Source organism: Hassallia byssoidea VB512170 (assembly GCF_000817785.2).
Taxonomy (GTDB): Bacteria; Cyanobacteriota; Cyanobacteriia; order Cyanobacteriales; family Nostocaceae; genus Hassallia; species Hassallia carrinoi.
Genome location: NZ_JTCM02000051.1, coordinates 1 through 47032, shown reverse-complemented (window position 1 = coordinate 47032; position 47032 = coordinate 1). Strand labels below are relative to the sequence as shown.

Here is a 47032-nt window from a genome sequence, read left to right as displayed (position 1 = left end):
AGACAAAACCGGACAGCCATATAGCTGAAATAGTCGTGGAGTTTTGAGGATCTTTAATACAAGGCTGTCCGGTTTTGTCCAGTTTTAGTGTAGGGGAGCCACTGCGTTGGACGGGTTCCCCGGCAGACGCGCATGTGGCGTTTTCCCTCCGCAGGCGACTGCGAACCCGAACGCGAGTGCGTCTTCGACAGGAGAAGGGACGAGCGTTTGTTTAGCCGCGAATGCGCGTCGTCGGGTAATAAGTGCTATCGATGGACTTTTGACAGTTTTAGCATTTGCGTCAGTCTATCAAGCAATAGAACTTCCCGCTTGCTATCTTCTAATGTCCGCGCTAGTATAATTGCTCTTTCATAAAAATTGCGGGCGGTGGGATAGTTACCTAATTGCTCATACAATAAAGCATAAGACTCAAAAGATTTTAATTTCTCTGCTAAATTTTCTGATTCTGTAGCCAGCGTTAAACGCTGTTCTAGTAAGTCGAAAGCGCGTTCATATCTTCCTATAGAACGGTGAGCTGTTACTAAACCGTCAATTGCTCGTAATTCGTTGGTGCGATCGCGTGTAACTTTTGCCAATCGCAGTGCCGAACCATATGTACCAATGGTATCTTGATAATTACCGGCGGCTAGGTAAGCATCGCCTAAATTATTCAAGGTATTCGCTTCGGCGATCGCATCCGGTGTTCGACGCCGGAAAATTAAAGCTGTTTCCAACAGCTTAATTGCTTTGTTATAATCTCCTAACCTGACTGTCGCCAAACCCAAGTTACTCAAAGACAGTCCTTGTCCTTCAATATTTTTGACATCGCTGGCAATTGTAACTGCTTCTGTAAAGGTTTGGGCCGCTGCGGTGAATTCTCCTTTTTGCAGTAGTAATGTGCCAATGTTATTTAGTCCAAAAATCTGTCCTTGAAAGTCTTGAGTATCGCGAGCGATCGCTAACCGACGACGCATTGGATCTTCAGCTTCTTTTAATCGATTCAGCTGCACGTAACCTCTACCAATTAAATCGTAAACTAAACCTTGCGCCTTTAAGTCACCAATCAAACGATAAATATTCAGTGCTTGCAACCAAGACTCAATTGCTTTATCGGATTTTCCTGAGGCTAATTGTTGTTCACCTTGACGCACCAATATATCAGCCTCGTCTCTTGATTCTCGCACCACTGAATGATTTAAAGGGCGCTGGAGTTGTTGAGTAATATCTACCGCACCCGCTGCGATCGGATTCAGCAAAACTGCAAACAGTAAATACGAGACAGCACAAAATTGAGATTTTGGCAATAGTTTACCAGAAATTTTACTTAGAAATAAACGCTTTTGCTTCATAAAAATAACCGTAAAATTACGGTTGAAAATAAAATAAATAACAACCAAATTAAGGTTTATTTGAGAACACACATAAATAGAGTTAATACTTAGGTTATGATTGGGGTAAATCTTCACCCAAGTAGATGGCGCGGACATCCGCTGGTAATTTGTCCTCTAGCATAAGATAGCCTTCCTGGAGAAAATTGGCTACCTCTGCCGGAGCGATCGCTTCACCTTCAGCTTGCAGGTAAGCAGCAATGCGAGTTTCGCTCCAGTGAAAGGTTTGAGCCATTAAAACCATCAATCGCAAAACTGGGGGCATTTGTTCTAAAGCTTGTTCGATATAACACCATAAAGGTGGTGAAGTTGCTTGCAGAGAATAATGAATTGCTTCTGTGGGTGGTAATTCGAGATCGTTGATACAAAAAGCCGTCATATTGATCAGCCAATTTTGCAAAGTTAAAGTTTCTTTGCTTGCAGCGTCACTTAAATCAAGTCCACCGAGTTCGTAGTATATATGTCGCCAAGTGAGGGCAAACAGATAATCTGCTTGCACAGGCGATCGCGCTGAATGGCGAATTAAGGTGTACACTATCGGGCTATAACGGCAAAACATCGCCGTAAAGTATTTTCCAGCTTCTGGATGGGACTGAAATAAATCCAAAAGTTCCTGATCGCTGTAATGAAACAGCGATTTAACTAGCGGGTGATTAGCTTCGGGGAAATGTGGTATTTGCACAATCCAAATAAATGTATGTTGTTAGAATGAATGTTATTAGAAATGAATATTTCCTGGTCTACACTTAAATTGTTCATCAAGTGTCGTCTTTACTAATCGCGATCGTGTCTGTTTGTGAGTAACATCAAGACTAGTTCGTTATTGATACACTATAAATACGGACTTTATTTTAGTCTGTACCCTTGAATAATAAAAGCTATTCCTCAATAAAATCCTAGATGTGTTCATGGTTATAGCAGTTAGTGTGACACCGTTGTTGATTCAACCTTATACTTTAGGCTCATTTTTGCCTTCCCTGCCGTTAGATAGCTTATTTTCCACCCAAGGTATTATGGTGATGCTGCTAGCAGCTTACGCCGGTGCCATGTGGATGTTCCTTACCAGTGCGCCAAAAGTACACACCGTTATGGTGTCAGATTTAGAGATTGCCCGCCAGTTGTATGAAGGGCTGCTAGACTTGCCAGCAGCGGAAGTACCTTTGCACTACTACTACAACTACGAGCAAAGTATAGGCGCTGCGGGAATCGATCCGCTTTACATGTCAGCTAGCCCAACGTTTTCCGGCAGCAGAATGATGAATAATGCTAGCGAAGGGCTTTGGTATCAATTAAAGAAAAACACCCAGCTACACGTCATTACTGGAGCTAGTTTAGGCAGTAAAAGTCAGCAACGTCACGTTTGCTTCGATCGTGATTGCCTGGATATGATTTTAATGCGTGTGGAAATGCGCGGCTTGAAGTTCAAGATTCGCAATCGCAAACCCCTGAATTTTTTGGTTAAGGATTATGAAGGGCGCGTGATTGAATTGGCGGAAGTGGCGAATTAATTATTGGTCATTGGTCATTGGTCATTGGTAATGGTTAATTAATTTCTTGATTGGGTTTACACAACTAGACCCAATCATAATTTTTTTTGATGCGCGGGCGAAAAATTAAGCTTACAAAGGATGTATATATCTAACCTATATAAAACAGATTTCTATGCTTGGACTCAAGAACAGGTGAGGTTGCTGACAACTCAACAGTGGAATCAATTAGACACGATCAACCTGATTGAAGAAATTGAAACTTTGGGTAGAAAAGAACGGCAAGAACTTAGAAATCGGCTGGGAATCTTGCTGGGACATTTATTAAAATGGCAGTTTCAAGCTGATAAACGCACTAATAGTTGGTTAGGTACAATTCGAGAGCAACGTATTCAAATTAAGCTGCTTTTGTCAGATAGCCCTAGTTTGAAACCTTACTTAGAGGAAGTTTTTCTCACTGCTTATGAATTAGGGTTAGCTTTTGCGATTCGAGAGACGCAATTAGGTGAACAGGTTTTTCCAGAAATATGCCCTTACACTTTAGGCGAAACTCTAAATCCTGAATTCTTACCAAATCCGAATCAGGTTGATGAGCAGAGCGAGTAATTACCTCAATACTGTTTTATCACCGTAAACCGTGGCAAATAAAAGCAGCCCAGTAATGAGGATCTGAAAAGGGGAATTGCTGAGTATAATTTTCGATTTCTTTAATTCGTCTGTTCAATTTGGCATACATATTATATTCACACTTCCATTGTTCATGTTCGATAGAACCTGAAGGATATTTTTTTCTATTTACTATCAGTTCTTTTTCCCTTGCTTCTACTTCCTGGAATATTTTATTTAGGTCTAATTTGGTAAATTCCCGTAGCTGAATTTGGGCTTGCTGTAAAGCTTCAGGACGATTTTTACCTTCTTGTCGCTGCTGGTAGTAAAAAATGGAAAATAATGCTGTGGCTAAATCATTGACTGACCACAGAGTACTAACTACACTTATAGCACCAGCACACAAAAAGCCTGTGGAGAGAGTAAGAATATCATCAGTTAGAGAAGGAGTACCCAAATTAGTTTCGCAGCAAGAGAGAAACACTTCTACAAGTTGAGATAAACGCCAGCTTGGTGTCATCAATTGCCCCAAGGTGATGCTGCTGCCATACGCTAATTTTAACTGTGATTCTAAAGGATTATCGAGGCGAGATTGGGCATGGTGGCAGGAATGAAGTACTTGAACTTGTTGTGCTAGCTGTCGATAGTTGTTAGAGGTGGCTTGACTGCTGCCAATTAATCTGTTTTCTAGTGGAATGTTATACATTTGGGCGAGTTTTTCGCCTTCAAACCTGGCACAGGGAAGGTTATCTTCGGCATCTTCTACAGTTCCATATTGTAGAGATATTCCATTAAATGTCCCTACACTATCGCGTTGTTTACAAAATTCTAAAATTTGGCAGCTTGGGGTATAACGAATCAGAAATTTATCTCCTAAATATTCCTGATATTCTCCTGTGGGCAAAGCAGTGAAGGGAATCTGATGCAGTAACAGGTGAGGTACTAAAATTAATTCTTCTATTCCTTGAAGATGTTGAGATATGAGTTCGGATATTTGCAGCCGTTCAGCTAGTTCCCGGAGAATACTGTTAATTTGAGTTTCCCATCTTTTGTAATCATTCATATAAGGCAATAACCAATTCTGGTTAATCCAGCCTTGCAACGTCTCTAGTCCTTGTCCTGTGCAGGTGTGGAGAGTAATTTGGTTTTTCTGGACGATAAAAATATGGGTGTCGCTGTTGGTAGTGTAGAAACTGAGAATAGCTGTATTGGGTTGCTCAATTAGCTTTTGAATTTCTGACAAGCTGAGGGGGTTTACTTGAATTTCGCCAGCTAATACGGGATCTTCGCGTCTGACTTTTTCCCAAACTTGCTGTTTTTCAGTTTCTAAAGATGCGATTGCTTCATTATAAGCTTGGAATGCAGCGCGTGTTTGACTACGGTTATTGTCGGATTTATGGCTTTGGCGTTCTTTGTCAATTTTTTGTTGCAGTTCTTCATACTGCTGCAATAACTCCTGAACTACTGGGGGAATTTCGCCGCTTTGGTAGAGGTCGTTACTTGCCATTAAGTCTACCAAGCGTTTGGAACGCGATCGCTCTGAATATTCAAAGGCTTTTTCTATTTGTCCGGCGTTGATACAGGCTTGCACCATGCTTTCGTAAATGCCGATGGATTCTTCTAGAATCTTTTGACGACGTGATTCAGATTTTACCCAACTACGGCTAGTCTCTACTGCTTTAATAGCAATACTATAGCCTTTAATAGCTTCGTCCCAGTATCCAGATTTAAAAGCTGTATTACCAAGATTGCGAGAAGCTCTAAGTGATTCATTAGGGTAAGCTGTGTGTGTATGAATTTCTAAGGCTAACCAATAATAATTTATTGCAGAAGTGGCTAATCCTTGATCGCGGTAAGCATTGCCTAAGTTATTCTGAAGTATGGCATATGTAAATGGATAATTCTCACGAGTATAAAATTTTAATGAATTCTGATAAGCTTGAACTGCCAAATTAAAATTTTCTTGTCGATCTCCCTGAACCCTTTTATCATATGCAATACCCATATTCATTTGAGTATTTGCCCATTCTTCAAAAAGTGATTCTTTATTCAATACACCTAATACTTCATTGCAAATATCTATAGCTAATTCCAAATTATTTGAGCGATTAGGATGTGGAGTATCACAGTAAAGAGATGCGAGATTATTTTTAATAACAACCCATTTTTCAGTAAACCTATCTTGGGTAAAAATTTCTAACACTGCATTACAGATTGATACTAATTTGTCTAAGTTTACATAATTATCATCTCTTTTTGTCTTTTTGATTTTTGCAGAATAAAGAGGAATCAAATTAGTTTGAGTTTCTGCCCACTCTCTAGTATATTCTTCACAAGAATAAATTTTTAAAGCATCATGATAAGCAATAATTGCCTTTTCTCTATTCTCTATAGGATCGCCATAAATACGATTACCATAAGCATTTCCCAAATTAAGTTTAGATATTGCCCACTCTCTAGGATATTCTTCGCTATTAAAAATGATTTCAATAACCTCAAAACATACAATTGCAATCTCTAAGTTGCTAGCTAGATTTCCCTGTGGGAACTGTCCAATTAATGTACCAAAATTACTAATAATTCCTGCTACTGTTTGTGCCTTGTCTGGACTTTCTCCAGCAAAATAATTTTTAGACCAACGACGCAACAAGTCAGCAAAATTCAAATCTAGTTTGTCTAAATTATCTTGCAGTAAAGGATAAACTATCTTCTTATCAGCAGAACTATGTGAGGTTTTTACCAATATTTGCAATAACAAATCTATAACTTCTCTCATGATTAATTTGCCAATAGTTAGTTAAGTTAATTGGAAATATTTTACTCTGTACCAAACAAATAACACTTCTAACAATCATTCCAAGATATCTGCCAACTTTTCTAGCAATTCTTCAGCTAAATCCAACAACTCAATTTCATCAACTTCATCACTACTTCCACGATTACTTTCTCTATACGCCACATTAGCAGCCAAAACATTTTTCACAGCGAAAATCCTATCTTCTTCAGATAGACTCAAACATTTTTCCAACTTTACAGCAATTTCTTGGATTGTCCTTGAACCTAAACGCTCTCTCACTTTCACCGCTACCGAATCGTCACTTTCCAGCAGTTTTACCAAAGCTGTTCTCAGTCCATCATCCTCGCTGGAAAACTTCTCGATCGCTACACGAACATATTCCCGCACGCTCATTTTTGCCGCCAATGCCTTTTGTGCAACCACATCTGGCACATCTACCAGGAATGAACCTTCGTTATCGCTGGCTTGATATAATTCATTCCCTTGTTTGACAGCTATCAGCAAATCTGCACCCAATGCGTATAAATAGTGCAACACCGATTCCAACTCATGTTCTTTTAACGCCGACTCCAATTTAGACACCGCCGCTTGCTGTACTCCCAGTTTTTCCGCTAGCTGCGTCTGAGTTAATCCTGCTTTATTACGTATTTCCCGCATGGCATCAGTAAGGTAGAGACGTAAATACTCTAGCTTGCCTGCCAGAATCACCTCTGGTTCGTCGCTTACCTTTTGCTGCAACCAACCTTGAAAATTAGGCTTTTTCATCATTGTTCCCTCTGCTGCAATTCACGCAATCTAACTCTTGCAGGCTCTTTGTCTCTATCTTTGATAGCGTTATCGTATTTCTTCATAAAGGCGTGCAGCACTACAAACCGCTGAGGAGTCGCAGCCGTTAAGATAAACCGTGGATTATGTTCGCTCTTGGTCATGCGTAACTCATACAGGTCATCTTCCAACTTCTCAAAGATCCCACTGGTAAGTGATGCGAGTCCTTTGTTGCACAGGTAGCCAAGATTAACTTGCAAACGCCTGGTTTCGGAAGCACTCAGTAATGGCTTTGGTGGATTTTCTGGTTGCTCCTCTTCAGGAATCATTCTGATGAAAAAAGCCAGCAAATCTTTGGGGATTTCCCCATTGACATCTTGATAAAGTTCCCAACTCCAAGTCACTTCCTACCTCACAGTCTAGTATTCCTTATAAGGAATGTCAATATTAATATTCTTTCAAAGGAATATTATATCGGCTGCGTAGGTGAAATTAACCCAACACAAGATTTAATACTGAAATTGGTGCGTTACGGCTGACACCTAACGCACCCTACAATTAAGTTGCTGATTCGGATTCGGATTTTTCTGGCTTGAGTAACGGAAAAGCGATCGCATCCCGAATACTCGCACAATCAGTTAACAACATCACCAACCTATCAATCCCAATACCTAACCCACCCGTCGGCGGCATTCCGTATTCCAACGCAGTTAAAAAGTCTTCATCTACACCTTGCGCTTCTAAGTCACCGGCGGCTTTGCGTGCAGCTTGTTGTTCCAGGCGATCGCGTTGTTCAATCGGATCGGTTAATTCTGAGAAACTGTTGGCTGTCTCTCTCCCGACGATAAATAACTCAAATCGCTCTACCAAACCAGCTTTAGAACGATGCGGCTTTGCCAGTGGCGAAATTTCTACCGGGTAATCAACCACAAAGGTAGGCTGAATTAACTTTTCTTCAACCTTTTGCTCAAAAGCTTCATTTAAAAGTTTGCCAATTGATGAGCAATCATCTATACCTTCAAGCCCAGCGTTTTTACTTGCCGTTTTCGCTTCTTCTAAAGTTTGGAAAGTGTTGAAATCCAAACCTGTATATTCCTTAACTAAATCGTGCATTGTTACCCGACGCCAAGGAGGAGTCAAATCAATCGCCGTATCTTGATAAGTAATTTGCAGCGTACCCAGAACCTCTTGAGCGACAGTGGTAATAATTCCCTCTGTCAGCGCCATCATGTCGTTGTAGTCGGCGTAAGCTTGGTAAACTTCAATTGAGGTAAATTCGGGATTGTGGCGGGTAGAAACTCCCTCATTACGGAAAATCCGCCCTAATTCAAACACCTTTTCAAAACCACCGACAATCAACCGCTTGAGATGCAATTCTGTGGCAATTCGCAGATACAATTCCATTTCCAGCGTGTTGTGATAAGTAACGAAAGGACGCGCATCCGCACCTCCGGCTTCACTTAACAATACTGGCGTTTCAATTTCCAGAAAATCCCGCTGCTCTAAGTAGCGGCGAATACCAGCAGTAATTTGGGCACGACGGCGGAAAGTTTGCCGCACTTCCGGGTTCACAATCAAATCAAGATATCGCTGACGGTAGCGCTTGGCAACATCCGTTAACCCATGCTGTTTATCAGGCAAGGGTAACAGAGATTTGGTCAAAATAGTGTATTGTTTGACGTAAACAGATAACTCGCCCTTTTCAGTCCGTTTGATAGTGCCTTTAACGCCCAAGATGTCGCCGATATCTGTGAGTTTATCGAGTTGTTTGAAAGCATTGTCAACAACATCTGCCATGCCTTCTTCAATGCGTTTTTTCTCTAGATAAAGCTGAATTGTGCCAGTTTCATCTTGCAAGGTGACGAAGGCAAGTTTACCCATAAAGCGACGTAACTTGATGCGTCCGGCGATCGCTACTTCTAAATCGACTTCTTCACCGTTGGGTAAATCCGCATATTTTTCTTGCAATTCAGCCGCGTGATGGGTAGATTCCCAACGATAGGCGTAGGGATTCATACCTAGCTGCTTTAGCTGTTCTACTTTTTCTAGTCGCGTGGCACGAATATCTTCTTCCGACATGGTTAACGAACTTTCATAGGGCAAGATTAATTATAGATGCTGCGTTCAAGGGAAATAAATGTAAAATACTGTCTTGGTTCGTAGTGAGCGGTTTACCGCTCAAATCAAGGATTTTAAGCACTGAAGTGCTTACTACATTTAAAATACTCTAATTCAAACATCAACAAAACTGCGTAAAATACCTAAAATTTTCCCAATATCTGGAATAAAATACTCATCTAAATCAACTTCGATTCTTTGTTCAATTAATCTCATAAATTTCCAAACGCTACCTGTGGTAACAACGCCATAGATAATTTCAATTTTATTTTCTTTGCGTTGATTAAATAATTTAGCGGCAATCATTTCCGCAATACACTGCCCTAATCCAGATTGAATATTATCGTTTTTGGCTTCAACAATTGTAATTACAGGCGCTTGAATAAATAGCTGTTCTGGAGATAAACTTATTATAAAATCACAAAAACCACTTAAACCTTGTTCTGGAGCAACGTTAAATTCTTTACCAGAAAATAGACTAATCCGATTTGCTAGTTGTTTTTTAACTTCAAAAAGAATCGGAGCGATAATAAATTCCGAACGTGCTTTTTCTGTACCAATTGCAACTGCCAAAGGAATATATTCTTTGAGAGTTTGCGCTAAAAGTGTGCTATACTCTGCTGCTGGTACATCAGTAAACATGCCAATTCTCTCGGAAATAGTAAATCCAAACGTTTCCGATATGACATCAATAGTAAATTGGCTGTATGGCATTACAAAAGCTAATTATTTAATTGTGCAAAAAGCGTGCTGAAATAGCTTTCATTTTCAAGTTACTAATTTGCACGATCGCCTTTAACATCTCTTGCTGATCTGGTTGCAAGTCAAGTGACTCTAACGCTTGATTGAAACTATTACCTGCATGTAGAGTTTTGGCAAGTTCGGTACGTTGGGATGAGTCTAACATTGCCTGAATATCTCTATTCCTACGCTGACGCACAGCTTGAAGTTGCTGCCGATGTTGAGGAGTCAGGTTGATTTCTTCAGCAACAATCGCACTCTTACTAAAATCAACTGCTTCTGGTGCTGCCGAGGCAATGAAGGGCAACAACAAGACAACAGCAAGAATAGTAGCTAACACAAACACCCGTTTTATCCAGTTAATAGCCATACTGAGCAATGCGTAAATTCTCCCACCTACAAGGAAATGATAAACTGTCAGGCATTTAATTTTCTCATTTGGGAGTGGGGGAGTGGAGGAGTGGGGGATGGGGGAGACAAGGGGGATGGGGGAGACAAGGGAGAGGGGGGAGACAAGGGAGAGGGGGGACAAGGGAGAAGAAAATTGATCTTGTCCTCGTTGTCCTCGTTGTCCTCCTTGTCCTCGTTGTCCCCAGTCCCCAGTCCCTAGTCGCCAGTCCCTTTTTTCATTTTGTTAATTTCTCGTTGCAATTCTTCAATTTTCTGGCGTAAATTTTCTGCCTCTTGATTTTGCGGTGTTTGTACTCCAACATTGACAGCACCCTCAGCGGGCGATCGCATATAATTTCCTTTCTTGATTTGCTGATATTCTTCTGATACTGCCCACTCACGTAGATAATGCAAGCGCTCCACGGGGAAAGGATGACTGAGCATCTCGCCTTGTGCGCCGTTATACATTAAGAATTTATACACTTGATTAAGCACATCTTCATCAGCCTGATAATTTTCTGACTGACGGATAAACTCTTGTAAACTGCATTCGTGGGCATATTTGCTGCTACCGCCAGCTACTTTCATCATCGAAGACATTACCGTATTTAAATCATCCATCACCAACAGCGCGGCGCGATCGGCGGATAACTCGGCTTTGCGCCGCCATTCAAAAAAGGCATAAATCAAAGCTGGTGTAACAAAATTGCTCACACCAAAAGTCCACCTACCTAAGGCATTAGCGGCACTCATCGCCCACATCGCCATTTGAATTAAAATAGTATGACCACATTTAATATGCCCCAGTTCATGGGCTAGCACCGCCCGAATCTCGGCTTCGTTTAGTAAGTCTAAAATCCCTGTGTTTATGACTATGTAAGGATGCTCCTGCCCCAAAGCATGACTATTTGCTTGGGCATTTTGTGAGACAAACAATGCAGGTTCTGGATAAATATCCAAATCTCGCACGGATTCCCGAAACATCTGGTAAATAGTGGAATATTGACGCGGCCCGACTTGGATGGTGTTGCCCATTAGATAGACTAACTGAGGGCGTTCGTAGACAAATTCCACAAATTTACGAGCAATCAAATCAAATCCGGGTAAATTTCGTAAAGCTTCCTCGGCTTGGCGATCCAGTGGATGCCTGAAGGCTTCGCTGGAAATTCCTGTGTATGTAGGCATAATGAACACCGAAATTGGTAATTGGGCATTGGGCATTGGGCATAGGGCATTGGGCATTGGGGAGCCAGTGCCGTGCGGAGGTTCGCTCCGTTGAGGCATCTGGCGTCATCGGGCATTGGGGAGCCAGTGCCGTGCGGAGGTTCGCTCCGTTGAGGCATCTGGCGTCATCGGGCATTGGGCATTGGTAGTTATTTCCATTACCCATTACCCATTCACCATTCCCCATTCCCGATTACCCATTACCCATTCCCGATTACCCAATAACAACATGATAAAAGTGGGGCTTTGTAGGTAAAAATTACTTTGTATGGGGATAAAAGCGTGTGATTGAGGCAGAAGTTCATTTGTCACTACATAACTTTTTGCGATCGCAGGCGGGTTTCCCTTCCTGGCCCCATCATTTGACGATGGCAAGGTTGGTAGCACGCGCCTTGCGTACCGGACGTAGCGCTTTAATTCAAGTTGGGGCGGTTTGCGGTTATCAAGGACGATATCGCACTAGTTTTGTGGCATCCGCATTAATGTGGCATGGTCCTGTAATTATTGTTGCACCGGAATTGGTACAACAACGCCTTGTAAAAGTGGAAATTCCCCGACTACAGCAGTGGCTTCAAGTCGGCAAACCGATTAGGACCGGTGACGCTTTCCCTAAGGATGGGTTCCAAGGACTGTTTCTCACTTCCCCTGAAGCTTGGTTAAAAGCGCAACTGACTTTTACAAACGATTTTCCGGCAGGTATTCCCACAATTATTGATGGCGTGGACGATCTGGAAGATTGGGTGCGTCATCAACTCAAAAGAGAAATTCAACCTCATGATTGGGATCAACTGATGCTAGCTTGCCCATATCAAGTTGATCTGATTCGCGAGGTAAGGGTACAGCTGACACGGGAACTGTTTTTGCATCCGGCTAATCCTTACGAATGTTATCTGATTTCTCAACCGGAAGCAGAAATTCTCAGCCGTCTTTATTCGGCTTTAGATCCAGTTATGCTTCCAGATGTGTGGAAACGCTTTTGGCAGCAATTTAAAAACATTGATGAAAATTCCAGTACGAATAGGGGAACCCCGCCCCTACCCCCCACTCTCCTCTGGGCGACTATTGCCCGTCGCCAAGGTTTATTTTCTTTACATTACGCACCAATTGAAGTAGGAAAAATTCTCTCGCCCATATGGAGTCGGCAACCTGTGGTGTTGATTGGTAGCGCTTTAGAACCGGAAACTGAGGCTCCTATTTTTAAAGCACGTTTGGGGTTAGATGATTTAACTTGCTTGAAGTTTTCTTCTGATAGCCAAACAGAAGCGATTCAATTATATTTGCCGCATAAGTTACCTCTACCGAATACGCCGGAATTTCAATCAGCTTTTATTCACAAAGTCCGGACGCTGCTTTGTTTAAGTGCGACTGCACCAGGATTGACAGTCATTCTGGTGGGGGATGTGCCATTAAAGGCTCAAGCCGGGGCAATTTTGGCATCTGAGTTTGGTTCTAGGGTGCAGGTTGAAAAAACTTGTTTGGATGAAAATGGTATTTTGGTCAGTGGTTGGGAATTTTGGCGATCGCATCAAGGTGTGTTGCCTTCACCGAAGCTTTTAATTATTGCGACTTTGCCTTTGCCATCTTTAGAAAATCCTTTGGTAGCTGGTAGGGTTGATTATTATAAGCGATCGCATCAAGATTGGTTTCGTTTATATTTATTGCCCACTGCTTTGAATGAATTGCAACGGGCGATCGCTCCGGTACGAGAAAGTCAAGGTATTGTTGCTTTACTTGACAGTCGTGTGATAAATCGTAGTTACGGTACTCAAGTTTTGGCTGCCCTTAGTCCCCTAGCACGTATTAACTATCTCGATCCGAGTTTGTTTTCTACACAAGATGAGGAAAATTCTACATAATCTTCTTGGCTATTTACGTTTTGTCAAGCACAAGCGAACGAAGCGATCGCCAAAAGTTATCATCGGGACTGGGGACTAAAGTAATGAAATTTAAAACAACTGTAGTCACAGCGTCAAAATTTTGTAACTTTGAATTACTGATTATGGGTGAAGCAAAGCGTCGTAAAACTGCTATGGGAGAAAAATACGGTCAAGAAACTCGCATCTTACCGTGGGTTCCCATTACCAAAAGTCAATCCGAAAAATTTGTCCAATGGACTACTAAAGGTGCCTGGATTGGCATTGTCCTTACAGTTATCGGCTGGATAACAATCCGTTTTATTGGTCCTGCTTTCGGTTGGTGGCAAGTCGTCTAAAAAAGAGTGCGCGGATAATTTTTACATAAAAGACAGCGATTAGCAACTAAGCTGTCTTTTATGTTTTATTGTGTAATAGTAATGAAAATAAAAATTTTTGTATCTAATACTACTGTTTACCTAAATCAGTCACAAAAGTTTTTGTATTTTATGTAACTGTTATCCAAATATGAAGAAAAAGGCTGAAAAACCTGCCTAAATGGCAACATGGCGTTTTTGAGTTGACTTATTCTCAGTGATAAGACCACAGGTTTTGGGTTTTAGATTAGACTTCTATTAAACTGACCGATAGGTCTTACCTTGATTGCGGACGGTAAAAATCGAGAACTATAGATTCAGCCCGACCTGAAAAGACAATTTACCAGATTATCTGCCAAGCTAGACGTATACAAAGCGCGATCGCTTTTTCCTGATTCTGACAGAGTACAACCTAACCACGTTATCAAAAGTTAATCAGAAGACGTAACAAGGCGTGAGAGCTTATGCCAATCCAAAATCTGGCTGTAAATTGCCGATAAAGATATAATATGTATCTTTTGCGTGGTTGACTTGTTCCAAATTTGCGCTACTCTTAAAGCGGATTCGCTTCCGCAAGCATCTACTTTGACACAGGAGTATAAGGGTAAGATTAAGTTTCTCTATTCTGTCCGAAATTTTGGATCTGCAAACTGAATATTTTGATACGTAACGCCAACGAGTTATGCACTACCCTAAGCTTGGTAGCCACTCAACGACTCAACATCCTTCTGGAAATTGTAATGAATAGTTTACAATACCAGTTGATGAAGAAATCTAAAGAAAATATAAATTTCAATCAAATGATAGTGGTGTTTGGAGGAAAAACGTGTTTCTAAGACTAGCGCAACAACATCGGCAATTCGTTCAAGACTTGGTAATGAGCCTGCAAGCCTTGGCAACTGTACTTGAGCGACGTGGATATCTGGCGTCTTGCTATACCTGCGGCGACCAGATGAATAGTGCTTCGTTTATGGTTAGTTTGGGCGACAGTCATCTGATTCGCTTTTTGGTGTCTGATTACGGGATCACTTGGACTGAGATGCGGGACGATCGCGAATTAATGAAGCTGGAAGGTGCAGAAGCAATCAACCAGCTACAGGAACTTGCCAATATTGTCAAGCAACCTACGCCAACTTCTACAGGTAACAAAACTTTAGCCAAGAAGTGTTAAAAATCTCTGTGTCTAATGGGGTATTTAAAAAACCTCCCAAAGGTAGATGTCAATTTGGGAATTGCTAAAAGGTAATTGGCAATTGGTGAGCAGTCGAATGGGCGGTTCTGCACTTAACAAAGGCAACGGGAAAATCCCAACGCAGCTATTGCTCAAGTCGGGAAACCCTGACTGTGCAACTGGCTGGCTCGATTTGAAGGAACTGCGATCGCGCTATTGGTATTTGTGGCTTACACGATCGCCTTTTACCTACACCCCATTATTTAGAAGTCATTGGCTGCCTTGTCTTTTTTCGCTTCTGCATAAAATCACTGTCTTTTTTCGCTTCTGCATAAAATCACTTTTCAAAACTTAATAAAAGCATTCTTTTTGTCGCTTCTATCAGAATGCGTTTATTTTAAGCTGAGACAAAATTGTCAATCTCTCCTCAGAAACAATTTGTAAAATTGACATTTGATTCTGAAGTAGGTTTGCTGCGGTTGCGTATTATAACCCATTACCAATCAAAATGAAAGGTGCCCAATAGTAAGGATGATTGAGGCTACCGTCAACGGCAAGGGATATATTGTTACTACCGTTTTGCTGTTTACTTGTAGGCGATTTTCCGGTAATTAAAGCAATTTGTGCTTGTCTTAAAGCTTCAGATTTTGGCAGCTTACTCGAATTGAGCAAGGTATAAAAAGCAGTCATCAAAGTTTCTGTACCGCCATCATCGACAGCCCATAATGAAGCGATCGCTGCCCTAGCGCCGGTTTTTTGCATTTGATAGCCAAAGCCTAAAATCTCTTCACCGCTGCCTAATTTGCCTCCCAAGCCAGTTTCGCAGGCACTTAATACTACCAATTCCACACGAGGTAATGACCAATTAGCTACATCTCGCAAGTTAATGCGATCGCCATTTCCAAATAGAATAAAAGAGTTTTCTGGTCTACCCGTCACAAACGCTGCGTGAGTGGCAAAATGGACAACTGTATAGTCATCCAATTGTGGCACAGTGGCGGCAAGGCTGAAGGCATCGTCTAAAATTTTCTTAGTTCCAGGGATGATGGTTGCCAAGCTTTGCACTTCCTGCGCTGCAAAGGGCAAACCGGAAAAGGCAAACTTTCGATTACCAACTCTAACTTCATAATTACCTTTCGTAAAGGCAGCAGCTAAAACCCGCAATTTAGATTCGGGTTGGGTGTTGAAGTTAGTTAAGCTGGCAGCGGTGATGTGATTGATACTGTAGCGCTGCACTAGCCATTGTGTACCATCATATAAAGCCGCTAGAGGAACGTAGCGTAACTGTTCATCTGGTGCATAAATTATAGTTTGTGTACCAGCTTGCTTCAAGTCGTTTTCTATCGGTTTAATTAACCAGTCATACAACTGACGTCCAGGTTTTTTGGCATTTTGACTGGGAGTTTGTAAAGCTTGACGGAAGGCTGAGATTGTTTGGTTGAGGTTTTCGCGTTTGACAGCCACGCTGCGATGAATTGGTGGCGAATCAGCAGTTACCAGCACCAATTCCAAGCTATCTGGTAAAACTAGTGGATAGACGAGGACGGCTTTTTGGGGTAATCGCGCCAAATTATCGCGAATTTCGTTAAGACTCTCCAAATCTAAATTTTGCCTTCTGGCGGTGCGGTTAATTTGTTCTACCTGGGATCTCACCTGAGGACTATTGATAAAATCGTTAAATCGATCCAACAGTTGTTGTTGATTTGTTACCAGTTGGGCGATACGTTGTTTTTGTTGAGGCGATCGCCTTTCCGGAGAAATCTGACGTAATTTTGTCAGTTCTTTACCTAAAACAACAGCATTATCGAGAGTTTGATCCAACTTTTCTTTCGTTGGTGTTTCCTCTGGCGATATTTCAATGCCTTTGGCAGTGCGTTGATTTCCAGGTACATTCAGGAGATATTGTTGTAGTTCTTCGACTTTGAGTAAATCCATAGCCCGCTGCGCTTGAGAAATCTGTCTCTGCGCTCGCAGTAATCTTTCAGCCAAAGTACGATATGTTTGGGCAACAGTTATGCTGTAAGCATCCGGATCTACTTCTAGCGCTGCTGGTACAAGACGTGAAATCTCGCGGTTGATCAAACAATGCTTGTAGAAAAAAACTGCTAAATCTGGTCTATTTTGAATATCGAAAAGATAACCGATGTTACTGTAGGTTTTGCCAAGTTGAACGCGATCGCCTAATTCTCTGTTAATCAATAAAGCTTGCTCGTAAGATTTAAGTGCTTGTGAATACTGACCTTGCTTTTGGTAAACTCTGCCAATATTGTTCAGCGTCACCGCTTCCCACCAGCGTTGTCCAGTGTCTGTGGTAAGTAATAGCGCTTTCTGCAATGTTTGCAATGCTTGTTCAGAGCGATTTGCACCTAATAGCTTAATCGCCTCTGCGTTTAGCCGCTTAACTTCTGATTGGCTATTTTTCTCAGGTAATGCCTGAGCCATTTTCCCGTAATTATACTGGGGTGCAATATTTAATTTTACTGGTTTCTTTGCTGATAATGCCGTCCCAAAACCTGGGAAAAGAAGTAAACTAGCAATAACAAAACTGAAATAATAAAAATGAGGACGCATAATAAAACCCTCACTTTATTTGGTGAGTGTTAATTTTAAATTATTAAATTGTACAAGGCAACTAATTTTTGTACCATTACATTGGTAAAAAATCTATAATTTCTGCTAAGAAAAGTTAAAATGTCTGAAGAAAAATCAAATCAACCACAATTATCGCCAACAAGTGCCATTGACACTCCAACCCTGAGGGCATTTGAGAATTGGTTTGAATATCTTATCAGAGCGCAACCCCACCACACTGATTATGCGGGTGTTGTCTGGCACGGTTCTTATATTGCTTGGTTGGAAGAAGCAAGAATAGAATGCTTGCGATCTATAGGCATTGAATTTGCTGATTTAGTTGCTTTAGGATGTGATTTACCAGTTGTAGATTTGTCGTTGCGCTATCATCGGGCAATTCGCTTAGGTATGACAGCAGTCGTCAGAACGCGCATGAGTGAGGTAACTGGTGTCCGTATTAATTGGGATTATGCGATTGAATCTCCAGATAGGCAAGAGTTATACGTTACTGCTAAGGTGACATTAGTTGCGGTGGACAAAGAAAGAGGTAAAATTATGCGTCAGTTGCCTACAACTGTTCAAGATGCATTAGCGCGGCTTTCGGGATCGATGAATAATTGATTGGTTGTTGGGGGTTGTTAGTTGTTAGTTGTTGGTGGTTAGTTGTTAGTTGTTAGTGGTTAGTTGTTTGGGGAATATCGCAAAATTTGTTGTTGCCGACACCCTAGAAGGGTGCGGCTATACAAACAATGCCATGACTAGCGGGCTAATTATCTTAGCCTGCGCTCGTCTGGCTTCGTTCGTATAGCCAGCGGCTTACAGCCTGTGGGGGCGGTATTTTTAACCGTTATTTACCGCTACCTTGTGTTTGCGACAGTGTTTGAGGCAAGTGAACTATTTGATTCCAAATATCTTGAGGAGTAATGCCATAACTTATTTGTAATAAAACAACGATCGCCGCAATTGTCATTGCACTGCTGACGGTCGTTTTTACTATCTTCACTAATATTGTAAATACTACCCACGCGACAATTAAAGAAACGAACATATTATTAATTCCTTAATAATCACCCTTGAAAAAGTCTTGTGTTGATACCAATTCTGGCTTGAAGATGCGTCTAATCAAAATTACGCACGCACGCTTGAAGGCTCTGTGTAGGGGCAATTCATGAATTGCCCCTACACAGAATAAAGCGCAACCTCACATAGAATTGGTATGAGAAACATAAAATTTTACATTTAGTAACAATTATTGCGGCGTAGACAAGGGAAAGGCTTGTCTTAGACATCGCGAATTCACCCAAGTTAAAACAGTTACTATAATCGAGCTTTTTATCCTTGGGCATTTTTTGTATAATTGTCCTGGGCTAAATATACCGGAAAGCGACACAAAAAACGGTATGTAAAGTAACTTTTTATGAAGTAATTATATATTTTTTATACTTTTTCTTAAATACACGTATAAATTATAATTTACTCTGGCTATATTTCATGTAGAAATTAATTTTGCCTCCTGTATATCAAAAATCTTAGCTAAAGCCTTGTGAGTTAACTCGATATCAGTAATAGTGGTATCACTGTTGCCTGTTTCATAACATTTACTCACTTCATCAAGTTGTTCAATCAACGCATAAAGAAGCATTGGCTTAAGCAATTTGCGCTCACTTGCGGTAAATGGAAATTCTTGGTTATAGCTGCTTAGAAAAAGTTGTATTTGCTCAATGCTAAAAAATATACCTCCCGCCGGATTTGGTGAGCTAATTAGACCGTAACAAACATCAATGAGTCTCTCTGCGTATGTTGATTGATCAATATCAATGATTCCGGATACAGTTTCACCTGTATAAAATACATGGCAAAGACGAAAATCACCATGAATATGTGTTCGCAACAGTTGCAAAGGTTGTGCAAGGGCAAAGGTTGTACAAATGTAATTTATAATAAAATTAATTAAGTCAATTTCCCTAGCACTAAATAATTTTTCTCGCCCACAAAGCGCATGATAAAATTTAGGTAGATCGGAAGCGATCGCCTGTTCTATTGTAAAAGTAGTGGGTTGTCCACCCAAAACCTTTGGTTCATAATTTAACCCCAGTTTATGATAACGCGCCATCACGGCAGCATATTCCTGGATACGACTTGGCGACGGTGCTAATATTGGTTCTCCTGGAGATGAACTCATTAAATAAACGACATCATAATCTGTGTCGTTTAAGACTGATTTAAACCAGCTTCCATCAGTAGTTTTGAAGATTTTGGGGACTGGAATTGCATTGCGGTAAAGAAAATCAATATATAAGAATAAGTCCTTTGGTGTACGGTTCATGGTTCGGGAAGCAAATTTTAGATAATAAATGTTTCCCGAAGCTAAAATATTGAGAGTTAACCCAAACGCTACGTGAACAGAGAGGATTTCGCACGACTCAATGAAATAGTGTTTGGCAAGATGATCGTGTATTGTTGTTACCAAATCTTCGACAGAGTTTAGGTGATAAACTCTTTGGAGTTCGTCGAGTACATCTTTGCCGTAAGGTGAGATTATTTTCATCTAGATTCTGAAAAACTTTATTAGCAGTTTAAGTCCGCGCAGACAGAAGTTAGAGCAGACTAGAAAAAATTAATATTTTTAGCCTGCGCTCGTCTGGCTTTGTCCGTGTAGCCGCAGGTTTCAACCTGTCGGTTTCTTTTGTTATCGTAAAGAAATGATACGCGATCGCGCATCGAAATTTTCAGTTGCTGCTAACACTTCAAGTCTTGCCCATTTATCAGCTGCCACAATATCATCTAAAGAAGGATTGGCAGAGTTATCATCTCTAAAGCGATCGCATACCGATTCAATACATCTAGCAATATCTAAAAAGCGAATTTTTTCATCTAAAAATAACGCTACAGCTTGTTCATTTGCAGCATTCAATACCGCAGGCATAGATCCACCAGCTTTACCGACAGCGTAAGCTAGTTTCATGCAAGGATATTTTTGGTGATCTGGTTCACGGAAAGTTAAATTTCCGGCTTTTACCAAATCTAGTTGTTGCCAATCAGTGTAGATGCGATCGGGAAAAGATAAAGCATATAGTAAAGGTAAGCGCATATCAGCCCAGCCTAATTGAGCTAAAACTGAAGTATCTTGCAATTCAATCAGCGAGTGAATAATACTTTGGGGATGAATGACAATATCAATATTTTCATAATCCATCCCAAAAAGGAAGTGTGCCTCAATCACTTCCAATCCCTTATTCATCAAAGTAGCAGAATCTACCGTAATTTTCCGACCCATCGACCAATTCGGATGCTTGATAGCGTCGGCAACAGTCACATCTGCTAACTTGGCTACATCCCAATCGCGGAAAGCACCACCAGAAGCAGTCAGCAAAATCCGCCGCAAACCGCCTTTGGGAACACCTTGCAAGCACTGAAATATGGCAGAATGCTCGGAATCTGCTGGTAATAATTTAACGTTATGTTTCTCAACTAACGGTAGAACTACAGGAGCGCCGGCGATTAAAGTTTCTTTGTTTGCCAAAGCGATATCTTTACCAGCTTCGATGGCAGCAATGGTAGGTAGCAAACCAGCACAACCAACGATACCCGTGACAACAGTTTGGGCTTCACTGTAACGAGCAACTTCGATTATTCCAGCTTCACCTGCGAGTAAAATAGGTTGGGGATCGAGGTCTTTTATCGCTTCTTTGAGTGTGGGTAATTTATCTTCATCGCAAATCGCTGCTATACTTGGTCGAAACTGCCGAATTTGAGCCGCTAACAATTCTACATTGCGCCCAGAAGCCAATCCCACAATCCGGAACTGATCTGGGTACTGCGAGACAATATCTAAAGTCTGAGTACCGATAGAGCCAGTGGAACCAAGCAGAGTAATCGCTTTCATAATTGTTTTATATTTCAAGACAACTTTACTATAAATTGTCGGCGACAACCGCGATCGCAGCAATTAGATAATATTTGTTTGGTGGCGATCGCTGTTGACAAAAATCACAAAAATGTTAAATTTTACACATTGATTGCAGATTTCCCACTAGGAATAGCAGAACGCATAAAACAACCTCACACATACTAGCTAAAGCTAATGCCTCAAGTTCAGGTATTTATCATAAAAGCTAGATGGAGAAACGACTTTTTCTATGTGTCGTTAAGTGTAGCTCTCGATATGTTATTATCTCGCCATCCTCGTTGGCGATACCTAACACTCTTGTTCTTCGCCATTTTATCTGCGAGTTTTAATATTCGATTTGCCCAAAAACTTTGGGTAGGCTAAAAAGTCAAATCGTGAATAATAAGTAACGCCTTATGGACAAAGACTTTTACCTACAGTATGCATCCGTTGAAGATAAACATTGGTGGTTTGTCGGTCGGCGGATGATTATAGAACAAGCGATTCTTAACTTAAGTTTACCGAAAAATGCCCAAATTCTCGAAGTCGGTTGTGGTACAGGTGGCAACTTGAGAATGCTAGCCCGTCACGGTCAACTTTCAGCGATGGAGTTGAATGAAACCGCTTGTAAAATTGCCAATGAGCGGCAAGTAATTCCAGTAAAATTGGGTGGCTTGCCTGATAAAATTCCTTTTAGCAATGAGTATGACATAATTCTCATACTCGATGTTTTGGAACATCTTGATGATGACTTGGCAGCGATGACCGCATTGCATACAAAATTAAAGCCTGGAGGTTCATTGTTAGTTACGGTTCCTGCTTACCAGTTTTTGTGGAGCCAGCATGATGAAATTAACCATCATAAACGTCGTTATGTTTTGAAAAATTTGCAACAAATTGTGAGAAAGGCTGGGTATACTGTGCATTACAGCAGCTATTTTAACTTTTTTTTGTTTCCTATCGTTGCAGGCGTGCGTTACTTGCGTTCATGTTTAAAACTTGAAAGTAATTCTATTGATAACAGCGATTTGAAGAAGCCGCCGAAACATATCAATAAGTTTTTAAGTCTCTTATTTGCAAGCGAACGTCACTTAATGAATCGATTGAGCCTTCCTTTTGGTGTATCTATTTTGCTTTTAGCACAGAAAAGTAAATAAAATTAATCAAGGTTATGATTTGCAGTCAAGGTGGCTTGAATAAAAGTAAGTAAACTATGAATTTATTTGAGAAAATTTATAATACTGACTTATTTAGGACTTACGCACTTCCTTCGTCTTACCAATTGAATTGACGTAGGGTCCCCTACAAGACTTTAGGAAAAGCGCTCATTCCTATTATTTAATAAGCAGTGCATTTCAGTGGTAAAAACACAAACAGGACAGTGAATAAACCAATTTACTCTATAGTTATACCGATTTATAACGAAGAAGAAAACATCACCGAGATGTATCGTCGTCTGAGTAATTTAATCGAACAATTAGACGGCGAGGCTGAGTTAATTTTAATTGATGATGGAAGTCGCGATCGCTCTTTAAACATGATCCGCGAACTTCACCACTGCGATAGTCGCGTGCGTTACCTCAGTTTTGCACGCAACTTCGGTCATCAAATCGCTGTAACTGCGGGTTTAAACTTCGTTCAAGGCAAAATTGTCATCGTTATGGATGCCGATTTGCAAGACCCCCCAGAGCTAATTTTAGCGATGATAGAAAAATGGCAACAAGGCTATCAAGTAGTTTATGCCCAGCGTCTCTCTCGCAAACAAGAAAGTTGGCTAAAACGCTTGACTGCTTACGCCTTCTATCGCATACTCAGGGTTTTAGCTGATGTAGACATACCACCCGATACAGGTGATTTTTGCTTGATGGATCGGCAAGTGGTAGATATTCTAAATGGTATGCCCGAACGCAACCGCTACATTCGCGGTTTAAGAGCGTGGGTAGGTTTTCGCCAAACATCTGTACATTTTGAACGAGATCCTCGCTTTGCTGGTAAAGAAAAGTATACCTTCGGTAAGTCTTGGGCATTAGCAGTGAATGGAATAGTTTCCCTGTCAAAAGTTCCCTTGAGACTAGCCACTTATTTAGGAATGCTCTCAGCAGCGATCGCTCTATTAATGATACTCTTAGTGCTGTACTGGCGCTTATTCGATCCAGCTTCTCCATTAATTGGCTTCACATTAATTACAATTGGTCTATTCTTCTTGGGTTCTGTCCAATTGTTTTGTATTGGCATTTTAGGCGAATACATTGGTCGTATTTATGAAGAAGTCAAAGGTCGTCCTGTTTATACCGTCAAGGAAATTGGCGATGTAAATCATACATTAACAACACCCGCGTCTCAGCCATCTCATCATTCATCAATATAATTATAAGCAACATATATAAAAACATTAATTTTGTATTTATCCTAACAATAATTTAAAGGAAAATTTTGTGACTTTACAAGAATTTTTTTTACTGTTGATGTCTGTTCTTGCCAGTGTGACAGGACAGTTTTTTTTAAAATTAGGCGCACTGAAGTTAGACAGAGTTAATTTAGGTAATGCTGTTAATTTAGTTTTGGGCATTATTACAACACCGGAACTTTTAACCGGACTAGCTTTCTACGGTCTAGGTGCTGTTGCTTACATCCTTCTGTTAACTAGAGTCAATTTAAGTGTAGCCGGTCCTTCTGCATCGTTGGTTTATGTTTTTTCAGTCTTGCTGGGTTACTTCATCTTTAAAGAATCAATTCCCTCGATTCGTTTAATAGGCTTAAGCTTAATTGTTGGTGGAGTTATATTAGTTGTCTGGCAAAAATAAATCAAATTCAAAAAATGACAAATTTCTTTACTAAAAATCTCACCAAGCTAATAGCATATACAAACAAAAATACTTTTTTTGTAGTAGCGATGTGGCTATTGAGTCGAGTTTTGATAGCCGTTACTATGTTGTTAATTGCCCCTTTATTTCCCGCACCCGCAAATGGTATAGCTGCCACATTTAGCTGGGATGTTTTCACTGCATGGGATAGTATTTGGTATCATTTAATTGCAACTTCAGGATATCAAACTACCGATAATGGAGCATTATATTCAACTGCATTTTTTCCCTTATTTCCCTTAATTATCCGACTTGTTATGAATCTTGGCTTGCCTTTTGCAGTGGCAGGCACATTGATAAATACTTTTGCATTTTTAGCTGCTTTGATAATCCTGTATTCTTGGGTAAACGAAAGTTATGGTAAAAGCGCGGCACGGTGGACAACTGCTGTTTTAGCATGGTGTCCTTATTCGGTTTACGGAACTGTAGTTTACGCAGAAGGACTATTTTTATTATGCAGCATATCTGCTTTGCGAGCTTTCGATAAAAGGCAATATATCTGGACTGTTTTTTGGGGTGGATTAGCTACAGCAACGCGAGTAACTGGAATAACACTCATACCTGCCTTTTTGTTTGTCTCCTGGAAAGAACGCAGAGGTTTAAAAGCCTATGTTGCTAGTTTAGCTGTTAGTAGCGGTTTGCTTCTTTACAATTTGTATTGCCAAATTAAATTTGGCGACGCTTTAGCATTCCTTCACGCACAAAAAGGATGGCGTTCTTCGGTGGGGTTTGACTGGCAAGGTTGGCGGAAAATGTTGATGCAAATCGTCATCGGTCCAACTAATAAAAATGGCGAGATTCAAAACTTATTGCATCCTTTGCTATTCACAATTATTATCGGTAGCTGTTATTTATTATGGCGTTTTCGCGGCAAGTTCGGTGCTACCAAGGTGCGTTATGGATTTTATTTTCTATGGATTTTGCTCTGGTTATTAACACGCAATCAATTACCTAACGATCCATTTACAAGTGAACCATTAATTAAAATATTAATTATTTTTGGTGGTGTTTATTTACTTTGGTTTTCTAGAAATAAAATTCCTTTGGTTGCTGTTATATATGGTTTTTTATCGTATGCATTAATTCTTAATACCGGACTTACCGCATCTGTTGAACGTTACGCTTATGGTATTGTGTCGCTGTCGTTTGCATTTGGATTATTGCTTGCTCGTTATCCGCGTTGGGGATATGCAATTCTGGGATTTTTTGCGATTATTTTAGCCAGCTTTGCTGTACGATTTTCTCAAGAACTTTGGTTAGCTTAGATTGTAGTAAGCACTCTCCGTGCTTACTACATTGGTACAGGTGATATGGGAAAAAAACTAATTATGTTTGGTACTGTCGGTTGGATGATTGGCATCAATACCGTAATTCTCTTTGCGTGCAGCAGTTTACGACACCTTCTTTTTCAATCCACTGCCTGGGACTTAGGAATTTTTGATCAAGCGGTTTATTTAATAAGTCAAGGACAGAAGCCGATTTCTTCATTCATTGGTTTTCACATTCTAGGCGACCATGCGGCTTTGGTGTTCTATCCGTTGGCTATATTATACAGAATTTACCCAAGTGTTTATTGGTTGTTGGCTGTGCAAGCAGTGGCTTTGGGGATAGGTGCTTTGCCAATATGGCATTTAGCGCGACAAGCGGGATTAAAGGAAAATCTTGCAGTAGCGATCGCAGCGTTGTACTTACTGTATCCCCTAGTATTTAATATTAATCTGTTTGATTTCCATCCTGATGTAATCGCTATACCAGCGCTATTAGCAGCGGTGTGGGCAGCCAGAGTCAGACACACTTGGTGGTTTTGTGTGAGTATCTTACTTGTATTTAGTTGTAAAGAGGTATTATCTTTAACAGTTATCGCTATGGGTGTCTGGCTGCTGGTATTTGAAAAGCGGCGTTTATATGGTGCGATCGCAATTGTCACCGGGCTTGTTTGGTTTGTGATTGCAACCAAAGGGATCATTCCCTATTTTGGTGGTGCCGCAGGCTCGGTAGAACGTCATATTCAGCGATATAGCTATCTGGGACACACATTTCCAGAGATATTTAAAAATTTGCTGTTCCACCCAGAACTCACCTTGGGCAAGGTTTTTTCAGTCCATAACCTGTTCTACTTAGTTTTACTGCTAGCACCTGTGATTTGGGGGTTTTCACTTCCAGGGATAATGCCTTTAATTGGTGCTATTCCTACTTTGGCACTCAACCTTCTGACTGACGAGCCATTACAAAAAGATTTAATTCATCAATATTCTCTACCAATTATACCATTTTTAATTTTGGTGGTGATTAAAAGTCTTGCAGCAGGTAAGGGATGGCTGCAAAACAAACGAGCAATTATTTTGTGGTCTTTAGTGGTATTTTTGGCTTTGGCAAAGTTTGGCTATTTTTGGTCGAGATATTTAGAATCTCTAGATACTTGGCAAGCTACACGAGAAGCGATCGCTCAAGTTCAAACCAAAGGAAGTGTTTACACAACAGCAGCAATTTCTCCGCACTTGGCACATCGGCAATTAATTAAATTGACTGATGCAAATTCACCACAAACTGATTTAACAATCTTTGATTATATATTGCTAGATGTCCGTCATCCAGGTTGGGCAAGTAATCCACAATTTGCTGCTAGTTTATTAAATCAACTCAAAACTAAACCAGAATTTAAGTTGAAATATCAGCGTGACGATGTTTATTTATTTACAAAATGAGATATTTTCATGAGAATAAGTGGTTTTTTCCAGTAGCTATGTGGCTATCTAGCCGCATATTTATCTGTATAATCATGTTAGTGATTGTGCCTTTACTTCCGGTTCCACCCGGAGGAGTTGCTGCCAAATTTGGCTGGGATGTTTTCTTTTCTTGGGATAGTAACTTTTACGAAGCGATCGCCACTTTTGGATACAATTACTCACTTCCAGGAAAGCAACTGCCATCGGTTGCTTTTTTTCCCTTGTTTCCTTTAGTTACTCGCGCATTCATGAGTGTTGGCTTACCTTTTAAAGTCGCAGGCACATTAGTAAATAATCTCGCATTTTTAGGAGCGCTGATAGTATTATACGCTTGGATGAATGAGCGTCATGGCAAACAAAAAGCGCGTTGGGTAACAGCTGTACTCGCTTGGTGTCCGCTGTCTTTATTCGGCACTGTGATTTATTCTGAAGGACTGTATCTTTTATTTAGTACAGCTACTTTAAAAGCTTTTGATAAACAACAATATGGTTGGACAGCACTTTGGGGTGCGATCGCTACGGCAGCGCGTCCTACGGGAATCGCGCTGATACCTGCGCTTTTGCTTGTAAGTTTGTGGCAACGCAGAGGTGTAAAAGCTTACATTGCTAGTTTAGCCGCTGGTGGTGGTTTGTTTCTATGGAGCTTGTATTGTCAAATTACAATGGGGGATGCTTTAGCATTCCTCCACGCACAAAAAGCATGGCGTCCGTCATTGGGTTTTGATTGGCTGCGTTGGTTAAAGATGATAATGCAAATTGTCGTCGGTACAACTAATTGGAAGTACGGTTACATTAAAGACCCTTGGCATCCACTGTTATTCGCAATTATTATCGGTAGCGCTTCTTTGTTGTGGTACTTCCGCAACAAATTAGATGCTACTAAGGTGAATTATGGCTTTGCCTGCTTAGGATTATTCTTGTGGCTGTTAGCCGGCGATCCTTTGACTAACGTTGTGATGATATTCGGTGGTATATATTTGTTATGGCGCTTGCGTCGGGAACTTAGTTTAATTACTGTTGTCTATGGTTTTTGTGGCATCGGTATGTTACTGGCATCGGGAGGTACAATTTCTCTAAATCGTCTGTCTTACGGTATTGTATCGCTGGCGATCGCATGTGGGGTGCTGCTTGCTCGTCATCCTTTTTGGGGACGCTCCGTTATGGGTTTCTTTGCCATTCTACTTGCTAGCTTCGCTGTCCGATTTGCCCAAGATCAGTGGGTAGCGTAGAAAGTGTTTTTGGTCTGCTTTGTATTCTCATCTGAAGCGCTATAGTCGCTACAACACAAATTGAGAATCATGTGATATTACTAATTATTTAACTTGGATGTTTCGTATATAAAAATACACTCAAATTAAACCTGTTTCAGTGTTGCTCGTATTCAATATTACTTTTTGATTGCAAATTAAATGCTTCAATCAGACTAGAGTATACAGTATTTTAACTTGCTTAAGCAACAACTTTTTTCTTGGTTCAGTATTTATACTATATTCAAGGAGATATAATTGTAGTATGACTGAGGTAATAACTGCAATCAACTAATAGTTAAAAGTGGCAGACAAGAAGACAGTGTTTTAGTCTACATTGATACTTAATAGCCAAAGTATCATAATTTAAAATTACCTTGATTCAAATCAGGATAGTTAGTAAATTACTGGACTTTGTATGCACGTTGACGAACTAGCACGTTGCGGCAAAAATCAAGCTACGCTACCATTTAAAATTCTTGAAATGCTTGCTATACAAGCATTTTAAATTTTGGAATAGGTAATTTTAAGGGTATTAGTGCATCTTGCTTCATATCAACTATATTAAGTTAATTTACATTCATGTAATTAACAAACGGCAACAGATACATTGAGGAAATTAAAAATTTAACTATGTTTTAAAAAGGAAGGAATAACGTTTAGCTGTACAATATTTTTTGTAAAGTATGAATGATAAAGGATAAAGGATGAAAACAATAAAGCCTGTTCGCCTTGGTCTGGTGACAAAAGAAGGATAAATTATCTCTGAAGTCTTAACTTCATTTTTTATCTGACACTTAAAATTCATATTAAAAAATAACAAATATGTTTAGGCAAATGATTTGTTATTCATATAGCTATTATTAGCTACTATCGCCTCAAGGCGGATAATCTAAGCTGAAATTAAACTTGTGCAATTAATTTGCTCAATTTTTATTATATTTCTGTTAATCAATTCTTAATTCTTCAGGATTACCAGAAAAAAGTTGGTATCTAATAATTACAAAAAATGTGCTATAACGTACCCTCAGAACCGAGACTGATGGTTCGACCCTTGAAGGAGCTATGACGTGGAAAACAATAAGTCGTTTTTTTGGTCGCAAGGAATCATAATTGCTCTGCTTGCCTTAGGTAGCAGTTTAAGCCTTGGTTTAATGATGCCTATTAACCCAAAAGCTTCCGAGGCAAAAAGTGAAATCAGTATAAATTCAAACAAAAAACATATTAGTATAGAAACAACTCAGCGCATTGAGCAGTTCAAATCGGCGATGCTTAGAACTTGGCAGCAAGAAGCCAAAGTAAAGGGTCTTGCTTACAGTGTGCCACAACGTTTTCAAGGGGTAACGATCGCAGAAGCAAAACTCAGCCAAAATCAGAAAGTAATTGCTCTTACCTTTGATGATGGACCTTGGATTGGAAGTACAGCTAAAGTACTGGATATCCTCAAAAAAAATAACATCAAAGGCACATTTTTTATTGTTGGGCAAATGCTAAAACAGCATCCAGAATTGGGTGTGCGAATTGTGACTGAAGGTCATGTCATTGCTAACCATACTTGGACTCACAGATATCATTCCATGAATCCACAAGTAGCGGCTTACGAAGTTGAGAGTACATCTGACCTGATTTATCAAACTACTGGTGTGAAAACAACTTTGTTCCGACCACCTGGGGGGATGATGAACAATGGGGTGGCTGCTTACGCCAGAAACCAAAAATATACAATAGTCATGTGGTCTGCTGACTCTTTAGACTACAGCCGTCCAGCTTTATCTAGATTAATAAGTAATGTGACGAGGGCATCAAAACCGGGCGGAATTGTGCTACTGCATGATGGTGGTGGTAATCGTTCCAGAACTGTACAAGCTTTACCACAAATTATTGACTACTTTAAAAAGCAGGGCTATAGCTTTGTCACTGTACCAGAACTTTTAGAAATGCAAGATAAAGATCGGAAGCTAATGACAGCCAAAAAGTAATAGCTATTAGTTATTAGTTATTAATCATTAGTTAAGTTAATAACAATTAAAAGCTAATATATAATTCTATTTCATTTGTGAAAATTGATAATTTCAGATCCCCGATTTGTTGGATAAATCGGGGATCTTATTTTTTCACAAATCCTAAACGGACTGCTATCTGATTGTAGGGACAATTCATGAATTGTCCCTACGAGTAAGGTATCCTTGTGTATTACATCCAACAACAGAACCGCTATATATCATGGTAGAGACATTCCACACCGAATCATAGTAGAGACGTTCCAGCGGAACGTCTCTTGCGTTGGACATGATATTCTAAACAGAACTGAGTTGTTTTTCGGCAACAAACTGGGGATTTGCCTCTGGACTATCAGCTTCAGAAGGGGGAACCAACTGCCAAAACTTGGGTAAGAATTCTTGCCAGTTTTGCAAAATCATCTTCGCTTTTGGTGAATTAGTGCGATCGCCATGTGCTTTGATTAATTCTTGCAGTTGCTTTTCGCCAGCTTCGGTAATCACTCGCTGAAGTTTGACAATTTCCCGATTAACTAACTCAGGAAATCCACCCTCTTCATCTAAGAAATACGCTAATCCACCAGTCATCCCCGCAGCTACGTTGCGTCCAACTTTACCCAAGACGACAATTACACCACCAGTCATGTACTCGCAGCAGTGATCGCCCGCACCTTCAATTACTGCTGTACCTTTAGAATTACGCACCGCAAAGCGTTCTCCTGCTAAACCGTTGGCAAACAATACTCCACCGGTAGCACCATAAAGGCAGGTATTGCCAACTATCACGTTTTGTGCTGGGTTATAGTTAGCAGTAGCCGGGGGTTTAATAATGATTTCACCACCGTGCATTCCCTTACCTACGTAATCGTTTGCCTCTCCTTCTAAAGTTAAATTCATGCCTGGAAGATTAAATGCACCAAAGCTTTGTCCGACACTACCTTTGAAGATGAGGTTAATTTGCCCTGCAAAGTTATTGTCACCGTATCTCGATGCGATCGCTCCCGCTAATCTTGTGCCGACTGTTCTATCTGTATTAACTATTTTCCAAGTTTTCGTCACAGTAGATTGCTTGTCAATCGCAGCTTGAATATCTGCATCCGCTAACAATTCGTCATCCAAAACCACACCGTTGCTGTGAACTTCTTCATGCTGCAACCAGCTACGGTTTTCTTTAGTATCGGGCAACTTCAGCAAGCAGTCGAGATTTAGCGATCGCGTTTTCGTCAGCTTAACCTCTTCACGTTTTTTCAACAAATCGGCACGTCCAACGATTTCCGAAAGCGTTCGATAACCAAGTCGTGCTAACAGACTTCGCACTTCTTCCGCAACAAAGTAGAAGAAGTTGACAACGTGTTCTGGCATACCAGTAAACCGCTGACGCAGTTCTTCTTTTTGCGAAGCGACACCTACAGGACATTTGTTGGTATGACAAATTCGCGCCATAATACAGCCTTCGGCAATCATTGCGATGGAGCCGAAACCGAATTCTTCACCACCCATCAATGCACCGATTACCACATCCCAACCGGTTTTGAAGCCACCATCAACGCGCAAAATTACGCGATCGCGCAAACTATTTTCCATTAACACGCGATGCACTTCACTTAATCCGAGTTCCCACGGAGAACCAGCGTGTTTAATCGAACTTAAAGGAGATGCGCCCGTGCCGCCATCATGACCGGAAATCTGAATGATATCGGCGTTTGCCTTTGCCACACCAGCCGCAATTGTACCGATACCAATTTCTGCAACCAGCTTAACTGATACCTGTGCTTTCGGGTTAATTTGGTGCAAATCAAAAATCAACTGCGCCAAATCCTCAATTGAATAGATATCGTGATGCGGTGGTGGAGAAATCAGCGTTACTCCAGGCTTAGAACGGCGTAACATGGCGATGTAAGGACTAACCTTTGTTCCTGGAAGTTGTCCCCCTTCACCCGGTTTTGCACCTTGAGCGATTTTGATTTCGATTTGTTTAGCGCTCATCAAATACCCAGGTGTTACCCCAAAGCGTCCGGATGCGACTTGCTTAATCGAACTTGAAGCAGTATCGCCATTTTGCAAACCTTTCAGGTGCGGTAGTGTTGGCGAGTAACCATCTTCTACATCATCGAGAACTTTAAAGCGTACCGGATCTTCGCCACCTTCCCCAGAATTAGATTTTCCGCCAATTCGGTTCATGGCGATCGCTAAAGTTTCATGAGCTTCTCGCGATAAAGCACCTAAAGACATACCGCCGGTGCAGAAGCGCTTGACAATTTCAGTTACAGATTCTACTTCTTCTAGGGGGATGGATTGGCGATCGCTTTGCAAGTCTAGCAAGTCACGCAAAGCCGTAATCGGTCTTTCTTGCAAATACTTCTTATATACCTCGTAATGGTCATAAGCCGTTTTGCCGGATGCGCCGTTTTCTTTCACTTTAGCCAAGCCTACAGCGTTATGCAGCGCTTTTGCCAATTCCGGACTGTTCATGTGATACTCGCCACCCGGACGGTACTGCACAAAACCTAAATTTTCTAACTTCTTGGTTGTCAGTTCCGGGAAAGCCTTACAGTGGAACGAAAGCACCTCAGTAGCCAACTCGCTGATACTCAAACCACCCACACGGGAAGTAGTACCATAAAATCCCAACTCTAACAAATCTTGACCGATGCCGATCGCCTCAAAGATTTGCGCTGCTTGATAACTCGATAGCAGAGAAATTCCCATCTTCGAGAGAATTTTCAACAAACCTGCTTCCACCGCTTTGCGATAGTTCCCAAAAGCTTGCTCTAAAGTGAGAGTGGCAATTGTACCACGTTCCATAGACTTTTGCGTCTTCGGTTCTAACCACCAATCGCGTACAGTTTCCAAAGCCAGATAAGGACAAACCGCACCAGCACCGTAGCCAATCAGACACGCAAAATGATGTGTACTCCAACACTGAGCCGTATTCACCACCAAGGATGCTTTCATTCGCAATCCTTCACGGATTAAGTGATGGTGTACCGCACCCACCGCCAACAAAGGCGGAATGTAGGTGTATTCTGTACCGATGCCGTTACTTACCTTGTCACTTAGAATTAAAATCTTCGCACCAGTTCGCACCGATTCCACAGCTTGTGCTTGTAAAGCCTTCACTGCTGCTTTCAACCCATCTGGACCTGCGGCAATTTCAAACAGCGTTGACAACTCAGCGGTAGCAAATCCCGACAGCTTGATAGCTTCTAACTCAGCTGTATTCAGTACGGGCGATTCTAACTTCAGCCTTTTAGCATATTCTGGCTTGGGATCTAATAAGTTACCCCGCTCACCCAATTCTACTTTCAAAGACATCACCAAGCTTTCCCGCAACGGGTCAATTGCCGGGTTTGTCACTTGAGCAAAGCGCTGTTTGAAATAGTCATACAGCAAATGGGGTTTTTCAGACAGTACCGCTAGAGGTATATCATCCCCCATACAGAAAGTCGCTTCTTTCCCATCCATCGCCATTGGCTGAATTACCATTTCCACATCTTCTGTGGTGTAGCCAAAAGCAATTTGATGTTGCAATCGGGATGGCGAAACCCCGCTCATACTCTCTATATCATTGGTTGTAGAATGTCCGTTACCGTTGAGTGCATGATGTCCGTTGCCATTACCATTAACAGACGATTCACCGACCAAAGACTTCATATCTTGACGGTACTTTTGCAACCATTCTCCATATGGCTGCTTTTTGGCGATGCGCTGCTTAATTTCCCAATTTTTCAGCACCTCATGACTTTCTAAATCCACGGCAATCATTTGCCCAGGTCCGAGTCTGCCTTTCTCGACAATATCGGCTTCTGGTAAGTCCACTACCCCAGCTTCGGAAGCGACAACGATATAATCATCTTTGGTAATGCAGTAACGAGCTGGTCTTAAGCCATTGCGGTCAAGTGTTGCACCGACTTTCCGACCATCGCCGAATACCAAAAGTGCTGGACCATCCCAAGCTTCTTGCAAACCGCTGTAGTATTCGTAAAAATCGACAATTTCCGGGAAATTACTTAAATCAGGTTGGTTGCGGTAAGCCTCTGGAACCATAATCATCAACGCTTCCAGTGGGCTGCGTCCAGACTGCACCAATAACTCAACTACGTTATCTAAAGTCGCTGAGTCACTGTTATCGATGTGAACAAAAGGCTTGAGTTCTTCGAGGCGATCGCCCCATACTGGATGATTCAGGCTTGCATCTCGTGCCATCATCCAATTGATGTTACCCAATAGCGTGTTAATTTCACCGTTGTGACCCAAAAGCCGCATCGGTTGCGCTAGGGGCCATTTGGGCATAGTGTTGGTACTAAAGCGGCGGTGATATACTGCCCATGCACTCTTAAAAGCCGGATTTTTTAAATCCAGATAAAAGTCTCCCAATACAGCAGAACGCACCATGCCTTTGTAGACAATTGTCCGACTAGACAACGAGCAGATGTATAAATCTTCCCAAATGTGTTTTACAGCTTTGAAAATCCGACGACGAGTAATATATAATTGCCGTTCTAATTCATCGCCGCTTTTATCGGAAGCTAATAAAACTTGTTCAATTTGGGGTTGATTTTCTCTTGCTTGTATCCCCAACAAATTAGATTGCACCGGCACTACTCGCCAGCCCAGTACAGTCAATTTTTCCTCTGCTGCCACTTGCTCAACTTTTGCCCTACATGAAACCGCTATTTCTGGATCTTGCGGCAAAAATATCATTCCTACAGCAATATTTTTGGTAGAAGTTAGTTCCACACCTTTTGTGGCAAACTCAGCTTGGAACAACTCCCAAGGAATCGCTGTCAATATTCCCGCACCATCACCGGAATCTTGGTCTGCACTACAACCACCCCGGTGTTCTAAGCAAGTCAAAGCAGCTAAGGCTTTAGTAACAAGTTCATGGCTACCTTGGTTTAGGCGATGGGCGATAAAGCCCACACCACAAGCATCTCGTTCTTCTACTAACCATCGAGGACCCTGGTAGTTACACCTTGAAGACGTATCCGAAAATGTCATTTGTTGGTCTTGATTCATGGGTTGATTATTCATATTTTATTGCTGATAACTTGAGTTATGAATTTTGCCACTACTGTGAAAAAAAATTTCTCACATTTAAAAATGCAAAAATAGAGACTTACCTAAAATTAGGAAAAAAAAATCTAACTTCAGGTTTATTTTTTGGTTCACCCGTGTTAAACTAATCGCGTTATTTTTTTGTGTTTATTTTATAGGGAATCAACAGTCTTTTATTTATATCGTGAAGCTATGCATTTCCTCAATTACCTGTTTTTAAATCAAAGTTACTTTTTTGGTATAGTCTTTCTCGACAGACCTGGAACAAAACTGGTTTTTAAAGCTTCACTGTTTTTAAAGCTGAAATTCTTTATATTTAACAATATTTAGCAGCGTATTACACTATATGCCCATTTGACAATTCCTAAATCTTTGTTGTTATTGAAATTTTTGCGTTTCTACCCATTGCCACTTGTGTTACTACCACCACTACCTCGCTTAAGTTGCAACCATCCGTAAGGATGCAACACTTAATTCAACTTTAATCACCCAGACTATAGTTATCGTCTGGTTGGCTTAAAGTGTTAGTCAACACACGGAAATTGCAGTGGTTTTGGTAGGTAAACTACTCGTTGAATTTTATAAAATACAACACTCCAACATATAGATTATCACGTTGTAGTTCAAACTTGATGTCAGGATTTTTTGATATTAAGAAACATTAGTTAATTCATCTTGTCCGTAATAGTTTTTTAAATTACCTAGTAAGTTATGGTGAAAATGCTCAATTTTTGCCGAGAAGAAGACCGTAAAGCTATTGCTAATAAGGGCAATAGAAAATTTTTTTCAACTTTCGTCTCGCCAATCATTTCAACAGTACTGTGCTTATATGCTACCTCTCCCACTCTTGCCCAGCAGTCTCCGGTAGAAACCAAATTAGCACCAGTTTTGACTCAACAGTTACCTCGACCTCCTTTGACAGGGGTGATCTCTTATGGTAATCAAATTTTCCTCAATGGTCGTACCTTACCAGGTATTTGGTTGCAAAAACGTTCTAAATCTGGTTCATTTAGCACTTATTTAAGTGATGGGGCACTCAGGCAACTAGTTGGAGTAGATTTTTTAAACAGCAGCAATCCCAGCAAACAGCCAGTACAGTGGTTTTCGCTTCAGACAAAGCCAGTGGTTTTAAGCAGCGTCTTGGCAGGAGGATATCGGTATTTAGATGTGACTAATTTTGCCAAAACATCTCGATGGCAGATGCAAGTTAATGGCAACACATTAATGATTTCCACCCCAGCCGCGAAAGTAACAGATATTAGTCAAAGTCCGCAATCTTCAACTGTTGGCGTTGCCCCTCTTCAACAGGCTCGCATCGTTGTAAATTTAGATCGTCCTACTGCTTGGCAAATTAGACAAGAGTTACCAATTAAAAAAGCGCTGCCACCCGACCCGGATACAGTCACCCCCAAAACCTCTGCACTGCCAAATAGGAAGTGGATACTTACCTTAGATGGCATCGCCGATCCAATTTTGCTGCAACGCTATACTCCCCCTGCACCAGCACCAGCACCATTACAACTGCCAAATTTTCTCAAACAATTACCACCAGTAATAATACCAGCACCAGTTCCAGAAACGACCCCGGAACGCCGACAAGAACCACTTATTCAACAAGTGGAAGTGGTCAACAACCAAACGATAATTCATTTGAGCGTCCCCTTTGGTCTAGCGCCCCGGATAAGTACTATACCAAACCCCGATCGCCTGATTGTTGATATTCGCCCCGATGCATTAGTAGACAAAGATATTACCTGGGCGCAGGGGTTGCGCTGGCGACAGCAGATTGTCAATTTAGGCACAGAACGATTTCCGGTTGTTTGGTTAGAAGTTAATCCCCGCACCGTGGGACTAAAGCTGAAACCAATAATAACCAACCTCAATACTCTTACAGGGACTGCCCCTTTAATTCAAACAGCGCAACAATACTTAGCCGTAGCCGGAATTAATGGTGGTTATTTTAACCGCAATAATCGCTTACCCTTAGGTGCGATTCGTCGGGATAATCAATGGTTATCTAGTCCAATACTCAACCGAGGAGCGATCGCTTGGAATGATTCCGGACAATTTTACTTTGGTCGTCTCACCTTGGCAGAAACCTTAACCACCTCCAATAACCAACAGCTACCGATTTCATTTGTCAACAGTGGTTACGTTCAAAGCGGTATCGCCCGTTACACCCCCGCATGGGGAACCTACACCTTCCTTACCGACAACGAAATCATTCTCGTCGTCCAAAACAACCAAGTTACCAATCAGTTCTTAGGCGGCAAAGCTGGTGACACTACCATAAGCGTCAATATTCCTCAAAATGGCTACCTGCTAGTCTTGCGCGGTAACGCCGTCAATAATGCGAATCTATTACCCATTGGCACTAGCTTACGCATTTCCAGCGCCACCACTCCCGTTGATTTTAGCCGTTACCCCAACATTATTGGCGCAGGACCGCTATTAGTACAAAATAATCAAATTGTCCTCGATGCCAAAGCCGAAAAATTCAGCGATGCCTTTATTGCCGAAAAAGCGATTCGCAGCGCCATCTGCACAACAGCAACAGGCACAGTAATGATTGCTGCCGTGCATAATCGCGCAGGTGGCGCAGGTCCCACCTTGACAGAACACGCCCAATTGATGCAGCGTATGGGGTGTGTGAACGCCCTCAATTTAGACGGCGGTAGTTCCACCAGCCTGTACTTAGGAGGACAACTACTCGACCGTTCCCCCAACACCGCCGCCCGCGTCCACAACGGAATCGGTATTTTCCTCCAACCCCGATGAGGGAGAGGGGGGGATGGGGAGATGGGGAGATGGGGAGACAAGGAGACAAGGAGACAAGGGAGACAAGGGAGACAAGGAAGACAAGGAAGAAAATTCACCTCATCCCCCTCATCCCCCTCATCCCCCTCATCCCCCACTCCCCACTCCCCACTCCCCCACTCCCTTTCTTAAAGGTTAGTCAAAGCTTTTCTCTTGCTTAATGAAGACTTGGTGTAGATACAGAAATATCAGTAGTTACCGATTACACCATGTAATGTGGTTCTGCTATGTTTGGCAAAGGTGAACTGAATTACTTATTTTCACGGTTGCTACATTGCGCCATATTTTTTCATCAATGGTAAAGAGTACAAGCAATTTGTCATGTCTCCTAATGAGGTAACTATGGCTCAATTTTCTGAAACAACACAAATCAACACACTGCCCATACCTCCAGCTGGAACTCCTAGAGGCGTTGCTGCAACCGAGTTGCGTCCTTGGGGTTCTTTCACGGTTTTGGAAGAAGGGCGCGGATACAAAATCAAGCGCATCGAAGTTAAGCCCGGACACCGCCTTAGCTTGCAATTGCACCATCACCGCAGCGAACACTGGATTGTCGTTTCTGGTACAGCTAAGGTAGTTTGTGGCGATCGCGAAGTGGTACTAAGCAATAATCAGTCAACCTACGTACCTCAATGTACAACTCATCGTCTAGAAAATCCTGGTGTCATTCCTTTGGTGTTGATTGAAGTCCAAAATGGCGAATATTTAGGCGAAGATGATATTGTGCGCTACCAAGACGACTACGCCCGCACTAATGATGAAAACTCAAAGACCCCTATCAAAAGCAGATAATTCACCTTTGTGTTTCTATCATATCTCGCATGTCGCCCTCATCAGCCTGGAAGCCTGGACGCGGTTGTGCGCGATCGGCATTCATAGCGCATTCCGGTGAGTAAAAAAACGTCTTTGCTAACTGGGCGTGTGAATCACGATTGAAAATATCAAAGGTTTGCAAAGCAGCCTTAAATGCTAACCCCATCTGTAATATGAAGATGGGGTTTTCAATTTAAGAACGTAAATTTTATGATTGAACTGAGTCAATCAGCCGTCAGCGAAATCGGGCGATTAAAATCAAAGCAGCTGCCGCCAAATATTTTCGTTCGCTTGGCAGTCAAACCCGGTGGTTGTTCGGGGTGGTTTTATGATATGTCTTTTGATGAAACGGTGAAAGATGACGATCGCCTTTTTAATTCTCACGGCATCCAAATACTGATAGACCCTGCCAGCTTAGATTATATCAATGGTTTAATACTCGATTATTCAGAGGATCTCATGGGCGGTGGTTTTCGTTTTCATAATCAAAGAGCGATCGCTACCTGTGGCTGTGGCAATTCTTTCTCTATCAGTCAGTAGATAGTGGATAGTCGATAGTGGTTAGTCATAGCGGTTAGTCGATAACCGTCAACCAGCAACCAACAACCAACAACCAACAACTATCAACCAACAAATATTTGACACAAAACCCGCAGAAAGCGATATAATAAGGATTTGTTGAAAACTTAGACCTTAAAGCAGCTTCACGCGCTGTAACTCATGCCAACCATACAGCAGCTTATCCGAACTGAACGCGAAAAAGCGCGTCAGAAAACCAAGTCCCCAGCTCTGAAGCAATGCCCCCAACGGCGGGGCGTTTGTACCAGAGTATACACGACTACACCGAAAAAACCAAACTCAGCTCTACGTAAAGTAGCACGGGTACGACTGACTTCGGGATTTGAAGTCACAGCTTACATTCCCGGAATTGGTCACAACTTGCAAGAGCATTCGGTTGTGATGATTCGTGGCGGTCGGGTCAAGGACTTACCAGGCGTGAGATACCACATTATTCGTGGCACCTTAGATACAGCCGGAGTCAAAGACCGCAAGCAAGGTCGTTCCAAATACGGAACCAAGCGTCCGAAAGAAGCGAAAAAATAGAATGATAGTTAATTAATCGCTATTTAATGCGATTAATTGCTTCACCTTTGTGTATAGCGCCAAAAAACGGTTAACGTTAGTGTAGACGTAAAGCAGCTTCCCCAAGGGTATGCTTGTTTGCCGGAGGCTTGCTCAGAAACGGCAGCCATCAGAGATGGTAGCTAGTTTAGGTGAAATCAAGTTAAATTGGTAAAGCTTCCACCTACACCCGGTGCGTGCAGGATTTTTTAGAATGCTGAAGAGCGACAGCAGCATTTTAATTTTGTTTGATATTAAGGTATATAATATTGTCGCCTTGTTGTGTCAAGTTTTGGGCAACAAGTTAAGTTGAGAGAGCGTGGCAGCGATCGCATGTAACGCATATAATCTGGTTCGCAAATCCGAAGTAAGGGTAAAGTATGTCTCGTCGTGGTGTTATTAAAAAGCGCCCAGTTCCGTCTGACTCCGTGTATAACAGTCGTCTTGTTAGCATGATAATTAGGCGGATAATGCGTCATGGCAAGAAATCACTTGCCGCCCGGATTGTTTATGATGCTTTAAAAACAATTGAGGAACGCACTGGAGCGAATGCCTTAGAAACCTTTGAAAGAGCAGTGCGAAATGCAACGCCTTTAGTAGAAGTAAAAGCTCGTCGGGTTGGTGGAGCAACCTACCAAGTACCGATGGAAGTACGTAACGATCGCGGTACCACCCTAGCATTACGCTGGCTGGTACAGTTTTCAAGGGCTAGACCCGGACGCACAATGGCAAGCAGACTGGCAAATGAATTAATGGATGCTGCCAACGAAACCGGAAACGCTATTCGCAAGCGCGAAGAAACGCACCGGATGGCTGAAGCTAACAAAGCTTTTGCTCACTATCGTTACTAAAAGGCATTCTGACCTGTATTACATAACAGGATGCCTAAACTACGTAGAGAACCGATATATCGCTAGTAAAAAAGCGGTATATCGTGGATTTCTATAAAAAAAGGCGGTTTTCCGTAAAAGTATACAAACTTAACAAAGTGTAATATACAAGATATCATGAGGCGAAAACTTAGGAGGCAGCTGTGGCACGTACGATCCCACTAGAGAAAGTACGCAACATTGGGATTGCGGCGCATATAGATGCGGGCAAGACAACAACAACAGAGAGAATATTATTTTACTCTGGCATTATTCACAAAATCGGTGAAGTCCATGAGGGAACAGCCGTAACAGACTGGATGGAACAAGAGCGGGAGCGGGGAATTACCATCACTGCCGCTGCGATAACAACCAGCTGGAAAGATCATCAAATTAACATTATCGATACACCTGGTCACGTAGACTTCACGATTGAAGTTGAACGTTCGATGCGCGTGTTGGATGGTGTAATAGCAGTATTTTGTTCAGTGGGCGGCGTGCAACCGCAGTCAGAGACAGTGTGGCGGCAAGCAGACCGCTACAGAGTGCCTCGGATCGCCTTTATTAACAAAATGGATCGCACAGGGGCGAACTTTTATCGAGTTCACGATCAGATGCGCGATCGCCTGCGGGCAAATGCGATCGCCATTCAGCTGCCCATCGGTGCCGAAAATGACTTTAAAGGCATTGTTGACTTAGTGCATATGCGTGCATATATGTACAACAATGACCAGGGAACAGATATCCAAGAAACGGATATCCCCGCCGAGATGCAAGAAAAGGCGCAAGAATACCGCGTAAAGTTAGTGGAAGCAGTGTCAGAAACCGATGACGATCTGATGACTAAGTACTTCGAGGGCGAAGAACTGACAACAGAAGAAATTCGTACTGCTCTGCGTAAAGGCACAATTGCAGGTACGATTGTCCCGGTATTATGCGGATCAGCCTTCAAAAACAAAGGCGTGCAGTTGATGTTGGATGCGGTTGTAGATTACCTGCCAGCACCAACAGAAGTACCGCCCATTCAAGGGACACTGCTGAATGGTGATACCGTTGAGCGTCGAGCTGATGACAACGAACCCCTATCCGCTCTGGCATTCAAGATTATGGCTGACCCTTACGGTCGCCTTACCTTCGTTCGCGTTTATTCTGGGGTTCTGAAAAAGGGTAGCTACGTCCTCAACGCCACCAAGAATAAGAAAGAACGCATTTCCCGTTTAGTGGTTTTGAAAGCAGACGATCGGCAAGATGTCGAAGAACTGCGTGCGGGTGATTTGGGAGCAGCGTTGGGATTGAAAGACACCTTGACCGGTGACACCATCACTGATGACGGCGCACCAGTAATTCTGGAATCTTTGTTTATTCCTGAGCCTGTCATCTCGGTAGCGGTTGAACCCAAAACCAAGAACGACATGGACAAGTTGTCCAAAGCGTTGCAATCACTTTCAGAAGAAGATCCAACCTTCCGGGTTAACGTCGATCCGGAAACCAACCAAACCGTAATTGCAGGGATGGGAGAGTTACACCTAGAAATTCTTGTAGACCGCATGTTGCGAGAATTTAAGGTGGAAGCGAATGTCGGTGCGCCACAAGTAGCTTACCGCGAAACCATCCGTAAAGGCGTCAACAAAGTAGAAGGCAAATTTATCCGTCAGAGTGGTGGTAAAGGTCAATACGGTCACGTTGTGATCAACTTGGAACCCGGAGAACCAGGAACTGGCTTTGAATTCGTCTCCAAGATTGTTGGTGGTATCGTACCCAAAGAGTACATCGGACCTGCCGAACAGGGAATGAAAGAAAGCTGTGAAAGCGGTGTTCTCGCTGGATATCCATTAATTGATGTTAAAGCAACATTGGTTGATGGTTCTTACCACGATGTAGACTCGTCGGAAATGGCTTTCAAAATCGCTGGCTCAATGGCGATGAAAGAGGCTGTCATGAAAGCCTCACCTGTGCTGTTAGAGCCTATGATGAAAGTTGAGGTAGAAGTTCCCGAAAACTATCTTGGAGATGTTATGGGCGACCTCAATTCCCGTCGCGGGCAAATTGAGGGGATGGGATCTGAGCAGGGAATTGCCAAAGTAACTGCTAAAGTACCATTAGCAGAAATGTTTGGCTACGCTACTGATATCCGGTCTAAAACCCAAGGTCGGGGCATCTTCTCAATGGAGTTTAGCCGTTACGAAGAAGTGCCTCGCAACGTGGCTGAGGCAATCATTGCTAAAAGCAAAGGGAACGCTTAATTAGATAAAGGAAACGAGGATTAATGGCACGCGCAAAGTTTGAAAGGAATAAACCCCACATAAATATCGGTACTGTTGGACACGTTGACCACGGTAAAACTACGTTAACGGCAGCTATCACCATGACCTTAGCAGCTATGGGTCAAGCCGTAGCTAAAGGTTACGATCAAATCGATAACGCACCCGAAGAAAAGGCACGGGGTATTACAATTAATACCGCTCACGTTGAGTACGAAACCGAAAATCGTCACTATGCCCACGTAGACTGTCCCGGACACGCTGACTATGTGAAGAACATGATCACCGGTGCGGCACAGATGGATGGAGGCATCCTCGTAGTAGCTGCTACTGATGGTCCAATGCCCCAAACTCGCGAACACATTTTGTTAGCAAAGCAGGTGGGTGTACCCAGCTTGGTTGTCTTCTTGAACAAAGAAGACTTGATGGATGACCCAGAACTGTTGGAACTAGTAGAACTAGAACTGAGAGAATTGCTTACCAGCTACGATTTCCCTGGTGACGACATCCCCATTATCAAAGGTTCTGGTCTGCAAGCTCTGGAAGCTATGACCAAGAATCCTAAGACCCAACGCGGTGAAAATGAGTGGGTAGATAAAATCTATGAGTTGATGGACTCTGTAGATTCGTTTATCCCCACTCCGGAGCGAGATGTCGATAAGCCTTTCTTGATGGCGATTGAAGACGTATTCTCGATCACAGGTCGCGGTACTGTTGCCACAGGTCGGATTGAGCGTGGTAAAGTCAAAGTCGGCGATAACGTCGAATTAGTGGGTATCAGAGATACTCGCAACACAACCGTAACCGGAATTGAGATGTTTAAGAAGAGTCTCGATGAAGGTATGGCTGGGGATAACGCCGGTGTACTATTGCGCGGTATTCAGAAAACTGATATTGAACGCGGTATGGTGCTAGCTAAACCCGGTTCGATTACTCCTCACACCCAATTTGAAGGTGAAGTATACGTGCTGACAGAAAAAGAAGGTGGTCGCAAGACTCCATTTTTCTCTGGCTATCGTCCTCAATTCTACGTGCGGACAACAGACGTAACGGGCACGATTACAGCATTCACTTCCGATGATGGTAGCGAGGCAGAAATGGTGATGCCCGGAGACCGGATTAAAATGAGTGTGGAATTAATCAACCCGATCGCTATTGAACAAGGTATGCGCTTCGCTATTCGTGAAGGTGGTCGCACCATCGGTGCGGGTGTCGTATCCAAAATCCTGAAGTAATACTTCTGTAATTTAATCAAAATATGGAGCAGAGATGGTATAATGCCTCTCTGCTCCTTTCTCTGACCTCAAATTTAGGGAGTGGGGAATAGGCAGTAGGGAATAGGGTAAAAAAAGAAATTACCAATTCCCAATCCCCACTCCCCACTCCCCAATCCCCTAATTAATCAGAACCTGGACAATTAAAGATGGCAACTCTACAACAGCAGAAAATTAGAATTCGCTTACAGGCTTTTGACCGTCGCTTACTGGATACATCTTGCGAGAAGATTGTAGACACAGCTAACCGGACTAACGCTACAGCCATAGGACCGATTCCTTTACCAACAAAACGCAGGATATATTGCGTGTTGCGATCGCCCCACGTCGATAAAGACTCACGGGAACACTTTGAAACTCGCACCCATCGTCGCATTATTGACATTTATCAGCCTTCTTCTAAAACTATTGATGCTTTGATGAAACTTGATTTGCCATCTGGTGTGGATATTGAAGTCAAATTGTAATTAGTTAGTGGGAGCGTGGATAGTGGTTAGGTTGAGTCAAGAGTCAAAAGTCCAAAGTCAAAAAGTCAAAAGTCAAGAGTCCAAAGTCAAAAGTGTTTTTGCACCCTTGACTCTTGACTCTTGACTCTTGACTCTTGACAACCAACAAATAACATCCCTTAGTATGAATATTTACATAGCCCTGAAGAAATATGTCTCAGGGCTTTTTATTTAGCCAGAAAACAAATGATAGAATGTAAGTAATAAACGGGAAAAGCAAAAAATAATATCTTTTAAAGATTAAATTTATACCAAGGCAACAATGGCATCTTCTTCTAAAATTGCGGTTCGCGAACTACCTCTGTTCCCGTTACCCGAAGTAGTTCTATTTCCTACCAGACCATTACCACTACATATTTTTGAATTTCGCTACAGAATCATGATGAACACGATTCTGGAGAGCGATCGCAGGTTTGGTGTTTTGATGTACGATCAAGCAAAAGGCGCGATCGCTTCAGTTGGCTGTTGTGCGGAGATTATTCATTACCAACGCCTACCAGATGACCGCATGAAGATGTTGACTTTGGGACAGCAAAGATTTCGCGTCTTAGAATATGTCAGAGAAAAGCCATATCGTGTTGGTTTAGTTGAGTGGATTGAAGACCAACCACCAAGCAAGGATTTACGACCTTTAGCAACAGATGTAGAACAACTGCTGCGAGATGTTGTGCGTCTATCATCTAAGTTGACCGAACAAAACATCGAACTTCCAGAAGATTTGCCAGATTTGCCAATAGAATTATCTTACTGGGTAGCGAGTAACCTTTATGGTGTAGCCTCAGAGCAACAGTTATTGTTAGAAATGCAAGACACCGCAGCTCGCTTAGAACGCGAAGCTGAAATTTTGACTTCTACTCGCAATCATCTTGCGGCTCGCACTGTTCTCAAAGACACCTTTAATGATAAATAATTAGTTAATAGTCACAAGTCAACAGTTAAAGTATCTTTACACTTTAGACTTTAGACTGTTAACTTATAGGGCGTTGGCTGGTAAAACATTGTAACTACCAAAAATTTTTAATACTTCTGCGTGAGTGCTTAATTCAGCCAAAGCAGATTGCATTTTTGGCTCGGTGGAATCTGCTTCTAAATCAATAAAAAACAAGTATTCTCCGAGCGATCGCTTTGTCGGGCGAGACTGAATTTTGCTAAGGTTAATATCAAGTTCGGCAAATATTTGTAGGGGTTTAACCAAAGAACCCGGTGTATTTGCAGGCATACTGAAAGCCAAAGAAGTATGACTAGCACTTGCTGAAGCTATTCGATAAGCTGTGTCTACTTCAGTTTGACTTACCACCAAAAAGCGAGTACAGTTTTCTGGATAGTCGTTAATTCCCCTAGCTAGTATTGGCAAGTTGTACAATTGCGCCGCTCTACTAGAAGAAATTACTGCTGCCGTTTTGTCGTGTTCTAAGCGTTGTAGCGGCTCGGTTGTAGAATTAGTAGGAATCAACTGCACGCTAGGCAGATATTTTTCCAACCATCGCTGACATTGCGCTAAAGCTTGCGGGTGAGAAGAAACTGTTTTAATGTTATCTAAGCTAGGAGCGCAGGAAATTAACGCATGAGCGATCGGCATTACCAACGCCATTTGAATTCGCAAAGTTTCCAGTTGCCATAGCGAATCCAGCGTCATTGTTACGCTTCCTTCAATAGAATTTTCTACAGGCACAACAGCCAACTGTGCATTACTTTGAGCAACAGCTTGGAGTGATTGGGCAATGCTGGGATAAGGACACAAGTTAGCTTCAATTCCCTTATTTTTCGCCAGCCAGTTGAGATAAAAAACAGCCGCTTGTTCTGCGTAAGTGCCAGGAGGTCCTAAATGTGCAATCGATTGATTCATCGTCTTTAGCCTTTAATTACCGCTTATAAGGATACCGTTAAAAAGACTGTGCGTTTACGCTCCTTGATGAAAACGGTTTAAGGCGTTTACTCATGAGTGACATTATACCAGCTGTCCACTTACAAGGTAAACTTATGCAATGGAAGTCGCCATTTTACACGCGAATGCTGGCAGAGGTGGGGGTTTCACAAAAACTAGACAAAAATGGACAGGCTTGTTTTAAAGATCCTCAACACCCAACGAGTCACTCAGATGTTCGCGCTTCGCGTCTCCGAA

General features: G+C 41.9%; 42 protein-coding genes. 25 read left to right on the top strand and 17 right to left on the bottom strand.

The window, feature by feature from the left end; all coding sequences use genetic code 11:
* Nucleotides 1–245: 245 nt before the first annotated feature.
* Both PI95_RS20485 and PI95_RS20480 read right to left on the bottom strand, forming a co-directional pair.
* Entirely contained in the window at nucleotides 246–1328 is a 1083-nt protein-coding gene (locus PI95_RS20485) for a tetratricopeptide repeat protein (protein WP_039743936.1), read from the bottom strand.
* 94 nt (nucleotides 1329–1422) lie between these two features.
* Complete coding sequence (locus PI95_RS20480) at nucleotides 1423–2049, bottom strand: hypothetical protein (protein ID WP_039742406.1); 627 nt, start codon at nucleotides 2047–2049, stop codon at nucleotides 1423–1425.
* A 226-nt stretch (nucleotides 2050–2275) separates the two neighbouring features.
* Between PI95_RS20480 and PI95_RS20475 the strand changes: the two genes are divergently transcribed.
* Nucleotides 2276–2875: a glyoxalase-like domain protein gene (locus tag PI95_RS20475; RefSeq protein ID WP_039742408.1), complete on the top strand. Its 600-nt coding sequence runs from the start codon at nucleotides 2276–2278 to the stop codon at nucleotides 2873–2875.
* Between the two features lie 120 nt (nucleotides 2876–2995).
* Complete coding sequence (locus PI95_RS20470; protein WP_039742410.1) at nucleotides 2996–3460, top strand: DUF29 domain-containing protein; 465 nt, start codon at nucleotides 2996–2998, stop codon at nucleotides 3458–3460.
* Nucleotides 3461–3479: 19 nt separating this feature from the next.
* On the opposite strand, the gene PI95_RS20465 is transcribed toward PI95_RS20470, so the two are convergent.
* The 8 genes from PI95_RS20465 to PI95_RS20430 all read right to left on the bottom strand — a co-directional run bounded on the left by PI95_RS20465 (nucleotide 3480) and on the right by PI95_RS20430 (nucleotide 11682).
* Nucleotides 3480–6236, bottom strand: a complete 2757-nt coding sequence (locus PI95_RS20465) for a CHAT domain-containing protein (RefSeq protein WP_052324863.1) — start codon at nucleotides 6234–6236, stop codon at nucleotides 3480–3482.
* Nucleotides 6237–6311: 75 nt separating this feature from the next.
* On the bottom strand, nucleotides 6312–7025 hold the full coding sequence (locus tag PI95_RS20460) for a helix-turn-helix domain-containing protein (RefSeq protein ID WP_236117127.1): 714 nt from the start codon (nucleotides 7023–7025) through the stop codon (nucleotides 6312–6314).
* Nucleotides 7022–7426: a type II toxin-antitoxin system RelE/ParE family toxin gene (locus PI95_RS20455; protein ID WP_039742419.1), complete on the bottom strand. Its 405-nt coding sequence runs from the start codon at nucleotides 7424–7426 to the stop codon at nucleotides 7022–7024. Before PI95_RS20455 ends, PI95_RS20460 begins: the two co-directional genes overlap by 4 nt.
* Nucleotides 7427–7580: 154 nt before the next feature.
* Nucleotides 7581–9101: a lysine--tRNA ligase gene (gene lysS / locus PI95_RS20450; RefSeq protein ID WP_039742422.1), complete on the bottom strand. Its 1521-nt coding sequence runs from the start codon at nucleotides 9099–9101 to the stop codon at nucleotides 7581–7583.
* Nucleotides 9102–9254: 153 nt separating this feature from the next.
* Nucleotides 9255–9854, bottom strand: a complete 600-nt coding sequence (locus PI95_RS20445) for a hypothetical protein (RefSeq protein WP_039742426.1) — start codon at nucleotides 9852–9854, stop codon at nucleotides 9255–9257.
* Nucleotides 9855–9870: 16 nt separating this feature from the next.
* Nucleotides 9871–10251, bottom strand: a complete 381-nt coding sequence (locus tag PI95_RS20440) for a hypothetical protein (protein ID WP_039742428.1) — start codon at nucleotides 10249–10251, stop codon at nucleotides 9871–9873.
* A gap of 236 nt (nucleotides 10252–10487) precedes the next feature.
* Nucleotides 10488–11456: a M48 family metallopeptidase gene (locus PI95_RS20435; protein ID WP_039743939.1), complete on the bottom strand. Its 969-nt coding sequence runs from the start codon at nucleotides 11454–11456 to the stop codon at nucleotides 10488–10490.
* Complete coding sequence (locus tag PI95_RS20430) at nucleotides 11365–11682, bottom strand: hypothetical protein (protein ID WP_163519043.1); 318 nt, start codon at nucleotides 11680–11682, stop codon at nucleotides 11365–11367. The genes PI95_RS20435 and PI95_RS20430 overlap by 92 nt, the downstream gene beginning before the upstream one ends.
* A gap of 97 nt (nucleotides 11683–11779) precedes the next feature.
* Here PI95_RS20430 and PI95_RS20425 point away from each other — a divergent pair, with 97 nt between their 5' ends.
* The 4 genes from PI95_RS20425 to PI95_RS20410 all read left to right on the top strand — a co-directional run bounded on the left by PI95_RS20425 (nucleotide 11780) and on the right by PI95_RS20410 (nucleotide 15251).
* Nucleotides 11780–13351 (top strand): helicase C-terminal domain-containing protein, encoded by a 1572-nt coding sequence (locus tag PI95_RS20425; RefSeq protein WP_039742434.1) that lies wholly within the window; start codon nucleotides 11780–11782, stop codon nucleotides 13349–13351.
* A gap of 143 nt (nucleotides 13352–13494) precedes the next feature.
* Nucleotides 13495–13707, top strand: coding sequence for a DUF2839 domain-containing protein (locus PI95_RS20420; RefSeq protein ID WP_039743941.1), 213 nt, complete (start codon nucleotides 13495–13497; stop codon nucleotides 13705–13707).
* 844 nt (nucleotides 13708–14551) lie between these two features.
* Nucleotides 14552–14896, top strand: coding sequence for a DUF1815 family protein (locus PI95_RS20415; RefSeq protein WP_039742438.1), 345 nt, complete (start codon nucleotides 14552–14554; stop codon nucleotides 14894–14896).
* A 46-nt stretch (nucleotides 14897–14942) separates the two neighbouring features.
* The gene (locus PI95_RS20410) at nucleotides 14943–15251 is read left to right on the top strand and encodes a hypothetical protein (RefSeq protein ID WP_039742441.1); all 309 of its coding nucleotides are present in this window, start codon (nucleotides 14943–14945) and stop codon (nucleotides 15249–15251) included.
* 131 nt (nucleotides 15252–15382) lie between these two features.
* On the opposite strand, the gene PI95_RS20405 is transcribed toward PI95_RS20410, so the two are convergent.
* Complete coding sequence (locus PI95_RS20405; RefSeq protein ID WP_039742444.1) at nucleotides 15383–17467, bottom strand: CHAT domain-containing protein; 2085 nt, start codon at nucleotides 17465–17467, stop codon at nucleotides 15383–15385.
* A 120-nt stretch (nucleotides 17468–17587) separates the two neighbouring features.
* Here PI95_RS20405 and PI95_RS20400 point away from each other — a divergent pair, with 120 nt between their 5' ends.
* Entirely contained in the window at nucleotides 17588–18088 is a 501-nt protein-coding gene (locus PI95_RS20400) for an acyl-CoA thioesterase (protein ID WP_039742447.1), read from the top strand.
* Between the two features lie 226 nt (nucleotides 18089–18314).
* Here the strand turns inward: PI95_RS20400 and PI95_RS20395 are convergent, their stop codons facing one another.
* The 3 genes from PI95_RS20395 to dxr all read right to left on the bottom strand — a co-directional run bounded on the left by PI95_RS20395 (nucleotide 18315) and on the right by dxr (nucleotide 21353).
* The gene (locus PI95_RS20395; protein WP_039742451.1) at nucleotides 18315–18515 is read right to left on the bottom strand and encodes a hypothetical protein; all 201 of its coding nucleotides are present in this window, start codon (nucleotides 18513–18515) and stop codon (nucleotides 18315–18317) included.
* A 441-nt stretch (nucleotides 18516–18956) separates the two neighbouring features.
* Entirely contained in the window at nucleotides 18957–20015 is a 1059-nt protein-coding gene (locus PI95_RS20390; protein WP_039742453.1) for a phosphotransferase enzyme family protein, read from the bottom strand.
* 141 nt (nucleotides 20016–20156) lie between these two features.
* Nucleotides 20157–21353, bottom strand: coding sequence for a 1-deoxy-D-xylulose-5-phosphate reductoisomerase (gene dxr / locus PI95_RS20385; protein ID WP_039742457.1), 1197 nt, complete (start codon nucleotides 21351–21353; stop codon nucleotides 20157–20159).
* Nucleotides 21354–21772: 419 nt separating this feature from the next.
* Between dxr and PI95_RS20380 the strand changes: the two genes are divergently transcribed.
* From PI95_RS20380 to PI95_RS20350, 7 genes are all read left to right on the top strand, one after another.
* The gene (locus tag PI95_RS20380; protein WP_039742460.1) at nucleotides 21773–22513 is read left to right on the top strand and encodes a class I SAM-dependent methyltransferase; all 741 of its coding nucleotides are present in this window, start codon (nucleotides 21773–21775) and stop codon (nucleotides 22511–22513) included.
* Between the two features lie 224 nt (nucleotides 22514–22737).
* Complete coding sequence (locus PI95_RS20375) at nucleotides 22738–23724, top strand: glycosyltransferase (RefSeq protein WP_052324864.1); 987 nt, start codon at nucleotides 22738–22740, stop codon at nucleotides 23722–23724.
* A gap of 67 nt (nucleotides 23725–23791) precedes the next feature.
* Entirely contained in the window at nucleotides 23792–24160 is a 369-nt protein-coding gene (locus PI95_RS20370) for a DMT family transporter (protein WP_336507371.1), read from the top strand.
* Between the two features lie 14 nt (nucleotides 24161–24174).
* Nucleotides 24175–25485 carry a putative hexosyltransferase gene (locus tag PI95_RS20365; RefSeq protein WP_052324865.1) on the top strand — a complete coding sequence of 437 codons (1311 nt, stop codon included), beginning with the start codon at nucleotides 24175–24177 and terminating at the stop codon, nucleotides 25483–25485.
* A gap of 45 nt (nucleotides 25486–25530) precedes the next feature.
* Entirely contained in the window at nucleotides 25531–26925 is a 1395-nt protein-coding gene (locus tag PI95_RS20360) for a DUF2079 domain-containing protein (protein WP_039742464.1), read from the top strand.
* Nucleotides 26922–28175 (top strand): mannosyltransferase family protein, encoded by a 1254-nt coding sequence (locus PI95_RS20355; protein WP_236117126.1) that lies wholly within the window; start codon nucleotides 26922–26924, stop codon nucleotides 28173–28175. Before PI95_RS20360 ends, PI95_RS20355 begins: the two co-directional genes overlap by 4 nt.
* A 1088-nt stretch (nucleotides 28176–29263) precedes the next feature.
* The gene (locus PI95_RS20350; RefSeq protein ID WP_039742467.1) at nucleotides 29264–30172 is read left to right on the top strand and encodes a polysaccharide deacetylase family protein; all 909 of its coding nucleotides are present in this window, start codon (nucleotides 29264–29266) and stop codon (nucleotides 30170–30172) included.
* Between the two features lie 318 nt (nucleotides 30173–30490).
* Here the strand turns inward: PI95_RS20350 and gltB are convergent, their stop codons facing one another.
* The gene (gltB, locus tag PI95_RS20345) at nucleotides 30491–35224 is read right to left on the bottom strand and encodes a glutamate synthase large subunit (RefSeq protein WP_039742470.1); all 4734 of its coding nucleotides are present in this window, start codon (nucleotides 35222–35224) and stop codon (nucleotides 30491–30493) included.
* Between the two features lie 735 nt (nucleotides 35225–35959).
* On the opposite strand from gltB, the gene PI95_RS20340 reads away from it, so the two are divergent.
* The 3 genes from PI95_RS20340 (at nucleotide 35960) to PI95_RS20330 (ending at nucleotide 38857) form a co-directional block, all read left to right on the top strand.
* Nucleotides 35960–38026 carry a phosphodiester glycosidase family protein gene (locus PI95_RS20340; RefSeq protein WP_163519042.1) on the top strand — a complete coding sequence of 689 codons (2067 nt, stop codon included), beginning with the start codon at nucleotides 35960–35962 and terminating at the stop codon, nucleotides 38024–38026.
* Nucleotides 38027–38039: 13 nt separating this feature from the next.
* Nucleotides 38040–38204, top strand: a complete 165-nt coding sequence (locus tag PI95_RS20335) for a hypothetical protein (RefSeq protein ID WP_163519041.1) — start codon at nucleotides 38040–38042, stop codon at nucleotides 38202–38204.
* 203 nt (nucleotides 38205–38407) lie between these two features.
* Nucleotides 38408–38857 carry a phosphomannose isomerase type II C-terminal cupin domain gene (locus tag PI95_RS20330; RefSeq protein ID WP_039742476.1) on the top strand — a complete coding sequence of 150 codons (450 nt, stop codon included), beginning with the start codon at nucleotides 38408–38410 and terminating at the stop codon, nucleotides 38855–38857.
* 1 nt (nucleotide 38858) lies between these two features.
* On the opposite strand, the gene PI95_RS20325 is transcribed toward PI95_RS20330, so the two are convergent.
* A complete protein-coding gene (locus PI95_RS20325) occupies nucleotides 38859–39044 on the bottom strand; it encodes a hypothetical protein (protein WP_039742480.1) in 186 nt (61 codons plus the stop codon).
* A gap of 44 nt (nucleotides 39045–39088) precedes the next feature.
* Between PI95_RS20325 and PI95_RS20320 the strand changes: the two genes are divergently transcribed.
* From PI95_RS20320 to PI95_RS20290, 7 genes are all read left to right on the top strand, one after another.
* On the top strand, nucleotides 39089–39418 hold the full coding sequence (locus tag PI95_RS20320) for a HesB/IscA family protein (protein ID WP_039742484.1): 330 nt from the start codon (nucleotides 39089–39091) through the stop codon (nucleotides 39416–39418).
* A 180-nt stretch (nucleotides 39419–39598) separates the two neighbouring features.
* Complete coding sequence (gene rpsL, locus PI95_RS20315) at nucleotides 39599–39982, top strand: 30S ribosomal protein S12 (protein ID WP_006196398.1); 384 nt, start codon at nucleotides 39599–39601, stop codon at nucleotides 39980–39982.
* 398 nt (nucleotides 39983–40380) lie between these two features.
* Nucleotides 40381–40851, top strand: coding sequence for a 30S ribosomal protein S7 (rpsG, locus tag PI95_RS20310; RefSeq protein ID WP_039742496.1), 471 nt, complete (start codon nucleotides 40381–40383; stop codon nucleotides 40849–40851).
* A 182-nt stretch (nucleotides 40852–41033) separates the two neighbouring features.
* Complete coding sequence (gene fusA / locus PI95_RS20305) at nucleotides 41034–43112, top strand: elongation factor G (protein WP_039742499.1); 2079 nt, start codon at nucleotides 41034–41036, stop codon at nucleotides 43110–43112.
* A 23-nt stretch (nucleotides 43113–43135) separates the two neighbouring features.
* Nucleotides 43136–44365, top strand: coding sequence for an elongation factor Tu (gene tuf / locus PI95_RS20300; RefSeq protein ID WP_039742502.1), 1230 nt, complete (start codon nucleotides 43136–43138; stop codon nucleotides 44363–44365).
* A gap of 188 nt (nucleotides 44366–44553) precedes the next feature.
* On the top strand, nucleotides 44554–44871 hold the full coding sequence (gene rpsJ / locus PI95_RS20295; protein WP_008232935.1) for a 30S ribosomal protein S10: 318 nt from the start codon (nucleotides 44554–44556) through the stop codon (nucleotides 44869–44871).
* Nucleotides 44872–45172: 301 nt separating this feature from the next.
* Nucleotides 45173–45820, top strand: coding sequence for an LON peptidase substrate-binding domain-containing protein (locus PI95_RS20290; RefSeq protein WP_039742513.1), 648 nt, complete (start codon nucleotides 45173–45175; stop codon nucleotides 45818–45820).
* Between the two features lie 63 nt (nucleotides 45821–45883).
* Here the strand turns inward: PI95_RS20290 and pheA are convergent, their stop codons facing one another.
* On the bottom strand, nucleotides 45884–46756 hold the full coding sequence (gene pheA, locus PI95_RS20285; protein WP_039742515.1) for a prephenate dehydratase: 873 nt from the start codon (nucleotides 46754–46756) through the stop codon (nucleotides 45884–45886).
* 92 nt (nucleotides 46757–46848) lie between these two features.
* Between pheA and PI95_RS36080 the strand changes: the two genes are divergently transcribed.
* A partial coding sequence (locus PI95_RS36080; protein ID WP_236117125.1) for a hypothetical protein occupies nucleotides 46849–47032 on the top strand: 184 nt, incomplete at its 3' end.

Coding starts and splice junctions, on each gene's coding strand:
- PI95_RS20410 (WP_039742441.1), top strand. CDS start 14,943: ATGTCAATTTGGGAATTGCTAAAAGGTAATTGGCAATTGGTGAGCAGT.
- dxr (WP_039742457.1), bottom strand. CDS start 21,353: ATGAAAGCGATTACTCTGCTTGGTTCCACTGGCTCTATCGGTACTCAG.
- PI95_RS20440 (WP_039742428.1), bottom strand. CDS start 10,251: ATGGCTATTAACTGGATAAAACGGGTGTTTGTGTTAGCTACTATTCTT.
- PI95_RS20435 (WP_039743939.1), bottom strand. CDS start 11,456: ATGCCTACATACACAGGAATTTCCAGCGAAGCCTTCAGGCATCCACTG.
- PI95_RS20335 (WP_163519041.1), top strand. CDS start 38,040: ATGGGGAGATGGGGAGATGGGGAGACAAGGAGACAAGGAGACAAGGGA.
- PI95_RS20390 (WP_039742453.1), bottom strand. CDS start 20,015: ATGAAAATAATCTCACCTTACGGCAAAGATGTACTCGACGAACTCCAA.
- PI95_RS20360 (WP_039742464.1), top strand. CDS start 25,531: ATGGGAAAAAAACTAATTATGTTTGGTACTGTCGGTTGGATGATTGGC.
- PI95_RS20395 (WP_039742451.1), bottom strand. CDS start 18,515: ATGTTCGTTTCTTTAATTGTCGCGTGGGTAGTATTTACAATATTAGTG.
- PI95_RS20330 (WP_039742476.1), top strand. CDS start 38,408: ATGGCTCAATTTTCTGAAACAACACAAATCAACACACTGCCCATACCT.
- PI95_RS20485 (WP_039743936.1), bottom strand. CDS start 1,328: ATGAAGCAAAAGCGTTTATTTCTAAGTAAAATTTCTGGTAAACTATTG.
- rpsJ (WP_008232935.1), top strand. CDS start 44,554: ATGGCAACTCTACAACAGCAGAAAATTAGAATTCGCTTACAGGCTTTT.
- PI95_RS20465 (WP_052324863.1), bottom strand. CDS start 6,236: ATGAGAGAAGTTATAGATTTGTTATTGCAAATATTGGTAAAAACCTCA.
- lysS (WP_039742422.1), bottom strand. CDS start 9,101: ATGTCGGAAGAAGATATTCGTGCCACGCGACTAGAAAAAGTAGAACAG.
- rpsL (WP_006196398.1), top strand. CDS start 39,599: ATGCCAACCATACAGCAGCTTATCCGAACTGAACGCGAAAAAGCGCGT.
- PI95_RS20325 (WP_039742480.1), bottom strand. CDS start 39,044: ATGGGGTTAGCATTTAAGGCTGCTTTGCAAACCTTTGATATTTTCAAT.
- tuf (WP_039742502.1), top strand. CDS start 43,136: ATGGCACGCGCAAAGTTTGAAAGGAATAAACCCCACATAAATATCGGT.
- PI95_RS20460 (WP_236117127.1), bottom strand. CDS start 7,025: ATGATGAAAAAGCCTAATTTTCAAGGTTGGTTGCAGCAAAAGGTAAGC.
- pheA (WP_039742515.1), bottom strand. CDS start 46,756: ATGAATCAATCGATTGCACATTTAGGACCTCCTGGCACTTACGCAGAA.
- PI95_RS20430 (WP_163519043.1), bottom strand. CDS start 11,682: ATGGGGAATGGTGAATGGGTAATGGGTAATGGAAATAACTACCAATGC.
- PI95_RS20290 (WP_039742513.1), top strand. CDS start 45,173: ATGGCATCTTCTTCTAAAATTGCGGTTCGCGAACTACCTCTGTTCCCG.
- PI95_RS20355 (WP_236117126.1), top strand. CDS start 26,922: ATGAGATATTTTCATGAGAATAAGTGGTTTTTTCCAGTAGCTATGTGG.
- PI95_RS20420 (WP_039743941.1), top strand. CDS start 13,495: ATGGGTGAAGCAAAGCGTCGTAAAACTGCTATGGGAGAAAAATACGGT.
- PI95_RS20365 (WP_052324865.1), top strand. CDS start 24,175: ATGACAAATTTCTTTACTAAAAATCTCACCAAGCTAATAGCATATACA.
- PI95_RS20380 (WP_039742460.1), top strand. CDS start 21,773: ATGGACAAAGACTTTTACCTACAGTATGCATCCGTTGAAGATAAACAT.
- gltB (WP_039742470.1), bottom strand. CDS start 35,224: ATGAATAATCAACCCATGAATCAAGACCAACAAATGACATTTTCGGAT.
- PI95_RS20445 (WP_039742426.1), bottom strand. CDS start 9,854: ATGCCATACAGCCAATTTACTATTGATGTCATATCGGAAACGTTTGGA.
- PI95_RS20400 (WP_039742447.1), top strand. CDS start 17,588: ATGTCTGAAGAAAAATCAAATCAACCACAATTATCGCCAACAAGTGCC.
- PI95_RS20470 (WP_039742410.1), top strand. CDS start 2,996: ATGTATATATCTAACCTATATAAAACAGATTTCTATGCTTGGACTCAA.
- PI95_RS20475 (WP_039742408.1), top strand. CDS start 2,276: ATGGTTATAGCAGTTAGTGTGACACCGTTGTTGATTCAACCTTATACT.
- PI95_RS20405 (WP_039742444.1), bottom strand. CDS start 17,467: ATGCGTCCTCATTTTTATTATTTCAGTTTTGTTATTGCTAGTTTACTT.
- PI95_RS20340 (WP_163519042.1), top strand. CDS start 35,960: ATGGTGAAAATGCTCAATTTTTGCCGAGAAGAAGACCGTAAAGCTATT.
- rpsG (WP_039742496.1), top strand. CDS start 40,381: ATGTCTCGTCGTGGTGTTATTAAAAAGCGCCCAGTTCCGTCTGACTCC.
- PI95_RS20320 (WP_039742484.1), top strand. CDS start 39,089: ATGATTGAACTGAGTCAATCAGCCGTCAGCGAAATCGGGCGATTAAAA.